The sequence below is a fragment of the Kribbella antiqua genome (assembly GCF_004345665.1).
GTDB classification, from domain to species: domain Bacteria; phylum Actinomycetota; class Actinomycetes; order Propionibacteriales; family Kribbellaceae; genus Kribbella; species Kribbella antiqua.
In genome coordinates this window covers 114171-170571 of sequence record NZ_SLWR01000015.1, presented here as the reverse complement: position 1 = coordinate 170571, position 56401 = coordinate 114171, and the positions used below count along the sequence as shown (strand labels likewise).

Below are 56401 nucleotides of genomic sequence, written 5' to 3'. Positions count from 1 at the left end.
CCCACGACATCGACGAAGCCATCAAGCTCGGCGACAACGTCGCCATCCTTCGGGTCGGCGGCAAGCTGGCGCAGCTCGCGCCGCCGTCTGAGCTCCTCGCCAACCCGGTCGACGACTTCGTCCGGGACTTCGTCGGCCGGGACCGTGGCTACCGCGCCCTCACCTTCGTGCATCCCGACGAGCTGCCGGTGAAGCCGTTGCCGGCCGAGCTCGTGCTGGACGACGCCGGCGCTCCGGTCGGCTGGCGCACGGACCACGAGGTGCAGCCCGTCAACGCTGTGTACAAGCAGGGTGATTCGTTGCGCGCCGCGCTGGACGCCGTACTCACGTCACCGAACGGCTGGGGCGTCTGTATCGATGCCAACGGCCGCGCCGTCGGCATCGTCGACCAGGTGATCGTCGCGGAGGCTTTGCGATCATGACCTGGATCGGCGACAACCTCGGGCTGATTTGGGAACAGTTGCGCGAGCATCTCTATCTGGCGATCCTCCCGGTCATCCTCGGGCTGCTGATCTCGGTGCCGCTCGGGTACGTGGCCACGCGGTTCTCCTGGCTGGCGAACCCGCTGATCGCCTTCGGCGGTGTGCTGTACTCATTGCCGTCGATCGCGCTGTTCATCGTGCTGCCGGCGATCCTCGGCACCAAGGTGCTGTCCACGGTGAACATCGTCGTGGCGCTGACCATCTATACGGTCTCCCTGCTGATCCGCAACGTGATCGACGGGCTCCGGTCCGTACCCGCGGAGGTCCGGCAATCGGCGGTCGCGGTCGGCTACGGCTCCCTGCATCGATTGGTCGCGATCGACCTGCCGATCGCCGTACCGGTGATCTTCGCGGGTCTGCGCGTCGTCACCGTCGCGAACATCTCGATGGTGAGCGTCGGCGCGGTGATCGGTATCGGAGGCCTTGGCGAGCTGTTCACGCTGGGCTTCCAGAAGGACTTCCTGACCCCGGTCGTGGTGGGCGTGGCGCTGTCACTGCTGCTGGCGCTGGTCGCGGACCTGATCTTGGTCGGTCTGCAGCGGGTCCTCACTCCGTGGGCCCGAGTCATCCACACCCCGCCGGTGGAGGTGGCCTGACATGTGGGAATACCTGAGTGACTCCTACAACTGGTCCGGCCCGGAAGGGATCTGGGCCCGGATCCTGCAGCACCTCTGGTACACGTTTGCCGCGCTCGGGTTGTCGACGCTGATCGCGCTGCCGATCGGGCTGCGGATCGGGCACACCCGGCGCGGGGCGTTCCTCGCCATCAACCTCGGCAACGCGGCCCGGGCGCTACCAAGCCTCGGTTTGCTGATGCTCGCCGTACTGCTGACCGACCAGATCGGCTTCCTGCCGGTGCTGATCGCGCTGGTCGCCCTCGGTATCCCGCCGATCCTGGCCTCGACGTACGCCGGTCTGTCCGGTGTCGATCCGGCCACGATCGACGCCGCCCGGGGGATGGGGATGACCGGTCGCGAGATCCTGACCAAGGTGGAGATCCCGATCGCGATGCCGCTGATCATCTCCGGGGTGCGCGGCGCGACCCTGCAGATCGTCTCGACCGCGACCATCGCCGCGCTCGTGTCCCTCGGCGGCCTCGGCCGATACGTGGTCGACGGGCTGAAGCTCCGCGACTTCCCACAGATGTTCACCGGCGCCCTGCTGGTGGCCCTGCTCGCCATCGCTCTGGACCTGCTCTTCGCCGTGCTCGGCCGGGTCGCCGTCTCCGACGGGCTCAAGGTCGACTGAACTGTCCGACGTACCTGGTCAACTGAACCTGATGAACCTTTTGTTCCGCCCCACCGAACCACCCATCGGCATCCGTCGATGGCTGACGAGACAATGGAGGCTCTCGTGTTGAGATCCACGCTCATCCGTACTGCGATCGCCGGGGTGGCGGTGCTCGGCCTGGCCGGTTGCGGCGGTGGCGGCGACCAGCTCGGCGACAGCAACGCGGGCTCAACCACCGCGCCGGCCGAGGTGAAGAGCATCACCGTCGGCTCCGCCGACTTCTCCGAGAGCCAGCTGCTGGCGGAGATCTATGGCCAGGCGCTCGCGGCCAAGGGCATCGAGGTGAAGAAGAAGCCGAACATCGGCAACCGCGAGACCTACATGGCCGCGATCAAGGACGGCTCGGTCGACCTGGTGCCGGAGTACACCGGTGCCGCGCTGGCCTACTTCGACAAGAACTCCACCGAGACCAGCGAGGACGGCGCCTACGACGCGCTGAAGAAGGCGGTCTCGCCAGGGCTGGAGATCCTGGACAAGTCGCCGGCGGCCGACGAGGACACCATCGTGGTGACCAAGGCGACCGCGGACAAGTACAGCCTGAAGTCGCTGGCCGACCTCAAGGGGAAGGACCTGGTCGCGGGCGGTAGCTCCGAGTTCAAGGTGCGCTCGGCCGGTTTGAAGGGCCTGAAGGAGAAGTACGACGTCGACTTCAAGAACTACCTGACGCTCGACGCCGGCGGTCCGCTGAGCCAGAAGGCCCTGCTGGACAACAAGATCCAGGTGACGAACCTGTTCACCACCCAGTCGATCATCAAGGACGAGGGGCTGGTCCAGCTGGAGGACCCGGAGAACATCCTCCCGCCGAACAACGTGGTCCCGCTGATCCGGACCGACCACAAGTCCGACGCGATCGCCGCGACGCTGAACGCCGTCTCGGCCAAGCTGACCACCGACGACCTGACCGACATGGTCAAGCGGATCGACGTCGGCAAGGAGAGCGCGGACGCGGTCGCCAAGGACTGGCTGTCGAAGAACCCGCTGTCTTGAGTTTCGAGGACATGTGGGCGGCGCTGGCCGCCATCGGTCGCGACCCCGCTACCGGGGGTTACCGCCGAGGCGGCTGGACGCCGACAGAACGCGCGGCGACGCACTGGTTCGAAGACCAGTGCGCCGCCCGCAACCTGCGGGTGGAACACGACGGCATCGGAAACCTCATCGCCTGGTGGAACCCACCGGACCTCCGGTCCGGCGGGACGCCCGGCGCCGGGCCGGCCGGACAAGCGGACCTGCGGTCCGGCGGGGCGGGAGATCCGACGGGCTCTTCTTCCAGTCCGGCCGGAGGACCGGCCCTACGACCGGGAGTCGTCACGGGGAGCCACTTGGATTCGGTGATCGATGGAGGGGCTTTCGACGGGCCGCTCGGAGTCGTGTCCGCCTTGGCGGCGGTGGACTTGTTGCGGGCTGAGGGGTTTGTGCCTTCGGCGCCGATTGGGGTGGGGGCGTTCGTCGAGGAGGAAGGGTCGCGGTTCGGGATGCCGTGTCTCGGATCGCGGATCGCGGCCGGGGTACTGCCGGCCGAGAAGGCTCTCGCCTTGCAGGATCGCGCCGGAGTTTCGCTGGCGACCGCGCTGGAGGCCGCCGGCACTGATCCAGCCGGAGTCGGGCCGTCGCCGTTGCTGGAACGGATGGGGACGTTCGTCGAGTTGCACGTCGAGCAGGGCCGCGGGCTGACCGCGCCGGTTGGCGTGGCGAGCTCGATCTGGCCGCATGGGCGGTACCGCTTCACGTTCGGCGGTGAAGCCAACCACGCCGGGACGACGCTGATGGAAGACCGGCACGACCCTATGCTCACCTACGCGATGACCGCCCTGGCCGCGAACAAGCAGGCCCGGCTAGCCAGCGCCCGCGCGACCTTCGGGCGACTCTCGGTCGAGCCCAACGGGACGAACGCCGTACCGTCGCAGGTGACGGCTTGGCTGGATGCTCGCGCCGCGGACGATGCGACACTAGGATCATTGCTAGAGGCAATCACTCGGTTGGCGACAGAGCGCGCCGAGCGGGACGGTACGACGCTCGAGGTGGTGCCGGAGTCGGTGTCGCCGGTGGTGGACTTCCCTGCCGGGCTGCGGGACCGGCTGGTCGACGTACTGGATGGTGCGCCGGTGTTGCCGACCGGCGCTGGGCATGACGCCGGGGTGTTCTCGGCGGCTGGTGTGCCGACCGCGATGCTGTTCGTGCGGAACCCGACCGGGGTGTCGCATTCGCCGGCCGAGCACGCTGAGATGGACGACTGTCTGGCCGGAGTCGACGCGTTGGCCGCAGTACTGAAGGATCTTGCGCGGTGACGTCGTACTGGTGCTCGAGCGCGTTGCTCCCCACCGGAGTCGCCGAGCGGGTGCATCTGACGGTCGCAGACGGGCGGTTCTTGGGTGTGGAGGTGGACGCGGATCCAGGTGATGCCGTCCGATTGAACGGACTTGTCGTCCCCGGGTTGGCGAACTGCCACAGCCACGCGTTCCACCGCGCATTGCGTGGCCGGACGCAGACCGAGCGCGGCACGTTCTGGACTTGGCGTGAGCAGATGTACGCCGTCGCGTCGATGCTCACGCCGGAGTCGTATTACCAGCTCGCGCGAGCCGTGTACGGCGAGATGCTGCTCGCCGGGATCACTGCCGTCGGCGAGTTCCACTACCTGCACCACGCGCCGGGCGGACGGCGGTACGACGACCCGAACGCCATGGGTACCGCGTTGATCGCAGCAGCCCGCGACGTCGGCATCCGGATCACCTTGCTGGACACATGTTACGTCGCCGGCGGGATCGACCAGCCCCTGAATTCCGTGCAGGAACGCTTCAGCGACGGCGACGCCGCGGCATGGGCCTCGCGGGTCTCGCTGCTGTCATCCGCTGATGATGTGGTGATCGGCGCGGCCGCCCACTCGGTCCGCGGCGTGCCCCAGGACCAGCTCGGCGCCGTCGCAGCGGCTCTTCCGGACGCGCCCTTGCACATCCACCTGTCCGAGCAGGTCGGTGAAAACGCTGCCTGTCTTGACGCTTACGGGCGTACGCCGGCGCAGCTGCTCGATGAGGCGGGATTCCTCAGTGGCCGGACGAGCGCCGTACACGCGACGCACCTCACCTCGCGCGACATCGGTCTGCTCGGGACGTCGGCGACGTACTCGTGCTTCTGCCCGACGACCGAGCGCGACCTGGCCGACGGCATCGGACCGTCAGTGGCGTTGCGCGAAGCCGGGTCGCCGTTGACTCTCGGGTCGGACAGTCACGCGGTGATCGATCTGTTCGAGGAGATGCGCGCGGTGGAGCTGGACGAGCGGCTCGCCTCCCAGGAGCGCGGGCATTGGACCGCTGTGGAGCTGCTCAGATCCGCGACGGTCGACGGACATCGGTCGCTCGGGTTCGACGATGCTGGTGTGATCGAGGTGGGCGCTCGGGCCGACCTGGTCGCCGTACGGACGGACAGCGTGCGTACGGCGGGAACCGGCGGCACTCTTGAAACCGCCGTCTTCGCTGCGTCGGCGGCCGATGTCACCGATGTGGTTGCTGGCGGCATTCATCTTGTTGCTGATGGCAAACATTTGAAGCTGGATGTTGCAGCGGAACTGGCTTCCTCGATCGCGGCGGTGACCGAATGACTCTACTGATGCCACGCCTCCGGCGCGGCGTGTCATGGGGCTTTGACTCCCGGCCTTCCCTCGTCACTCCGGTCGCTTCGCTCCCTGCACTCCTCAGTCCAGGCCGGGAGGCCCCGTGACATCGTTGCTGTTGACCGGTATCGGTTCGCTGGTGACCAACGATCCCGCGTTTGGTGGTCAGCTCGGCGAGGTCCGGGACGCGGCGCTGGTGATCGAGGGCAGCAAGGTCGCCTGGGTGGGCTCTCGGCGTGATGCGCCTGAGGCCGATGGCGCGCTGGATCTCGGCGGCCGCGCGGTGATTCCCGGCTTCGTCGATTCACATTCGCATCTCGTCTTCGCCGGTGACCGGGCCGAGGAATTCGCCGCGCGCATGACCGGTACGCCGTACTCTGCAGGCGGGATCCGTACGACGGTCGCGGCGACGCGGCAGGCGACGGACTCCCAGCTCACCGCCAACGTCGCCCGGCTGGTGACCGAGATGCGACGGCAAGGTACGACGACGGTGGAGATCAAGTCCGGCTACGGATTGACCGTCGCGGATGAGGCGCGTGCGCTGGAGATCGCGGGTCATTTCACCGACGAGACCACTTATCTCGGGGCGCACGTCGTACCGTCGGAGTTCGCCGATGATCCTGCCGGCTACGTGTCGCTGGTGACGGGCGCGATGCTTGAGGCGGTTTCGCCGCACGCCAAGTGGGTGGACGTTTTCGTCGAACGCGGCGCCTTCGACGAGGACCAGGCGCGGGCGATCCTCCAAGCCGGCTTGGCCCGCGGACTGCAGGCCCGTGTGCATGCGAACCAGCTCGGCGAAGGCCCTGGCGTCCAGCTCGCTTGCTCGATCGGCGCGGCCGCGGCCGACCACTGCACGTACCTCACGGACGCCGACATCGACGCACTGGCTTCCACCGGCGTCGTCGCCGGACTCCTACCCGCCGTCGAGTTCTCCACCCGCTCGCCGTACCCCAACGCGCGGCGACTACTAGACGCCGGCGTGACAGTTGCCTTGGCCACCGACTGCAACCCGGGCTCCGGCTACTCGTCGTCCATGCCCTTCTGCATCGCCCTAGCCGTCCGCGAAATGCACATGACCCCCGCCGAGGCCCTCTGGTCCGCCACCGCCGGCGGCGCCGCCTCCCTCCGCCGCACCGACATCGGCCACCTAACCCCCGGCGCCCAAGCCGACCTAGCCGTCCTAGACGCCCCGTCCTACCTCCACCTCGCCTACCGCCCCGCCGTCCCCCTTGTCAGCCAGACCTTCATCGGTGGTCGGCCGGTGTGAGGTCCGGACGCCCAGGCCATCACAACAGCGCCAGTGCATGCCGTTCCCCGCTCGTAACGTCGGTGACGCCTGAATTGTGATGGCCTGGAGATCCGGCCACCGCCTGCCGGATCACGTCCACCACCCAGCCCGGGTCGAACATCACGTCCTCCCACGAGAAGCGGAGAAGCCGCCAGCCGCGGATGGTGAGGTTGACATGTCGCCGGCAATCCCGGGCCAGCGCCGTCCGCGTGCCGTGGTGGGCGAAGCTGTCAGCCTCCAGGGCGATCAGGAGGCGTGGATGGCCGAGATCGATCCGGGCGGAGAACTTGCCGTCCCGAACCTGGAATTGAGGTACGAAGCCGTCGATGCCTGCCTCGATCAGGATGGAGCGGAGCACCGACTCAAGTGGCGACTCCGCTCGGCCGTCAGCAGCGGCGGCGACTCGCCGGGCGCGACGGGAACCGGGGCCGGTGAGCTCGGCAGCGGCGATCAGCAGTTGTGAGCGATCGATCGCGCCGAGCCGGAGGGCGGAGTCTGCGACGGTAAGAGCGGCGGCGAACGGAAGGGTGCGGGCGCAATCCAGCACTGTCCGCAGCTTTCCCGTACAGCGTCCATCAGACGGTACGTCGTCCGCCCAGTGCAGTTCGCAGTCCACCCGGCTCAGCCGTCGGTGCTGTCCGCGCGGGACCGTGATGTGTGGTTTGGACGGCAAGTCGAGGACGGAGAAGCCATGCAGAACGGCGGCGCTCGTGTGCGACACGATTCCGCCCTGCGCGCGTGCGGCGGCAAGCGGGTCGGCTGCCGGCGGCACCGTGTAGACGCCCTTCGCGATACGAAGGATCGCAGCGTCGGCAAGCGCCCCGCGGATAGCGCGACCGGAGACGGAGACGCGTAGCTCGGCGAACGTCGCTGTTCCCCCGCGTCGGCGAAGGATGTCGATGACTTGAGACACCTGACGATGCTGACGGAAATGCTGCGGGCGTGCCGAGGATTGTCCACAGGCGGACCGCCAGCCCATCACAACCGTCTCCTCGCGGTCGCCCCACACGGGAGCCCGGCACGCGGCCTGCCATTGTGAGGGGCTGGCGGTCCGCATAAACCAGGTGCGGGTCACGGGCGCAGCGATCACCCTGGAGGCATGTCCAGAGGAGCGGCGGTGAGGGTGCGGTTGCGGGAGGCGTTTGTGTGGCGGACGGATCGGGGGGTCTGAAGTTCGTACGCCGATGTGACCGGGTGGTGGCGGGATGCCGAGTTGCTGCGGGAGGTTGGGCCTGCCTTGGGGGCGTTGTATGACGTGACGCCGACCGTGGTGATTGGGCCGGTGTCGCGTGGTGCGATGTTGGGGGCGTTGACGGCGGCGGCGCTGGGCGTCGGTTTCGTCGAGGTGCGCAAGGACTGTGGGCCGGCGACGGACAGCGATCGATGGGTGCTTCGTACGACGGGTCCGGACTATCGGGATCGGCACGTCGTGTTCGGGTTCAGGCGAGGGCTGTTGAAGTCGAGTGACCGGGTGCTGATGGTCGACGACTGGGCCGACACCGGCGCGACCGCGCTGGCCGCTCGTGCGCTGGTCGAGGACTGCGGCGCGCACTGGATCGGAGCTGCCTGCGTCGTCGACGGCCTCACCGACACGCGGCTCCGCCACGACCTCCCGTTGAGGGCACTCCTCAACATCCGGCAGCTCTAGCGCTGCTCGCTCTCGGTCCAGAGACACACCTTGGGCACCGATCGACCACATTTCGTGGCGAATATGGTTGCCCGGTGCTCAAGGTGGGCGGCGAACGGGTGCGGGCGAGGGGCGCTAGTCGGTCGCGAGTTCCTTGGAGCAGAGGGCTGTCGTCGTGCCGTCGGGGCGGCGGAGTTTGCCTACCTCGACGAAGTCGCGGCCGGCGTGGAAGGCGAGGCCGGCGATGTCGGGCGGGTCGGACCGGATCCCGCAGACCAGCCGGTCGAACTGCCGGGCCGAGCGTTCGACCGCGCGGTAGACCGCCGTCGCGATGCCCTGCCGCCGGTGTTCCTCCGCCACGACGATCCGGTCGAGGTGGAGGAACCGGTCGGCGTACGTCTCGGCGAACCAATGGAACTCGAGCGAGTCGTGCGCCGACCCGGGCGCGAAGGTCAGCACGAAGGCGACCACCCGGTCGTCCAGCTCGACCACCGCGGCGTGCGCGGCGATCAGCTTGAGCCAGTCCAGGCGGTCTGGGCCGAGTGGATCGACCAGGCCCTCCGCCGTGGCGTTCAGCGCGAGTACGACGGGGTCGTCGGCCGAGGTCATGGGGCGGAGTTTCACCGTTCCACCATCCCACGGAAACCGCTTGCCGCGGCAGGGTGCAATTGCCGGCCGCCGCACGGAACGACCCGGCCGCCGCACGGGGATGCGCCCGTCGCCGTACCGGGATGACCCCGTCGCCGTACCGGGAAAGGCCTGGCGGGACCCTGGGTGAGCCCTGGGAATCCGGGGTCCGGGTTGGGAATGACCTGGGCGGTGTGTCATGTTGAGTCAGGTGAACTCAAGTTTGCCTCCCGCGGGATTTGAAACCCGACCGGCGAACCGGCAACATTGAGTCTGCATCACTCAACTTCGTGGAGGTAAGCACATGGCCCGCGCGGTCGGTATCGATCTCGGTACGACGAACTCCGTCATCGCCGTACTGGAAGGTGGCGAGCCCACCGTCATCCCCAACGCCGAGGGAGCGCGTACGACGCCCTCGGTGGTGGCCTTCGCCAAGAACGGCGAGGTCCTGGTCGGCGAGGTGGCGAAGCGCCAGGCCACCACGAACGTCGACCGCACCATCCGCTCCGTCAAGCGTCACATGGGCGAGAGCTGGAACGTGGACATCGACGGGAAGAAGTTCACCCCGCAGCAGATCAGCGCGTTCGTGCTGCAGAAGCTGAAGCGGGACGCCGAGGCGTACCTCGGGGAGCAGGTCACCGACGCGGTCATCACCGTGCCGGCGTACTTCTCCGACGCGCAGCGCCAGGCCACCAAGGAGGCCGGTGAGATCGCAGGCCTGAAGGTGCACCGGATCGTCAACGAGCCGACCGCGGCCGCGCTCGCCTACGGCCTGGACAAGGGCCACGAGCAGACCATCCTGGTCTTCGACCTCGGTGGTGGCACGTTCGACGTGTCGCTGCTGGAGATCGGCGACGGCGTCTTCGAGGTGAAGGCGACCAGCGGTGACAACCACCTCGGTGGCGACGACTGGGACAACCGGATCGTCCAGTGGCTGGTGACCCAGTTCAAGAACAAGAACGGCACCGACCTGTCCAGCGACAAGATGGCCATGCAGCGGCTCACCGAGGCCGCCGAGAAGGCCAAGATCGAGCTGTCCGCCGCGGCCGAGACGACCATCCACCTGCCGTATCTGAGCCTGACCGAGTCCGGCCCGCTGCACCTGGAGGAAAAGCTCTCCCGGGCCGAGTTCCAGAAGATGACCAACGACCTGCTGGAGCGCGCCCGCGCTCCGTTCAAGGCGGTCATCAAGGACGCCGGCATCGACGTGTCGAAGATCGACCACGTGATCCTGGTCGGCGGTTCGACCCGGATGCCCGCGGTGGCCGACCTGGTCAAGGAGCTGACCGGTGGCAAGGACCCGAACAAGGGCGTGAACCCGGACGAGGTCGTCGCCGTCGGCGCGTCCCTGCAGGCCGGTGTGCTGAAGGGTGAGGTCAAGGACGTCCTGCTGCTCGACGTGACCCCGCTGAGCCTCGGTATCGAGACCAAGGGCGGCGTGTTCACCAAGATCATCGAGCGCAACACCACGATCCCGACCAAGGGCTCGGAGATCTTCACCACGGCCGAGGACAACCAGCCGTCGGTGATGATCCAGGTGTACCAGGGCGAGCGCGAGATGGCCCGCGACAACAAGTCGCTCGGCAACTTCGAGCTGACCGGCCTGCCGCCGGCGCCACGCAACGTCCCGCAGATCGAGGTCACCTTCGACATCGACGCCAACGGCATCGTGCACGTCAACGCCAAGGACCTGGCCACCGGCAAGGAGCAGCGGATGACGGTCACCGGCGGTTCGGCGCTGCCGAAGGACGACATCGAGCGGATGGTCCGCGACGCCGAGAAGTACGCCGAGGAGGACCACAAGCGCCGCGAGGCGGTGGAGAACCGCAACCAGGCCGAGGGGCTCGTCTACCAGACGGAGAAGTTCCTGTCCGAGAACGAGGACAAGGTTCCGGACGACGTCAAGACCGAGGTCAAGGACGGCGTCGCCGAGCTGAAGAAGGCGCTCGAGGGTGAGGACGCCGACGCGATCAAGGCCGCGTCGGAGAAGCTCGCCCAGTCCAGCCAGAAGATGGGCGCCGCGATGTATGCGAACGCTCAGGCCGCCGGCGGCTCGTCCGAGGAGGCCGGGACCGACAGCTCCGCCTCGAGCAGCACCGACGACGACGTCGTCGACGCCGAGATCGTGGACGAGGACCGGCCGCAGGACAAGACGGAGGACAAGTGACGGATCGACCGACTGGCAGCGAGTTCGGCGACGGTGAGCCCGTCGTCCGGGACAAGCGCCGGATCGACCCGGACACCGGCGCGCTGCGGGAGCCGAGTGAGGCTCCCGCGGCCGGCCCAGGATCGGGCTCAGCACCGGGCACCCCGGGCACCCCGGGAGCGCAGCCGCCGAAGGACCCGTCGGACCTGATCGGCCCGTCCGCCCAGGAGGCACTGTTGACCGAGGCCCTGGCCGAGCGTACGGCGGACCTGCAGCGACTGCAGGCCGAGTACGTCAACTACAAGCGCCGGGTCGACCGCGACCGGGAGGCATCCCGCGAACTGGTGATCGGCTCGGTGCTGACCGAGTTGCTCGGCATCCTGGACGACATCGGCCGGGCCCGCGAGGCGGGTGAACTGGAGGGCGCGTTCAAGGCGGTCGCCGAGTCGCTCGAGCGGGTCACCGAGAAGCTCGGCCTGGTGAAGTACGGCGAGAAGGGCGACCCCTTCGACCCGCGCATCCACGAGGCCCTGCTGCACAACTACTCCGACGAGGTGGACGGGCCGACGGCGACGCTGGTGATGCAGCCGGGGTACCGCCACGGTGAGCGGGTCCTGCGTCCGGCCCGGGTGGCCGTCTCGGAGCCGACCGAGCAACTCCCGGCCGAGGCCGCCGCGCAGGACGGCATACCGGTGGAGAACACAGATGACGACAAGTCCGCAGACACGTCTGCGGAGTAAACGACACAGCGGGAGGGGAGGCGTCGAATGAGCACGAAGGATTGGCTCGAGAAGGACTTCTACAAGGTTCTCGGCGTCTCCAAGACCGCTGATGCCGACGAGATCAAGAAGGCCTACCGCAAGCTCGCGCGCAAGTACCACCCGGACTCCAACGCCGGCGACGCGACCGCGGAGGCCAGGTTCAAAGAGGTCTCCGAGGCGTACGACGTGGTCGGCGACCCGAAGAAGCGCAAGGAGTACGACGAGGCGCGCCGGCTCTTCGGCAGCGGCGGCTTCCGGATGCCGGGCAGCGGCGGGGGACAGGGCGGCTTCAACTTCGATGTCGGCGACCTGTTCAACCGTGGCGGTGCCGGTGGCGGTGGTGGCGGCCTCGGCGACATCCTGGGCGGGATGTTCGGCGGCGGCCGGACCACGACCACCACGTCGACGGCCCGGCCGCGGCGCGGCGCGGACATCGAGACCGAGGCGACGATCGAGTTCGCCGAGGCCGTGAACGGTGTCACCGTGGCGCTGCGGATGACCAGCGACGAACCCTGCAAGACCTGCCGCGGCACCGGCGCCAAGTACGGGACGGTGCCGAAGGTCTGCCTGAAGTGCGAGGGCACGGGCATGCAGACCTCGGTCCAGGGCGGCGTGTTCGCCATGACCGAGCCGTGCACCGAGTGCAAGGGCCGCGGCCTGGTCGTCGACCAGCCGTGCGAGACCTGCCACGGCTCCGGCCGCGGCCAGTCGAGCAAAACCATGCAGGTCCGCATCCCGGCGGGGGTGCAGGACAACCAGCGGATCCGGCTGAAGGGCAAGGGCGCGGCCGGCGAACGGGGTGGCCCCGCGGGCGACCTCTACGTCACCGTGCACGTCAAGCCGCACCGGATCTTCGGCCGCCAAGGCGAACACCTGACGCTCAACGTCCCGGTCAGCTTCACCGAAGCCGCGCTGGGCGCCGAGATCAAGGTGCCGACCCTGGACGGCCTGCCCGTCACGGTGCGAATCCCGGCCGGTACGGCGAACGGCAGCAAGCTCCGGGTCCGTGGCAAGGGATCGGTTCGCCGGGACGGGACCAAGGGCGACCTGCTGCTCACCCTCGATGTGCAGGTCCCGCACGAGCTGACCGACGAGCAGCGCGCCAAGCTGCAGGAGTTCAGCACGGCGTCGGACCAGCCTGACCTGCGGGCCGGGTTGTTCGGGAGTTCGTGATGGGTATCCCGTTCAGCCAGGTGCCGACCTGGGACGACCGTACCCCGATCTACGTGATCTCGGTGGCGGCCCAGCTGGCCGGCATGCATCCGCAGACACTGCGCCAGTACGACCGGCTCGGGCTTGTCACCCCGAGCCGGGCGTCCGGCCGCGGTCGTCGCTATTCGGCGTACGACGTGGCGAAGCTACGGTACGTGCAGCACCTGTCCCAGGAAGAGGGCATCAACCTGGCGGGGATCCGGCACATCCTCGCGCTGCAGTCCGAAGTGGAGGACCTGCGCAAGCGGGTCAACCAGCTGCTGGCTGAAGTCCAGCGCGGTGTCGGCGCCTCCCGGCAGCACAGCGGCAGTCGCGTCTTCTCAGCCGGTCCGGCCGGTGACGTGATCGCCATGGGCCGGCAGCAGACCACCACCCGCTGGATCCGCACCCAGCCCCTGGAGCTCGGCCCTCGCTGAGCTCCCCTCGATTCTCCGGTGGTGGCCGGGCAGCGGTGACCGGTTGACTACTGGGGGTGCGTGGCTGAAAGATATCTGCGACGCCGCTGTGGCCTGCGCCCCCGTTCAGAACGAGGACCGTGTGCACAAGCTAGCCGCAGTACTGACAACCGCCCTGACCACTACTTGCTTGATCGCCGCCGCCGGCGTGGCGCAGGCCGCTCCGGCCGCGGTGACCTACTACATCGACTCGTCCGCGGGCTCCGACTCCGCCGCGGGAACGACCACCGGCACGGCTTGGAAGAGCCTCGCCAAGGTGAACGGGTTCGCGTTCAACCCTGGCGACCAGATCCTGTTCAAACGTGGCGGTTCCTGGACCGGCACGCTGACATTGTCGAGGTCCGGTACGTCGGAGGCACCGATCGTCGTCGGCGCCTACGGCTCCGGCGCCCTGCCGAAGATCGGCGGGCCGGTGCTCAACTGCGTGGCCGTCACCGGCTCGGACTACTTCATCGGCGACCTCCGGGCCAGCGGCTGCAACTGGGCCGGGTTCGAACTGTTCGGCGACAGCATCGTGATGGACACCATCCAGGCCGACAACAACGTCGTCGGGGTCTCGATCACCGACGGCTCGGACTGGAACGAGGTCCGCTGGAGCACGATCGTCGACAACAACAAGATGAGCGTGAACGACAGCAAGCCGGACAACGACTCGGGCGCCTTCGGCCTGCTGGTCCACGGCGACGACAACAAGATCCGCCACAACACCATCACCGGCAGCTTCGCCACCAGCATCGACTACACGTACGACGGTGCCGCGGTGGAGATCTTCAACGGCAACCGGAACCGCATCGAGTACAACAAGACGGCCGACAACGACACGTTCACCGAACTCGGGCACGAGGCGGGCAAGACGGCGGACGACAACGTGTTCGCCTACAACAGCGTGACCTCGACGAAGCCGTCGGGCACCTTCCTGATCACCCGGGGCGCTTTGAGCAACATCGGGCCGGTGATGCGAACCCTGGCGGTGAACAACTCCGTCTACCTGCCGAACGGCGACGGCTGGAGCTGCGACGCCGGCTGCGGCCCGGACATCCTCAAACTGCGCAGCAACATCGTCAAGGTCGGCAAGAAGGTCGGGTACGACGACTCGTTCGACACCGGCAACCCGGCCGACGCGGCGGACGAGGCCCGCGGCGTGTACCAGAGCAGCGTCTACCAGTTCACCCTCGGCCCGAACTCGGTCAAGGCTGACCCGCTCTACACCAGCACCACCGACCTCCGCCTCAAGGCCGGCAGCCCCGCCATCGGCCGCGGCGAAGACGCCGGCTACGACTACGACCTCGCCAGCAAGGACCTCTCCACCACCACCCGCTGGGACGCGGGCGCCTACCAGTACTGAACGGATCGCAGGTGTGGCACGGCGGCTTCAGTCGCGGAGCCCGGGCGGCACGGCGGCTTCCGTCGCGGAGCTCGCAGTCGAGTGTGGGGAGATTGCCGCCGGTAAGCGGTTGCTGACGACACGGTGGCCACAGTCGAACGCCGGCTCAACGCACTTCTCGCCCGACCCCTCGCGCAGCAGCGGCCTCTACTGTTGTTCGGCTTTGGGGAGTCCTGCCGGCTGATCCAGGTGGGTAACACTCCCCAGTCGGCGATGGCGAAGGGCAAAGGGGTGGCGCGGTTGTCGCGCCACCCCTTTGCGTTGTCCACAGGCGGGCAGATCGGGATCAACCGAGGGAGGTGAAACGGATACAACTAGTAGTGAGGAACCCTGAGTTGTCCCGGGGATTTGGCAGAGTTGAGTGGAATGGACTCAAGTTTGGATAGGTTGTAGTCAGTGACTGTTGTTGCTTGAGCTTGAAAGGCTGGAACCAGATGGACGTTCAGCGGTTGACGACGCTGGCCCGGGAAACCCTGTCGGTCGCGATCCGTCAGACCTCCGCGGCGGGCAACCCGACCGTGGAGCCCATTCACCTGTTGTCGGCGCTGCTCGCGCAGCCCGAGGGGACCACCGTCGGTGTGCTCGAGGCCGCCGGTGCCGACATCGACGCCGTACGTCGTCGTACTGCCGAATTCCTGAGCCGGTTGCCGAAGGCGAGTGGCGGGAGCGTGCAGGCGCCGAGCCTGTCGCCCAAGACCAGCGATGTCCTCAATCAGGCGGAGCAGCGGGCCCTTGGCCTCGGCGACGAGTACGTCTCCACCGAGCATCTGCTGATCTCGCTCGCCACCGTCGAGGGGAACGCGAAGACCGCGCTGGGCGTGACCGCGGACGCGTTGCTGTCCGCGTTCGACAAGATGCGCGGCAACCGCCGGATCACCTCACCGGAGGCGGAAGGCACCACCAAGACGCTGGAGAAGTACGGCGTCGACCTGACCGAGCGGGCCCGCGACGGCAAGCTCGACCCGGTGATCGGGCGCGACTCCGAGATCCGCCGGGTGGTTCAGGTGCTGTCCCGTCGTACCAAGAACAACCCGGTGCTGATCGGTGAGCCGGGCGTCGGCAAGACCGCCGTCGTCGAGGGGCTGGCCCAGCGGATCGTGGCCGGTGACGTGCCCGAGTCGCTGCGCGGCCGGCGGCTGATCGGCCTCGACCTCGGCGCGATGGTCGCGGGCGCGAAGTACCGCGGTGAGTTCGAGGAGCGGCTGAAGGCGGTGCTGACCGAGATCAAGGAGTCCGAGGGGCAGATCATCACCTTCATCGACGAGCTGCACACCGTCGTCGGCGCCGGCGCGACGGGTGAGGGCGCGATGGACGCCGGCAACATGCTGAAGCCGATGCTGGCCCGCGGCGAACTGCGAATGATCGGTGCCACGACGTTGGATGAGTACCGGACTCGCATCGAGAAGGACCCGGCGCTGGAGCGACGCTTCCAGCAAGTGTTCGTCGGCGAGCCATCGGCCGAGGACACGATCGCCATCCTGCGCGGCCTGAAGGAGCGCTACGAGGCGCACCACAAGGTCGCCATCTCCGACAGCGCGCTGGTCGCCGCCGCGACGCTGTCGAACCGATACATCTCCGGCCGCCAGCTGCCGGACAAGGCGATCGACCTGGTCGACGAGGCCGCGTCCCGGCTGCGGATGGAGATCGACTCGTCCCCAGTCGAGATCGACTCGCTTCGCCGTACGGTCGACAGGCTGAAGATGGAGGAGCTCGCGCTGTCCCGCGAGGAGGACCCGTCCAGCCAGGAGCGGCTCGAGCGGCTGCGCGCCGACCTCGCCGACCGCGAGGAGGAGCTGCGTGCGCTGGAGGCCCGCTGGGACCGGGAGAAGTCCGGGCTGAACCGGGTCGGCGAGATCAAGGAGCGGATCGACGAGCTGCGCGGCCAGGCCGAGCGCGCCCAGCGCGACGGCGACCTGGAGACCGCGTCCCGGCTCCTGTACGGCGAGATCCCACAGCTGACCAAGGAGCTCGAGGAGGCCGACGCGGAGCCGCCGGCCGAAGGCCCCGACGCGATGGTGAACGAGGAGGTCGGCCCGACCGAGATCGCCGAGGTCATCGCGATGTGGACCGGCATCCCGACCGGTCGGCTGCTCGAGGGCGAGACCGGCAAGCTGCTCCGGATGGAGGACGAGCTGGGTCGCCGGCTGATCGGCCAGCGTGAGGCGGTCACGGCCGTCAGCGACGCCGTCCGCCGGGCCCGGGCCGGGATCTCCGACCCCGACCGCCCGACCGGTAGCTTCCTGTTCCTCGGCCCGACCGGTGTCGGCAAGACCGAGCTGGCGAAGGCGCTGGCCGACTTCCTGTTCGACGACGAGCGGGCCATGGTCCGGATCGACATGTCGGAGTACGGCGAGAAGCACAGTGTCTCGCGGCTGGTCGGTGCCCCGCCCGGCTACGTCGGGTACGAGGAGGGTGGCCAGCTCACCGAGGCTGTTCGCCGGCGCCCGTACTCGGTGATCCTGCTCGACGAGGTCGAGAAGGCTCACCCCGAGGTCTTCGACATCCTGCTGCAGGTGCTGGACGACGGCCGACTGACCGACGGCCAGGGGCGTACGGTCGACTTCCGCAACGTCATCCTGGTCCTGACCAGCAACCTGGGTTCGGCGTACCTGGCCGACCTCACCCTGGACGACCAGGCCAAGCGCGACCAGGTGATGGCCGTCGTACGGCAGTCGTTCAAGCCGGAGTTCATCAACCGGCTGGACGAGATCGTGCTCTTCGACGCCCTGGGCAGCGAGGAACTCACCCAGATCGTCGCCCTGCAGATCAACGCCCTGCAGCGCCGCCTGGCCGACCGCCGCATCACGCTGGACGTCGGTGACGACGCGATGGAGTGGCTCGCCCTGACCGGCTACGACCCGGTGTACGGCGCCCGCCCGCTCCGCCGCCTGGTCCAGTCGGCGATCGGCGACGAACTGGCCCGAGGCCTCCTTTCCGGTACGGTCCGCGACGGCGACACCGTCAAGGTCCTGCTGAACGAGGCAAAGGACGCCCTCGATGTAGTCCCCGCCTGACCCAACGCAGGGTTGCCAGTGGTCCCCGGCAACCCTGCCTCAGGACCGTGGCGGGCCGCTGCGGATCCGCTCGAGATAGGCATCGGGGCCACCATCAGGTGCGAGCTCCAACCACCAGGTGGCCCCGGCTTCCGAGAAGGCCTGAACACGATCCCGGGTTTCACCGGCATCCGAGCTCTCCTCGGGATTGAATGCGATCTCCCCGGTCGACCCGTCGCCACGCTGCTCGCGAAGGAAGTCCGCGACCTGAGCGACGTCGTCCGGGGAGAGCAACTGCTCGGTGTCCTGCCGGACCGTCATCAGGTACACGCCATCCCAACGCGCCGCCCGGCGCAGCGGCTTGCGGCGTGGCCACCCCGCGGCCAACCAGACCGGGATCCGCGGCGACTGCAGCGGTCCCGGCCGCAGCATCGCCTGATCAAGCTCGTAGTGCTTGCCGCGATAGCTGAACGGCTCGCCCGACCACAACCCGCTGATGATGTCGAGCCCTTCGTCCAGCTTCTCCGCGCGAACCAGCGGATCCCACGAGTCACCGAACGGCGTGAAGTCCTGCTCGGCGTACCCGAGCCCAGCCGCGAAGATCAACCGTCCGCCGCTCAACCGATCGAGCGTCGCCGCTTGCCTGGCGACCTCCCACGGCCGCCGTCGCGGCAACGGCGTGAGCATGGAACCAACCGCCAGCCGCTCGGTCGCCAGAACCACCGCAGTCAACGCAATCCACGGATCGGCGACCGCCTCACCCGAACTCAACACATCCTGGACGAAGAACCCATCCCACCCAGCCCGCTCCGCCTCCGCAGCCAACCGCCCCAACACCCGCGGATCTGCATACGCTCCGTCGATCGGCACATCGAGCCCGAACCGCATTCCCACACCCCTCCTCTGCGATCCAACCCACCCATCGTGTACCCCACTCGCCCCCGCTCATGGGTGGGACGCGCGTACTGGTTTGGCTGGGATGGGAGGATCGGGGCAGGGGGTAGGTGGAAGGAACTCTTCAGGCAATGAGTGAGCAGGACCGCAACGATCCGACCGAGGATCGGCCCGGGCCGTACCAGGGCGTCTTCGGCGGTTCGACCACGCCACAGCCGCCCGGCGTCACGCCGTACGGTGATCGTCCGTACGGCGATCGCCCGGGTGCGTACGGCGGTCTGTACGGCGCTGCCGCGGATCCGCATCAGCCCCCGCCCAAACAGGTCACCATCGCCGCGGTGATCACGTTCGGTCTCGGCGCGCTCAGCATCCTGCTCGCCGGCCTGGCATTGACCTCCGCCGGCGAACAGATCTCCGAGGTCCTCACCGGTTCCAAGGAGAACGAAGGTGTCGCCGTGGCCGCCGCCCTCTTCTGCGCGGTTGTCTACTTCCTCCCGGCGATCTTTCTCCGCAAGCGCCGCCCGTGGGCCCGCTACCTGCTGATCGGTGTCGCCGCGATCGGCATCGCCGGCGGCATCATGGCCCTGCCCAGCAGCATCCTGGGCCTCGCGATCCACACCGCCCTGCTGATCCTGATGCTCCAGCAACCCACCAAGCTCTGGTTCCACCACCGCTGACGAACGAGGACCTCACCCGTGGAGATCTGGATCAACCCGGCCTGCTCAAAATGCCGCGCCGCCACCGACGCCCTCGACGAGGCCGGCGTCACCTACACCGTACGGCGCTACCTGGACGACCCACCCACAGCCGAAGAGCTCACCGAGGTCCTGCACCGCCTCAACCTGGAACCCTGGCACCTCGTCCGCCAAAACGAACCCGCCGCCCAACCCCTCCGCGACCTGCCTCGTGACGCCGCGCACCGCCCGGACTGGATCAAGGCCATGGTCACCCACCCCATCCTCATCCAACGCCCCATCCTCACCGCCGACGACAACACCACAGCCATAACCCGAGACCCCGATTCCCTGGCCCCCTTCCTCCCAAGCTGACCTGCTGCCCGCTCAGAAGGCGCAAAAGCGCGTTCCAGGCCTTCAACCGATCTGCCCCACGATGCCCCGAGCTGCCCCGCCAACCCTGTGGATGGCGCCAACCGCGCAACGACAGATTCCTGCACAATCCGTTGATGCTTACCATGGCAGCCGCCTTCCATCTTTTCGCCTGGGTCGATGAATCTGTCATCATCGGGCCGCCCGGTGGTTCCGGCACCTACACGATGGCGGCTGTTGTCGCGGACCCTGCTCACTGCGAAGAGTTCCGGCACGAGCTCCGGGCGCTAATGATTCGGCCTGGCGTTCGGCTCCATTGGGTCGCCGAGTCGCCGAAACGGCGCCATCTCATTGCAGAAGCCGTTGGCCGGATGGACATCGCCGCGATCCTGACGGTCGGTACACCGATGGAGAGGTCGAAACAGGAGCGTGCTCGCAGGTGCTGCCTTGAGCGGCTGCTCTACGAGCTGGATCAGCTCGGTGTGTCAGAAGTCAGAATGGAGTCCCGAACAGCGGCTCAGGACAGGCGCGATGTTCGCTTGGTCGACTCTGCTCGCCGCAAGCGGTTGATCTCGCACGAGCTGCAGGTGACATTTGCCAGGCCGACCGGTGAGCCGATGCTGTGGCTGCCGGACGCGGTCGCGGGCGCGATGTCGGCCGCGATCCTGGGCGAGGATCAGTGGTTGACGGCGATCGCCGAGATGGTCACGGTCCATCAGGTCGACATCCGATGATCAACTGCCCAGAAAGCGCGAAAGCTGGGGCCCGTCATTCCGGCGGGAATCCCAGCTTCACTTCTCACCAAGCAGCGCGAGGTGAGCTACGCACAGTCTCTCACAAGTACTGGCTGGTGTCTTGTGTCGTCCACAAGCTGCCTGCTGTTGCCCATGCCTACAGTTTGGTGAGGCGGTTGAGGGCTTCTTGGAGGACGTGGGGTTGTTTGCAGAAAGCCCAGCGGACCAAGGGCCGACCGAACGTGGTGTTGTCGTAGAAGACTTGGTGGGGGATGGCTACTACGCCGGTGCGTTCGGGGAGCATGCGGCAGAAGTCGACGCCGTCGGTGTGGCCGAGGGGGCGGATGTCGGTGGTGACGAAGTAGGTGGCTTGGGGGCGGTGGACGCCGAAGCCGAGTGCCTCCAGGCCGTCGCAGAGGAGGTCGCGGCGAGACTGCAGGTCCAAACGCAGGCTGTCGTAGTAGTCGTTGCCTAGGGCAAGTGCCTTCGCGACGGCAGGCTGGAACGGGGCGCCGGAGGTGAAGGTGAGGAACTGCTTCGCGGTCATCACCGCTGTGACCGCCGCGGGCGTCCCGGTGACCCAGCCGATCTTCCAGCCGGTGACGGAGAAGGTCTTGCCCGCGCTGCTGATCGAGATCGTGCGTTCCGCCATTCCGTCGTACGACGCCAGTGGCTTGTGCCGGCGGCCGTCGTACACGAGGTGTTCGTAGACCTCGTCGGTGATGACGACCAGGTCGTGCTCGATGGCGACGGCGCTGATGCCGCGGAGTTCGTCGTCGGTGAGGACGGTGCCGGTCGGGTTGTGCGGGGAGTTGATCAGCAGGACCTTTGTGCGCGGGGTGACGGCGGCGCGGAGCTCGTCGAGGTCGAGGCGGAAGTCCGGAGCGCGCAGGGTGACCGGGACGCGGCGGCCGCCGGCGAAGGCGATACCGGCGGCGTAGGAGTCGTAGTACGGCTCCAACGCGATCACCTCGTCGCCGGGTTCGACGTACGCGAGCAGTGCTGCGGCGACCGCCTCGGTGGCGCCCGTGGTGACGAGGACCTCGGTGTCCGGGTCGTACGTCAACCCGTAGAACCGCTGCTGGTGGTCGGCGATCGCCTGCCGCAGCGCGGGGATGCCGCGGCCGGGCGGGTACTGGTTGGCGCCTGCTTGGATCGCGGCGATCGCGTCCTCGAGCAGCGAGGCGGGCCCGTCGGTGTCGGGGAAGCCCTGGCCGAGGTTGACCGAGTCGGTCGCCACCGCCAGAGCGGACATCTCGGCGAAGATCGTGGTCCCGAGCCCGCTCAACCGCTGAGCATGTTCACGCATGCCCCGACCCTAACCCGCCTGGTCAGCCGTCAAGGGTTTCGACCATGTGGCGGAGCCAGGCTCGGGCGGCGGCGCGATCGGCGTCGGTGAACGAGGCTTCGAGCTCGGCCTCCACCTTGCGTACGGCGGGGACCGCGTCGGCCAGGCGTTGCTCGCCGGCCGGGGTGAGGTGGATCTGCTGGGTACGGCGGTCGCTCGGGTTGGCCCGGCGTTCGACCAGGCCAGCGCGTTCCATTCCGGCGATCAGCTCGTTCGCCGACTGCCGCGCCGTACCGACCTCGCGGCCGACCTCGGCGATGGTGCTGCCGGGCTTGGCCGCGACCAGCAGCAGGGTGCCGTACTGCTGCACCGAGAGCCCGTGCTCGTCGAGGGCGGTGGCGAGGGCGCCGCGCATGCTCAGCCAGGCGTGCCGGACCAGGAAGGTGACACAGCCGGTCGGTTCGTCGGGGTCCATGACTTCATTCTGCCGGGAGAAGAGATTGACAGGTTCCTGTCAAACAAGCGACACTCGATCTTGTCAGGGTCCTGTCAATCATAGGAGACCTCGTGTCCTCGATCGACCCCCCGCGGCAACGCCGCATCCTCGCGAGCCTCGTCGTCTCGGCGATCCTGATCTGGATCGACTCGACCGTCCTCGGGATCGCCCTCGAACGCCTCGCCGACCCGGTCGACGGCCTCGGCGCGACGCCCGGGCAGCTGCAATGGGCGATCGGCGTCTACTCGCTGCTCTTCGCGACCGCGCTGTTCGCGGCCGGCGCCCTCGGCGACCGCTACGGTCACCGGACCGTCCTGATGCTCGGGCTGGTCGTCTTCGGTGCCTCGTCCGCCTGGGCGGCCTGGGCCGGCGGGCCGGTCGAGCTCATCCTCGCCCGCGCCACGATGGGCCTCGGTGGCGCGCTGATCATGCCCACCTCCATGGCCATCATCGGCTGGACCTTTCCGCCGGAGCGCCGGGCCGGTGCGATCGCGGTCTGGTCGTCGTCGGCCGGGTTGGGCGTCGCCGTCGGACCGGTTCTCGGCGGTCTGCTGATCGACCACTTCTGGTGGGGCTCGGTTTTCCTGATCAACCTGCCGATCGTCGCGGCCGGCCTCGTCGGTGCCGCACTCGTCCTGCCGAATCCCCGTAGCCCACAGCGTCGCCGACTCGACCCAAGAGGTCTCGCGCTGTCCACACTCGGTCTGCTCGGTCTCTCCTACGGGCTGATCGAGGGCGGTCACCAAGGTGGCTGGAACCGCTGGCAGGTGTGGGCAAGCATCGCGGCGGGTCTTGCACTGCTCGCCGCATTCATCTACTCGGAGTGGCGTGAGAGCGAGCCCAGCTTCGACCCGCGGCTTTTCCGCAACCGCCGCTTCGCGGCCGGCAACCTCGCGCTCGCGGCCCTGTTCCTGACGCTCACCGGACAAAGCTTCTACCTGGCCTTCTACTTGCAAGGCGCGCGCGGCATGAGCGCTCTCGACGCAGGCCTCATGTCGTTGCCCAGTGCAACAGGTGTGGTGCTGGGTTCGCCGATCGGCGCACGGCTGGCGGCTCGCTTCGGTGTCGCGAGAATCTCCGGTACGGCGCTGGTCGCCTTCGCCCTCTGCCACGCCCTCAACCTGACGTACGACGTCGACACGTCACTCGTCTGGGTCGCGGCGGTCGGCGCTCTGGCCGGCCTGTCGATCGGAGTGGCCGTCGCGCCGACCACAGCCGCGGTGATCGCGACGCTGCCGATGGAGCGCATCGGCGCGGGATCGGCCGTCAACAATGCGATCCGCCAGGTCGGCAGTGTCCTCGGTGTCGCCGTCCTCGGGACGATTGTGTCGTCCACCTACCAGCACCAGGTCGAGCCGCACCTGCCCGCGACCATAAGAGACGCCGGGGTATCAGCTGAGGCGACTCGTCACGTGGCACGCGCGATCGGTCGTCCGGACCTGGTCGATCTCGCGAACTACACCTTCATCCACGCAATGCACACTGCGGCCCTGGTCGCATCGGCCATCACCCTGACCGGCGCGATCGTCCTCACCTTGGCCTTCCGTGCGAAGCGCCGTACAGCAGAGGAAATCCAGGTCGCGGTCGACGCCTAAGCGTCTGGAAGGTCGGGCTGTGGCTCCGGGCGGAGGGCTCGGAGCCATAGTTCGGTTTGGGCTATGTGAGCGGAGGCGGCGGTGGCCGCGGCGGCCGGGTCGCGGCGGGCGATGGCGGCGAGGATGGCGCGGTGGCCGCGGTCGCTGGTCTGCTTGATCGCGTCGAACTCCTCGCCCGGCTCGAAGATGCGGTAGTGACCGCCGCGGCCACGGATCACATCGCAGAGCGCGGTGACCGTCGGGTTGCCGCCCGCCATACAGATCGTGCCGTGGAACTCGGCGTCCAGCTGCTGGATCGCGGTCGCGTCAGTGGTCGCCTCGAGGCGATCCAGGATGTCGCTCAGCCGGTCGGCAAGGTCCGGGTCCTGGCGGGCGGCGGCTGCGGCGGTGGCATGGGACTCGAGCACGCGCCGTACTTCCATCAACTGGAGCACGCCCTCTAGCGGAATCAGCTCGACCGAGAGGGAGAACCGGCTGATGATCTCGGCCGGGTCCAGCGCCGAGACGTACGTACCGGAGCCGTGCCGCGACTCGATCACGCCGAGAGCGGCCAGCGACCGGGCCGCCTCGCGCAGGGAACTGCGGGACACGCCGAGGTGGTCGCAAAGCTCCGGCTCCGGCGGGAACTTCGCGCCCGGGCCGAGCTCGCCGGACGCGATCATCTGGCGCAGGCCGGCCAGCGCCTTGTCCGTGGCTGCCATGTCGCCACCTCCTCTAACCTGTAAGTCCTCAGACATCTTATCGCGGAAACCTTGCCGTCCCTGCGTCACGATCGCTAAGGTGCGGTGAAGGTCGACCAATTCATCAGATGTCAGTGCCAACATCTGAAACCATCCCCTGGCCCACATCCCCTCAGGAGACCGCGCCATGTCCCACCGGCCACGCATGATGTTCGCATCCCTCGCCGCCGCCGCGACGGCCGCCGCACTGCTGCTGTCCGCCTGCGGTCCCGGCCCGGCCGAGAAGGCGCAGGGCGAGGTCCGCCTGCAGATGGTCGAGAGCCTGACCAACCCGACCCGGACCGCGCTGCTGAAGAAGCTGATCGCCGACTTCGAGGCGAAGAACTCCGGGATCAAGGTGCAGCTCATCTCGCCGCCGACCAACCAGGCGGACCAGAAGATCCAGCAGATGCTGCAGTCCGGCAAGGGAGTCGACGTACTCGAGGTGCGTGACACCACTGTCGGCCCGTTCTCCACCAACAAGTGGATCTACGACATGGCGCCCGACCTAAAGGGCTGGGACGGCCTCGACGCGCTCACTCCGAACGCGCTCAAGGTGACGCAGCAGGGCGGCCACTCGTACATGGTCCCGTACGGCTTCTACGGACTGTCGCTGTTCTACCGCAAGGACCTGGTCCAGCAGGCCGGCTTCAGCGGCCCGCCGAAGAGCTGGAGCGAGCTGGTCGAGCAGGCGAAGAAGATCAACAACCCGAAGAAGAACGTCTACGGCTACTCGTTCCGCGGTGGTCTCGGTGCCGGCGGCAACGCGATCGCGGTGATCTCGGGCTACGTGATCGACGACATCAACAAGGACAACGCGTTCAAGCTCACCGACGGCAAGACGATCTTCTCGTCGCCGAAGGCGGTCGACGCGCTCAACCTGTACCTCGACCTGTTCAAGAACGCGGCCCCGCCGTCGTCGGTCAGCTGGGGTTACCCGGAGATGGTGCAAGGCTTCACCTCCGGTACGACGGGCTTCCTGCTCCAGGACCCCGAGGTGATCGCGACGGTCAAGCAGTCCAAGACGATCAAGGAAGACCAGTGGGGTACGGCGCCTCTGCCGGTAGGCCCGACTGGTAAGGCGGCGCAGCCACTGGCGAACGCCGGTTGGGGTGTGGCCGCGGGCAGTGAGCACAAGAAGGAAGCCGTGGAACTGGTGAAGTTCCTGACCTCGGGCGACGCCGCGATGACGTTCTCGAAGGAGAACAGCCTGGTCCCGATCCTGAAGTCGGCCGCCGACGACCCGTTCTTCAAGGACGGCCCGTGGGCGTCGTACGTCGCGATGAACCAGTCGCCGGACACCTACATCGTGGTCACGCAGCCGCGTGGTGTCGCCTGGTCGACCGAGTGGGGCAACAAGTCCGATGCCGACGTACAGAAGCTGATCACCGGGAAGGCGCAGCCGGCCGAGATCCTGAAGAGCTGGGACGAGTTCTGGACGGCCAAGTGGGCCGGAAAGTAATCAGATGGCTCTGACTGAAACGGACCGGCCGGCTCTGCAGAAACCATCGCCGAGGCGGCCGGTCGGTGGTCGGCGGCGGTTCAGTGGGCGGACGGCGTTGGTGTTGCTGGCGTTCATGGCGCCGGCGATCGTGTTCGTCGGGTTGTTCACCTACTATCCGCTGCTGAGCGGGATCCAGATGGCGTTCCGGAACTACAACCTGAACGACCTGTCGGACACCTCCTGGGTCGGGCTGGACAACTTCCGCGCGCTGCTGCACGACGAGATGTTCCGCGGCACCGTGAAGAACTCCGTCATCTGGGTGGTCGGCTCGCTGGTGCCGCAGTTCCTGATCGGCTTCACGATGGCGCTGTGGCTGCGGCGGAAGTTCCGGTTCCGCGGCGCGTACCAGGCGCTGGTGTTCTTCCCGTGGGCGGTGTCCGGCTTCCTGATCGGCATCCTGTTCCGCTGGATGTTCAACGGCGAGTTCGGCGTCGTCAACGACCTGCTGATGAAGACGCACCTGATCGACACCCCGGTGCCGTGGCTGGCCGACGCTCGCTACGCGATGGTCGCTGTCATCATCGCGAACGTCTGGTACGGCGTGACGTTCTTCGCGATCATGATCCTCGCCGCGCTGCAGTCGGTGCCCGAGGAACTCTATGAAGCGGCCGCGATCGACGGCGCCGGCAAGGTACGCACGCTGTTCAGCATCACCATCCCGTCGATCCGGACCACGCTGGCGCTGACCGTGCTGCTCCGGGTGATCTGGATCTTCAACTCACCCGAACTGATCTTCGGCATGACCGGTGGTGGCCCGGCGAACGAGACGCACATCGTCACGTCGTACATGATCCAGGTGACCCAGGAGGGCGACTACGGACGCGCTTCGGCGATGGGCGTGATGGTCGTGTTCGTGCTGATGCTGTTCGCGGTCTTCTACCTGCTGGCGATCCGGCCGCGGAAGGGTCTCGCATGATCCGCTCAGAGACACCTGCCGGCCGGATCGTGAAGTTCGGCGGGCTCGGGATCTGCCTGATCTTCACGGTGTTTCCGCTGTACTGGATCCTGATCACGTCGTTCAAGGAACCGGGCACGATCTTCGCGTATCCGCTGAAGTACTGGCCGGGCTCGTGGTCGCTGGAGAATTACCGCGGCCTGTTCGGTACGTCGAACTTCGGGGTCTTCATCGGCAACAGTCTGATCGTGTCACTGGTCGCGGCGGCGCTGGCGACAGTGGTTTCGTTGCTGTCGGCGTACGTGCTGGCCCGCTTCGAGTTCGCCTCGAAGGGCGCGGTGATGGGCGCGTTCCTTGTCACGCAGATGATCCCCGGCTTCATCGCGCTCGGCTCGCTCTACATCCTGATGACCCGGATGTACTTGGTCGACAGTCGCTGGGGCCTGGTCCTGGTGTACGTCGCCATGTCGATCCCGCTGTGCACGGTGATGCTGCGCGGGTTCTTCGAGAACGTGCCGGCTTCGCTGGAGGAGGCGGCGATGGTCGACGGTTGCTCGCGGCTGTCGGCGTTGTTCCGGGTGCTGGTTCCGGTGATGACGCCGGGGATCGCGGCGTCGTACATCTTCAACTTCGTGAACTGCTGGAACGAGCTGTTCCTGTCGGTCACACTGCTCAACAGCGACAGCAACAAGACGGTCCCGGCGGCGCTGAACGGCTTCATCAGCAGCTACAACATCGACTGGGGCTCGATGTCGGCGGCCGCGGTGCTCAGCATCGTCCCGACGATGATCCTGTTCGCGGTCGCCAGCCGCTACATCGTCGAGGGGCTGACCTCGGGAGCCGTCAAGGAGTGAAGGAATTTCGCTAGATCGCCGGCCCGCCACTGCCGCGGCCCGATTTCCTCGTACGGCGTCCCGTCGGCGCCGTCGACCAAGATCGTCGCCATACCCCGGGCCCGCGGGACCTCGAGGTTGACCGGGAGGTCGTCGAACATGGCGGCGCGGCCGGGGTCGACGGTGAAGCGGGCCAGGAAGGCGTCGAAGCTCTCCGGGTACGGCTTCGGGATCAGGTCGCCGGCGAGGATGTCGAAGACGCCGTCGAAGCAGGCGGTCAGGCCGAGCTGCCGCAGCGCCTGCTCGGCGTGGTAGGCCGAGCCGTTCGTGTAGACGTAGCGGTGGCCTGGGAGTGCGCTCAGAGCCTCGGCGAGGGCCGGGTCCGGCGTCAGTACCGAATAGTCGATCCGCCGCTCGAAGCTGAGGAAGTCGTGCGGATCGACGTTCCGGGTCGTCATCATGCCTCTGAGTGACGTGCCGTGCTGGGCGATCAGCTCGGTCTGGATCTGCCGGGCTCCGACGACGTCAACGCCGTACACCTGGGAAATCGCGCCGAGGATGCCGGCGGTGACCTGCTCCGTGAGCGCGGAGCCGGCCGGGTACAGGGTGTTGTCGAGGTCCAGCACCCAGGTGTCGATGTTCGCCAGCATCCGTCCAGAGTAGTGACAGACTGGGGGCTGGTACCTACGGGAGGACAGGCAACGTGGCGACTGCGCTCATCACCGGACCGGCGACCGGGATCGGCCGGGCGTTCGCGGACAAGCTGGCGCTGGAGGGGTACGACCTCGTGCTGGTGTCGCGGGACGAGGCGCGGCTGAAGGAAGCCGCGGCCGAGCTCACCCGGCTGCACGGCGTCGCGTGCGAGGTACTCGTGGCCGACCTGACCGATCGCGACGACCTGGCGCGGGTGGAGGAGCGGTTCCGCACCGGGCCGATCGAGGTGCTGGTCAACAACGCGGGCTTCGGGCAGAAGAAGCCGTTCTGGGCGAATCCGGTCGAGGTCGAGGAGAAGCAGCTCGATCTGCTGGTTCGGGTGGTCATGCGGCTGACGCATGCCGCCGTACTGCCGATGATCGAACGCGGTTCGGGTGCGGTGATCAACGTGTCCTCGGTGGCCGGCTTCCTGCAGCGCGGTTCGTACAGTGCGCACAAGTCCTGGGTGACGAACTTCTCCGCCGGGCTCGCCGTCGAGCTGCACGCAAAGGGCGTTGCGGTGATGGCGCTGTGCCCCGGTTTCGTGCACACCGAGTTTCACGAGCGGATGGGGATGGACAAGACGATCATCCCGTCGTTCATGTGGCTGGACGCGACAGACCTGGTCGACGCCGCGTGGAAGGACCTGATGCGCGGCAAGGCGATCTCCATCCCCAGCCGCCGCTACAAACTCCTCACCGCCGCCGCCCGCTTCACCCCGCGCGCCCTCATCGCCCGCGTTTCCACAGTGGGTTTGGACGGTCGCCGCCGCGCCTGACGGGAGCGGAGCAGAACACGAAGGCACGACGGGGGACCTACCCGTCGTGCCTTCGTGCCGATCAGTTGCTCGGGGTTTCCGACGGAGAGGTGGTCTCAGTCGCGGAGTCATCAGGGGTCTCGGTCTGGAGGGACTCCCACTCGGTGCCTCTGGTCTGCAGGCCGAGGTTGAGCCTCTCCGTCGTGATGGTGGCCTGTACCATCGGCCAGCTGGTGATCCCGCCTTCGCGCACCACCGTGGTCGTCACCAGCCACTGCCCGACATAGGCAGCGCGAGGCAGCACATCCAGGTTCTTGGTCAGCCAGTCAGCGGCTTCCTGCAGGCTCGGGTCGATCGCGACCGCGCGCGGGATCAGTAGCTTCGCACCGCGGGCGTTCTCCGCCGGTACTTTGGCGTGCGCGCCCTCCAACACGATCGTCGAGATGCCCTCGCCCTCGTCGACCGCCACCAGGTCGGCGGTCGCGCCGGCGATCGAACCGTCTTCCTCCTTGACCTTGAAGGCGGGGTCGGTGCACTCCAAAGCCTTGCGCGCGGTGCCCCACTTGTCCCGGTCGGAGAACTTGCACTGCAGCTTCGCCGCCTGGAGCGGAGCCAGCGCCTTCTCCTTGCTGATCTTCAGCGGCAGCGCACTCGAGATCAGTGGCTTGGCCGGGGTCCAGCCCTTGACGGCCAGATACTTGCCGGAGTCGCCGTTGTCGACGACCTTGCCCCATTCCAACGTCTCGCCGTCAGCTGCGAACACGGCGGCATCGGTGGCTGGAAGCACCGCCCCGGCGAGTAGCTTCTCGTACGCGGCCTTGTCCTCGTACGGGCCGCCGGCCCAAACGTTGGCGAGCACCACCGTGCCCTGCGCGTCCGACGCGTACCGGAGGATGCCCTGCGCGACAAGGGCCGAGCCATACTCGTCTTTCCTCTGCTTGGTTGCCGAGCACAACCGCAGGTCCAGTTGGGCGTCGCTGCTCTTGGAGCATTGGAACCCGGTCGCCGTCAGCTTCTGCTGGACGCGATCGGCCTGGCCGGGGTCGGCTTTCCAATCGCCAGTCAGGCCCGCTGGCGTCGGCGTACTCTCCGCGGGCGTCGACGTACTCTCCCTCGCCGGCGACCCGCTGGCGTTGGGCTGGTCCGAACCACACGCCACCAGGGCGGCACTCAACACTATCGCCGCCGCGGTAGCACCGGCGCGCCGGAGCTGCGAACCCATCTCAATCCACCTTTCTCGTCGTTCCGAACACGGACGGTGAGCATACTGGTCTAGAAGGCTTATCAGGCTCGTTTCGTCACCCTTTTGCATCAACCTGCAATTGGTGCTGTCCGGACCACCCGGGGCTCTGAACCAACTCGGGCTCGGTGGCGTCCTGAGAACAACATCGAACGAGAAGGCTGGGGCCGTGAACGGACGGGGACTGCGGCGGGTGACCGTGGTGGCTGGGGTGGTTGTGGTGGGGTGGAGCTTGGTGGCCTGTGGCAACCAGTCGGGATGCCTCTGGCACCCAATGGCTGACCCGGTACGACGACACCCGCGCGGCCAAGGCGGCGTACGAACAGATTCCGCGAAATGGGCAAAGGCATCGCGGTCACTCACTTCGAAACCCTCACGCGCACGGCGGCCGCCCGCCTGCGCTAGAGCTTCTCGGCGACCTCGGTCAGTACGGCGAGAGTCGCGGTGACCAGCGGGTGGTCGGCGCGGCTTGGGCGGACGGCGGCGTACACACGTCTGGTCGGCGCTGGTTCGGGGAGCGGGCGGATGAGGGCGAGCGTCGGCGACGGTACGGCGAGACGCGGGACGAGCGAGACGCCGGCGCCGGCGGCGACCAGTGCGGCGACGGCGCGGAAGTCGTCGGACTGATGGACGACACGGGGCTGGAAGCAGGCCTGTTCACAGGCGAGCAGGACGACATCGCGGATCGGGTTGCCGGGGGACGGCATCACCCAGTCGTCGGCCGCGAGCATGGGCAGCTCGATCGTGCTTGCCGCGGCAGCCGGGTGTGTCGGTGGCAGTACGGCGACGAATGGCTCGGCGTACAAGGGGATCTGGCGCAGGCGTTGGTCGTCCGGGCGGGGTGAGCCGCGGTGCTCGACGGCGATGGCGAGGTCCGCGTCGCCGTCGAGGAGCTGGGTGATGCCTTGGTGCCCTTCGGCGTCACGGATGACCAGGCTGAGGCCGGGGTTCGTCTCGCGGAGGCGGGCCAGAGCGGGTGCGACGAGCAGGCTGATCGCGGTGGCGAAGGCGGTGACGCGGACCTCGCCGGTGGTGCCGTTCGCGTGCAGGCGCATGGCTTGTTCGGCGCGTTCGACCTCGGTCAGGATCGCGTCGGTGTGGGCGAGCAGGAGACGGCCGGCCGAGGTGATCGCGACCCGGCGGCCGCGGCGCTCGAGCAGTTCCTGACCGACCTCGGACTCCAGCGCCGCCAGTTGTTGCGAAACCGCCGAGGGCGTCAGGTGCAGCACCTCGGCGGCCGCGGTCACGGTGCCGTGATCAGCAAGCGCGCGCAGCACCCGCAACCTTCGAACCTCGATCACGAACCTCACCCTCGCACAACCCAGCCGCGGCCTCCCCGTCCGGGAGCGCTTTGCGGAAAGAAGTAGCCGCCAGGCGCTCATTTGTTTCCGCAAAGGGAGCTTCCGGCGCGGGCTGCCGGCGAAGCAGGCCGCGTACCGCGCGCAGCGGGTGGCGGCGTGGTCGCCGCGGCACGGGTGGGACGACCGGGGCGTTCGGGAGAGCGGAGTGGGTCTGCTCGTGGACTGCTTTGATGACGGAGAACGGGATGTACGTCACGGTGGTGGTTCCTTTCGACTCTTCGACGGTAGGAACTCGCACCTTGATACGTCCAATGAAAGTTCTTCGCAGAGTTGATGTGTCTGGTGCATGATCTGAGGTATGGAACTGCGTCAGCTCAGGTCGTTCGTGGTGGTGGCCGAGGAGATGAACGTCGGCCGCGCCGCCGTACGGCTGCATCTGACCCAGCCGTCGCTCAGCCGGCAGATCGCGGCTCTGGAACACGATCTCGGGGTCGAGCTCTTCGCCCGGGTACGACGCCGGTTCGTGCTGACCGCGGCGGGTGAGACCTTCCTGGCCGACGCGAAGGATCTGTTGCGGCGATCGGATGAGGCTGTTCGTACGGCGCAGCGGACTCAGCGCGGAGAGCTCGGGACCCTGCGGTTGCGCTTCGTCCAGTCGGCGACCTTCGAGGTGCTGCCGCGGCTGCTGGGTGCGTTCCGGCAGGCCTATCCGGAGGTGGTGCTCGATCTGGAGAGCGTGACGACCATCCGGCAGACCGAGGCATTGCGCGACGGCCGGATCGACGTCGGTCTGATGCGGCCGGCGACTCCTGAGGGCGCGCGTACCACGGCTGGTCCTACGGCAGGCCTACTGACGCGCGTGGTGTCGAACGACCCGCTGCTGGCTGTGCTTCCGGCCCGGCATCGGCTGGTACGGCGTAAGCGGATCAGGCTCGAGGAACTCGCGGAGGACCCGTTCGTGTTCTACACGCGGTCGAGCGGACCCGCCGTACACGACACGATCGTCGGCTACTGCCGCGCGGCCGGGTTCACGCCGCGGATCGAGCAGGAGGCGGCCGACGTACAGACGATCGTGTCGCTGGTGGCGGCGGGGCTCGGGGTCTCACTGCTCATCGGCCCGACCCCGCCGTCGAACCCGGATGCGGTCGTCTACCGCGAGTTGTCCGACGACCTACCACCTTGGCAACTCTCCGTAGCCTGGTCCCCGGACAACCGCTCCCCAGTCCTCGCCCGCTTCCTCGACCTGCTGTAGCCCCCATATCTCTCCCACCCGGCACGGCCCCATTTGATGGGTTCACCCATCAAGTTGTGGGTTACCCGTCGCCATGCGATGGGCGAACCCACAAGCTGATGGGTGAACCCATCAAATGGGCCGGGGTGGAGCCGGGACGTGGACCAGGGCTGTTGTCGCGGCGGGGTGGGATGGGGTGGGTCAGCCGAAGACGTCCGGGTCGCCGCCGGTGCGGACGCCGGTTTCGAGGTCGGCGATCGTGGCCATGTCGTCGTTGTCGAGCTGGAAGTCGAACACCTCGATGTTCTCCTTGATCCGGCTCGGCGTCTTCGACTTCGGGATCACCACGTTGCCCAGCTGAAGGTGCCAGCGGATGACCACCTGGGCCGGCGTCTTGCCGTGCTTGTCCGCGATCGTTCGCAAAGCCGGCTGCGCGAGGAGCTCGCCTTGAGCCAGCGGGCTCCACGCCTGCGTGACGATGTCGTTCTCCGCGTTGAACGCGCGCAGTTCGTCCTGCGGGAGCGCCGGGTGCAGCTCGATCTGGTTCACCGCCGGCCGGAGTTCGGTCTCCTCGAACAGCCGCCGCAGCGCCGGCTCGTGGAAGTTCGACACGCCGATCGCGCGCACCCGCTTGTCGGCGTACAACTGCTCGAACGCCTTCCACGTCTCGACGTACTTGTCCTTCTGCAGCGACTGCCAGTGGATCAGGTACAGGTCGACGTACGCCAGACCGAGTCGCTCCAGGCTCGCGTCGAACGCCTTCAAGGTGGTGTCGTAGCCCTGGTCGCTGTTCCACAGCTTGGTGGTGACGAACAGCTCGTCGCGAGGCAGGTCGGATGCGGCGATCGCCCGCCCGACGCCGGATTCGTTGCCGTAGATGGCCGCGGTGTCGATGTGCCGGTAGCCGGCCTCGAACGCGGTCGTGACGACGTCGCTGACGATCTCGTCCTCGATCTGCCAGACCCCCAGGCCCAGCTGCGGGATCTCGACGCCGTTGTCCAGAGTGATGGTGGGGACTGTGCTCATTTGTCCATTCCACCGGGCCGGAGGGCTCTGTCCCAGTCATCTGACGTGTGACAACAACCTCATTAACCGGCAGTAACCACCTCATAGGCCTTGGCATCGGGCTCGAGAAAGCGCAGCAGCCCGTCGCCTTCACGCTCCAGCTCCGCCGCGACCTTCTTCGTCGTACGCCCGAACGGAGTCAGCGTGAGAGTTGCCACACCACGCTTCTTCTCGGCTGTCCACAGACCGGCGACCAGGCCGTCGACGGTGTAGGTCGCCTTGACCCGGAGATTCTTCGTGTACACGGCGGGCTTGTGCTCATCGGCGATGATCCGCTCGCGTTTCGCGTGCGCGAGCAGCAGGTTGTCGAACTCCGGCAGGAACCGCACGGGCGCGGGGGTGTCCGGGTCAGGCCGCGGTGCATCCGGTACGTCGTACAGGGTCTTCCCGCTGTCGTCGGTGAACTGCTCCAGCTCCAGTTCGTCGAACAACGGCTTCGCCTTCTGCAGCCCGGACCATGTCTGGAAGTCAGCCGGTGTCGCCGGCCCGAACGCCTCCAGATACCGCACGACCAGCTCCCCCGGTACGGCGTTCTGTTCGACGGGGGAGCCGAGCCAGTCCTCGGCCGGGGTGAACCGCGCGTTCGCGGGCCAGGACCAACGCGCGTCGGTCGGGTAGATCACCAATGGCACCATCATCCGGGTGCAGAACCCGAGCGCCCGCTCGTTCACCCCCGGGAACTTCTCCTGCAACGCGTTCCGCACCTCGGTGAACGTCAACGGCTCCTTCTTCAGCAGCGCCCGGGCAGCCTTGATCACCTTTGCCGGCTCAAGCCCCTCACCCCGATCCCCAAGCACCTTCAGCCCCGCCTCCAGCACCGGAGCCAGGGTGCTGCGGAAGCGCAGATAGTCGTCGGCGGTCACCAGATGCAAGGTCCCGCGAAACAACGTCGCCCGCACCACTTCGCGATCCTGAACCGCCTGATCGAGTTGCCCCTCCTCGAACCCGTCGACTCGCGACCACAACCCGACGTACGGATGCTTAGGCTCCTGCCCCTGCATCCCCACCAGCCTGGCGACCCCCTCAACCGCCGACACCTCCGCCCGCCCAAGCAACATCTGCCGAGCCAACGTCGCCCGATTGACCGCCTGTGCACTCAGCTTCGCCATACCCGCATCCTGCCCGGCGGCGCCGACAAATGTCAGTTGCGACCAGGCGACTCGACGGCGAGAGAGTTGCGGCGGCACGCGTCCGCCAGCCGATCGTCGTACGTGACGACAAGATCGGCGTCGATCAGCACCGCAGTCGCGAGGTGGAGCGCATCGAGGCTGCGCAGTATCAGCGGTTCGATCCGGCGGGCGACACTGACCACCTCCGCGGTCATCGGACGCTCGTCGACGCCGGACATCGCGCCGTCGATCAAGTCGCCGGCGCCGGCCGGCGACTTCACCCGCGCAAGGACAGCGCGGGAGACCTCGACCAAGGCCAGTGAAGACGATGCGAGCAGATCACCCTGCTGATAGTGCACATCGAGGAAATCCACCAGCTCGGCGGATTCCTCCTCGACGATCACTCGCTTGATCAGGGCGCTGCTGTCGACGTACAGCCGCATCAGAAACGGTCGTCTCGATCGAGCAGTTCGAGGCTAGTGGTCCCCTTGGGCAGGCGAAGCCTCGGCGTCACCTTGCGGTACGCCACGCGAGCCGGCTGCACTGTTCGCGCGGCTCTTGCCCGTTCCCGGTCGCTCGTCTGAGTCTCGTCCTCGGTGAGGTGGAGATGGCGGCCGATGGCTTCGCGCACGATCTCCTGCTGAGACCGGCCGGTGCGGTCAGCTTCAGCCTGGAGCGCCGAGGCGATCTCAGGAGGAAGCCGCAGATTCATCGCCACGCAGCCATGGTACCGCAAGTGGTGCCACGCATGGCACCACCTCCGACTCAGCTGTAGTCCTTCTCGTCGTACTTCGGGAGGCCCAGGAGGCGGCGGATTTCGGCGGCCGGGGCCTTGCCGCTCTCGGCCGAGGCAAGCTTCACGTGCCGCGCCATGTCCGAGAGGCTGTCGGCCGCGGCGACCTGCAACCAGTGTGGGCGAGCCGCGGCATCGGCTTTTGCCAGCGCTCGGATCTGCTTGTTGACCTTCGTCGGCCAGGCGATCAGGAGCAGTTGCCGCGACTCAGTCAGGTTCGCGGCGGCCACCGCTCGAGCCTGTGCCTGCAGCGTTGACACCGACGCGCCGCTGTTGGCTGCCTTCTCGAACCGCTCCAGCGCCACGTTGTACGGCCGTGTCACCGCCAGATACCTCTTGCCGGCGGCAGCCACACTCAGCCGCGCAGGCGTCGTGGTGACGACCGGAGCACTACGCACAACACTGGGCTTCGCGGTCGGCCCGGCGGAGGAACTCGGACTCGCCGCAACCGGCGCCTCGCCACCACCCCCACCACATCCCGCGACTGCCCACAAACCCGCAACCGCAGCAACAACCAGCACCCGACGCATGGCCCTCCCTCACCCGGACGAACCGGATCACCCTAGGGCAGGGTCAGGTGAGGGCGGCGCGGGCCTCGATGAAGGCGGCTATGGCTCGCTCGACGTCTTCGGTGGAGTGGGCTGCTGAGAGTTGGACGCGGATGCGGGCCTTGCCGTGGGGGACGACGGGGTAGGAGAAGCCGATCACGTAGACGCCGAGTTCGAGGAGTTTGTCGGCCAGGCGGCCGGCTTCGGCGGCGTCGCCGATCATCACCGGGGAGATCGGGTGATCGCCCGGGAGTACGTCGAAGCCGGCCTCGGCCATCTTCGAGCGGAACAGCTTGGTGTTGGCGGTGAGCTTGTCGCGTAGGTCACTGGAGCCGCCGATGAGTTCGAGGGCCTTCAGCGACGCGGCGGTGACCGACGGCGCGAGGGAGTTGGAGAACAGGTACGGACGGGAGCGCTGCCGCAGCAACTCGACGATTTCGCGCCGCCCCGAGACGTAACCGCCGGATGCCCCGCCAAGTGCCTTGCCGAGCGTGCCCGTGAGTACGTCGACGCGGTCCTTCACGCCGAACAGCGACGGCGTACCGGCGCCGTCCGGGCCGACGAAGCCGACCGCATGCGAGTCGTCCACCATGACCAGGGCGTCGTACCGGTCGGCCAGGTCGCAGATCTCGTCCAGCGGCGCGACGTACCCGTCCATCGAGAAGACGCCGTCGGTGGCGATCAGCCGGTAGCGGGCATCGGCGGCGTCCTTGAGTTGGGCCTCGAGGTCGCCCATGTCCCGGTTCTTGTAGCGGTAGCGCTTGGCCTTCGACAGGCGGATGCCGTCGATGATGCTGGCGTGGTTGAGCTCGTCGGAGATGACCGCGTCCTCGGCGCCGAGGAGGGTCTCGAACAGGCCGCCGTTCGCGTCGAAGCAGGAGCTGTAGAGGATGGTGTCCTCACTGCCCAGGAAGTTGCTCAGGGCACCTTCCAGGTCCTTGTGGATCTGTTGCGTGCCGCAGATGAAACGTACGGACGCCATCCCGAAACCCCACTGGTCCAACGCCTCCCGAGCCGCGGCGATCACTTCAGGGTGGTCGGCCAGGCCGAGGTAGTTGTTCGCGCAGAAGTTCAGAACTTCTTTGCCACTAGCAACGGAAATCGACGCTTGCTGCGGTGAGGTGATCACCCGCTCGGACTTGTACAGCCCGCCGTCCCGGATCTCGCCGATGGTCGCCGTCAGGTCGTCCCGCATCCGCCCGAACATCAGTGCTTCTCCTCCAGGGATTCCGTCGTCCAGTCCATGATCACCTTGCCGCACTGCCCCTGCCGGGCGACGTCGAAGGCATGCTCGAAGTCGCCGTACCCGAACCGGTGGGTGATCACCGGCGTCAGGTCCAGCCCGCGCTCCAGCATGACCGACATCGAGTACCAGGTCTCGAACATCTCCCGGCCGTAGATGCCCTTGATCGTCAGCATGTTGAGCACCACCGTGCTCCAGTCGATCGCGATCTCGTCGGACGGCAGCCCGAGCATCGCGATCCGGCCGCCGTGGGTCATGTTGGCGAGCATGTCGCGCAGCGCGGCCGGCTGCCCGGACATCTCCATCCCGACGTCGAACCCTTCGCGCATGCCCAGGCTCTGCTGCGCCTCCGCGATGCTCTCCGAACCGACATTCACCGCCCGGGTGACACCGATCTTCCGGGCCAGGTCCAGCCGGTACTCCGACAGGTCGGTGATGACGACATTGCGAGCGCCGGCGTGCAGAGCCACCGCTGCGGCCATCACACCGATCGGCCCGGCGCCGGTGATCAGCACGTCCTCACCGACCAGCGGGAAAGACAGTGCCGTGTGTACGGCGTTCCCGAACGGATCGAAGATCGCGGCCACATCCAGGTCGACCGGGTCCTTGTGAACCCAGGCGTTGCTCGCGGGCAGAGCGACGTACTCGGCGAAGGCTCCGGGGACATGGACGCCGAGACCTCGGGTCTTGATGCAGAGGTGCCGGCGGCCTGCGCGGCAGTTGCGGCAGCGGCCACAGACCAGGTGACCCTCGCCGCTGACCAGGTCACCGACAGCGACATCGCGGACACCGACGCCGATCTCGACCACCTCGCCGCAGAACTCGTGCCCGGTCACCATCGGCACCGGCACGTTCTTCTGCGCCCAGTGATCCCAGCTCTGGATGTGCAGGTCGGTGCCGCACAAGCCCGTCCGCAGCACTTTGATCAGGACCTGGTCGGCCTCGATCTTCGGCTCGGGGACATCCTGCAACCACAGACCGGGCTTCGCCTCGGCCTTCACGAGCGCCTTCACCGCGCACCTCCACCTTTGACGATCGTCCACATCGTCGTCCCGGGCAACCACCGGCGTCCATCGACACGTCGTGCAAAGGCTTTACAGATCGCCTGCATACTTGTCGCCATGCGGGGAGTGGTACGGGGACTGGGCGTCGTCTTGCTGGTGGCTGGAATCGGCCTGCTCGGGTGGGTCGGCTGGCAGTACTTCGGGACGGGCGTCACCTCGAACCAGAAGATGGGCGAGGCGCAGAACTCCCTGCGCGCGCAGTGGAAGACGCCGGCCGTTTCGAAACCTGCAACGGGTGATCCGATCGTGCTGCTGCGGATCCCCAGGTTCGGCAAGGACTGGGAGAAGCCGGTCGTGGAAGGGATCGGCAAGGACGATCTCGCCCGCGGCATCGGGCACTACCCGCGGACGCAGCTGCCAGGCCAGCCGGGGAACTTCGCGATCGCCGGGCACCGCGTCACCCACGGCTCGCCGTTCCGCAGACTCCTCGAGCTGCGCAAGGGCGACGAGGCGATCGTCGAGACCGCCGACGCCGTCTACACCTACGAGCTCGACGGCTCCCCGCGCGACCTGACCGTCAAGCCAACCGACAACTGGGTCCTCGAACCCGTCCCCGGCAAACCGGACGAAACCCCGGCCCAGTCGATCATCACCCTGACCACTTGCCAGGACTTGTTCCGCTCTCCGGACAGATCAGTTGCCTTCGGTCACTTGGTGAAGGTGAGCAGGAAGTCGTGAGCTGCACTGTGTTCTAGGCTGGTTGGCCATGAGCTTCGATCGGGACAGTCTGCTGGAACAGGTGAAAACCAAGGCCGTCGTACACGGCCGGGTGACGTTGGCGTCGGGGAAGGAAGCCGACTACTACGTCGACCTGCGCCGGATCACACTGGACGCGGCCGCGGCGCCGCTGATCGGCCCGGCGATGCTCGAACTGACCAAGGATCTCGAGTACGACGCCGTCGGCGGCCTCACGCTCGGCGCCGACCCGGTCGCGATGTCGATGCTGCACGCGGCCGCGCAGGAGGGCCGCAAGCTGGACGCGTTCGTCGTACGCAAGGCGGAGAAGACGCACGGCCTGCAGCGGCGGATTGAAGGGCCCGACGTGAAGGGCCGACGGGTTCTTGCTGTTGAGGACACGTCCACCACTGGCGGCTCGGTGCTCACCGCGGTCGAGGCGCTGCGCGAGGCCGGTGCCGAGGTGGTCGCGGTCGCGGTGATCGTGGATCGCGCGACCGGTGCGCAGGAGCGGGTGGAGTCGGAGGGGTTGGAGTACCGGGCCGTGTTCGGGCTCGAGGAACTGGGTCTCGGCTGATGGATCTCAACCCCGCGGTCATGATCCCGCTCGTCATCCTCGTCGGCGTCGGGATCTTCTACTTCAACTACATGGCGGTGAAGAAACGGCGCGAGATGTTCGCCGGGTTCGCGGCCCAGCACGGCTGGTCGTTCGTCCCTTCCAACAACTCGCTGGCCCGGCAGTGGAGCGGTACGCCGTTCCAGACCGGAGACAACCGGCGTGCGGCGAACGTGCTGTCCGGCGCGTTCAACGGTCACCAGATGGTTGCCTTCGACTACAGCTACCAGACCCACTCGACCGACTCGAAGGGCAACCGTACGACGACCACGCACAAGTTCGGCGTCGTCGTACTGCAGCTACCGGGTGCGTTGCCGCATCTGGAGGTCACCCACGAGGGCATCTTCGGCGGGGCGGTGGCGAACGCGTTCGGCTTCCGCGACATCCAGTTCGAGAGCGACCAGTTCAACCGGAAGTTCCGGGTGAAGGCCGACGACGAGCGGTTCGGGCACGCGGTGGTGACGCCGCGGATGATGGAGCTGCTGCTCGCCCGCGGCGAGATCGGCTGGCGGATCGAGGGCAACTCGCTGGTCGGCTGGGACAAGGGCGCCCACAACCCGGCCGAGGTGATGAACCGGCTCTCGCTGCTCCAGGGCGTCGTCGAGCAGGTCCCGCCGTACGTCTGGACCGACTACGCCGGCATCGACCCGCGCCAGCAGGCACCAATCCAGCAGGCCCCAATCCAGCAGGCTCCGGTTCCTCAACAGCAGCCTCCGGGTAATCCGCAGCAGTAGCGGGACCCCGGACCCGAGGCACCGTTAGAGTCGCTTCCAGGCCCACAGCCAACACTCGGGAGCAGGGAAATGCTGACTTTCGTCATCATCGCGATCGTTGCGGTTGTCGTGATTCTGGGAATCGCGCTGATCGTGTCGTACAACCGGTTCGTCAAGCAGCGGAACCTGATCCAGGAGTCCTGGCGGCAGATCGACGTCGAGCTGCACCGCCGCTACGACCTGATCCCGAACCTGGTCGAGACCGTCCGGGCGTACGCCGCGCACGAGCGGCACGTGTTCGAGGAGGTCGCCCGGCTGCGCACCCAGGCGGTCAACGTGCAGGGCGCGACCCCGGAGCAGCGGGCCGCGGCGGAGGGTGAGCTGTCCGGTGCGCTGCGGCAGATGATGATCTCGGTGGAGGCCTACCCGCAGCTGCAGTCGAACCAGAACTTCCTCAACCTGCAGCGCGAGCTGACCGACACCGAGGACCGGATCGCGGCCGGCCGGCGGTTCTACAACGCGAACGTCGGCGACTACAACACCCGGATCGAGGCGTTCCCGTCGAACGTGATCGCGAACTCGTTCAAGTTCGAGAAGGCCGGCTACTTCGAAGTGAAGGACGAGCAGGTCCGCTCGGTCCCGCAGGTCTCGTTCGGCACCATCGGCTCGGTCGCCGGTGAGCAGGCGCCGCCGCAGATGCAGCCGGGGGCGCAGTCGTCCGGTCAGATCCACCCGCAGATGCCGGGTGATCAGGGCAACTACTCCGGTGGCCAGCTGCCGCCGGCTCAAGCGCCGTACCAAGGCCAGCAGGCGCCGTACCAGGGTCAGCCACCGGTGGGCGGCCCGCCTGCGGGTTCCCCCAGCCCGCAGGACGGCCAGCCGCCCTTCACCGGTGGCCAGTAGGCACCGGTCCCCGTAATCCAGGACCCCCGATCCCGGACTCCCATCCAGTGCCAGGCCCGGTTGCGACGGCGGTCAAGTCGCCGCTCCCGGGCCTGCCCTCCCCCCGGTACCTGGTGTCAACAGTGCCGCAGTGAGATACATCCGGCGTACATCGGGCTTCCCGGCGGATACAGCGGGATGCCACGATAGGTCGGTTCAACACAGGAGAGGGCAGCGGAGTGGACAGTCTGAGGTACGGAATCCTCGGACCCCTGCGCCTCTTCCACGCCCAGGGCCAGCCACTCCGGGCCAGCAAGCCGAAGCAGTTGCTGGCCACGCTGCTCCTGCACCCGAACCGGTTCGTCTCGACCGATCTGATCGCCGACGCGCTCTGGGAGAACAGCCCGCCCCGCTCCGCCACAGCGAACATCAGGACCTACGTACGGGCGCTCAGAGGCGTACTGCAGGAGGCCGGGCTGCCTGCACCGATCGACACCTCCGCCGCTGGCTACAGCATCGAGGTGGGTGTCGACGAGCTCGACGCCAGCCTGTTCGAGTCGCTGCTCGCAGAGGGCGGCCACCTCCGTCACGCCGGTGACGACCGTCAGGCGATGCAGGTGCTGTCTCGCGCGTACTCGCTCTGGCGCGGTCGCCCGCTGGAGGACCTGCCGATCCCCGCCGCCTGGGAGGGCTCGCTTGCCCGCCTCGAAGCGCAGCACCGCGGCCTGGTCGACGCACTCCTCGACCTCCGGCTGGAGCACGGCGACGCGAGCGGTGCGGCAGTTCTGCTCAGCGCCCGCCTCACAGAGGACCCGTACGACGAGCAGATGTGGCGGCGACTGGTAGATGCCCTCCTGGCGGCGGGTCGGGTCGGTGAAGCCCGAGCGGCGTACACGAAGGCGGTCCAGACCCTTGCCGACGAGCTGGACATCAAGCCCGGCCCCGAGCTCGAAGCCGCCGGTGCCCGCGCCGAGAACGGCCGCTCCGCCAACTGGCCGAACCCTGGCATCCCCTCCGACCGTATGACGGAACGCCCCGGGCCGGAGGCACCACCGGGACCGATGGCAGCGCCGGAGCTGACCAATCCGCTGCGGCCACCGAGCCAGCTGCCCCTCGACTTGCCCGACTTCAGCGGTCGGCAGGACCACCTTGGGCAGCTACGCGACCTGGTCTGCGGTCGCGACCCGGTTCGCCCGCCGATCGCGGTCATCTCCGGCGCACCTGGCACCGGTAAGACGTCGCTCGCCGTGCGACTGGGGCATCTGGTCCGTGAGTCGTTCCCGGACGGGCAGATCTATCTGGACATGCACGGCGCGACCCAGCCGCGGGATCCGGCCGCTGCGCTCACCGATCTGCTGCTCAGCCTCAACCTGCCCGACTACGCGATCCCAACCGACCCCGAGCGCCGGTCGGCAATGCTGCGATCCGAGCTGGCCAGCCGCCGGGTGCTGATCATCCTCGACGACGTCGCCACGGCCGGTCAGGTGTCGCCGCTGATGCCGGGCACCGGCGCGTCGGCCGTTGTCATCACCAGCCGCAACCGCCTGATGGATCTGGCCGGCGCGGACAGCCTGCCGCTCGACACGTTCGACGACGGCGAGGCCGCCGCGCTGCTCGAACTGGTCGCCGGCACCGGTCGGGTGGATCGCGGATCCTCGGCCGCTCTCGAGATCCTGTCCGCCTGTGGAAACCTGCCGTTGGCAATCAGGATTGTCGGCAGCCGGCTGGCCCAGCGGCCCGATCTCAGCCCCCGCGAGCTGGCCCGCCGGTTGCGCGACGAGACCTCGCGGCTGGACGAGCTCAGCATCGGCGAGCTCGCCGTACGCACCAGTGCGGATCTCAGCTACGACGCGCTCAGCCCGGAGGAGGCCCGGCTGTATCGGCTGATCGGCCACTTCGCGGTCGGCGTGTTCTCGGCCCGCGCGCTGGAGGCGGTCGCGTCGCCGGCCTCGGTACGACGCAGCCTGGACCGGCTGATCGAAGTCAACCTGGTCCGGATCAGCTCGGTCGACCACCGAGGTACGGCGCGTTACCGGGTGCACGATCTGCTTCGGCTGCACGCGATCGGCGTCGGTGACGAGGAGCAGAAGGCGCAGGCGGTGCGGGACCTGACGACCGTGCTCGACGCGATCCTGAACAAGATCCGCCGGGCCAACGCCGCGCTGGCCTTCGAGTACTTCGGCGTCATGGAGCACACCGGGCCGCTGACCGCACCCGATCCGTCGCCGTTCACCGAGACCGATGCGATCGCGTGGTTCGACAGCGAGCGCAGTACGTTCGTGCCCGCGATCCGGGCCGCGGCGCAGAACGGGTTGCACGATCACGCCTGGCGGATCGCATCCGCGTGGGCGCCGTACCTGGACATGCGGGCTGGTTTCGACGACTGGAACAGCTCTCACCAACAGGGTCTGCTCAGCGCGATGGCCTGTGGAGACCGTCACGGCGAGGCGATCATGCATCGCAACCTGGGCCAGCTCGCGCTCTACCAGGACGACTGGGACAACGCTTGGCGGCACTTCAACGAGGCCGTACGGGCGTTCGCCGAGGTCGGCGACCGGATCGGCGAAGGCGTCGCTGCCGTCGGCCTTGGTACCTGGCTGCGCGAACGCGGCGACCAAGCTGCGGGGCTGGCGCAGTACGAGAAGGCGATCGAGGCCTTTGTGGAGGTAGGCAACGCGAACGGGGAAGCGCTGGCTCGGACTGCCGCTGCGAACGTCTGGCTGGCTCGCGGCGACACCGTGACGGCCGGGCGCTACCTGGCTCAGGCGTTCCTGCTCGGCGTACGGCTCGGCGACAACCACCGCGAAGCCAAGGTACGGCGCCGGATCGCGGCGCTGCGGGCTCGACAGGGGCGCTACGACCAGGCCGTTCGCCAGTTGCAGAACGCGCTGGCGATCTTCAACGGCATGGGCGACGACCACTGCGCGGCGTACACGCGGGCTGAGCTCGGGCACGCGCTGATGGAGCGCGGCGAGGTCGCCGCGGCTCGCAAGATGCTGCTCGACTCCATCGACATCGGGCATCGATTGGGTGACCGCAGTGTCGAGGGTGCGGCGGCGCAGCACCTCGGGCAGCTGTACGCGTCCACGGGCAACGTCGACTCTGCACGTCGTACTCTCAACCGGGCCGCGCGAGTGTGGCAGCAGGCCGGTAACGACGAGCGGGCTGCCGAGTGCCGCCGCGCGCTGGCCACCTTCGACTCCACGGTGGCTGCGGGCTGACCGCACCGGCTTGCTGTACGGGCGAATCCGTCGTACGCGGGCTGAGTCCGTCGTACTGCGACGGTGAGTAATGTACGGCGGCTGTATCCGGCTGCGACACCATTTGTTCATGCCACGGCGGGCCGGCGGACGGGGGACGGATATGGCCTGGGGGGAGGTTGTTGTGGAGCGCGGCCAGATGCCCGCGCGGGTGTCGAACCCGCGCGACACTGAGGCGGCGCTGACCTGGCAGCTGGAACGGTTGGGGTCGACGGCCTGGCAGGACTGGACGTTGAAGTTCCAGCGGATGGCCTTCGGTTACGCCCGGGACAGCGGCTGGCACGACGCGGCCGACGCGGTGCGGTGGCTCGATCATCACGCCCTGCTGTGCGAAGGGGCGGCGCCACGGGGAGCCCTGGTCTGGTACCAGGCGGCGGACCGGATCCGGGTGGCCTGTTCACTCGGCTCCGGTCAGGTGGTCGGCCCGCTACCGCACGGCCCGGTCGAGATCGCCACCCTCGCCACCCTCAGCACGGACTGGATTTGGTCGGAGCCCCACTTCCCGTTCGGCAACTGACTGGCGTGTGACGGCGGACACTGTCCGCCAGTGGCGGCTTTGGATCCCGTGGTCGGCAGAATGTCCGCTCATGGGAGAGATCGACGCCGCTACGCGGGCGCCCGCACAACCGGTCCGCCACGGAGTCCGGCTCTTGGCCCGCCAACGGTTCGGGGCCACCTGGGGATGGGCCCGGCTGCTGCTGGCGAAGAACTGGGCGATCATCGCCGGTACGGCGTTGTCGATCATCGGCGTACTCGGTCTCGGTGTAGACACCCTCGGCTCCGGTGTCATCGCGGTGGTACTGGCGGTCATCGGTCTGATCCCGCTGGTCAGCGACTGGATCGACGTACGGCAGGAACTGCGCGACCTCTACACGATCGACCATCCGGTACCGGACGTCGTTCTGGACGGTGACTGGGAGGTCGTCCGCTGTGCGCAGGGCCGCGTGGTCACCAGCCCGTCGATCGACCGGAGTCTGGACCGGCCATTCGTACTCGAGTCACGCCCGTACGTGCTGCCGCCGGACCTTGCGGCGATCAAGCCGGCCGTGATCGCGCTGGCCCGGTCGCAGCGGGCGCGGACGGCGGCCCCGCCGTTCGACGGGCTGAACATCAGGCTCGGCGGCGATCCTGATCCGGCCGGCGGCGAGGTCCACCTGCAGCAGGTGCGGTACTTCGACATGATGGCGTCGAACTACCTGGCCGGTCAGCAGTGGCTGAGCCGGCGGATGGGGCGCGTGGTCGCGGACATCACCCGGCATCTGGTCGCTGGCGATGGGCGGCTGATTCCGCTGAGCGACACCGAGCTTGGCAACCAGGTCGGCGTCTCCACGGTCGCACTGACCTCCGACGGCTGGATGCTGCTGGTCCACCAGGGGGTGGCGTCGCGGTCCTCGGCCGGGCTGGTGGCGCCGAGCGGTTCGGGCAGTCTGGAGCCGGTAGACCTCGCCGGGCGGGACCGGCTGCCGGATGCCATCGCTGCAGGGATGGAGCGGGAGCTTCGCGAGGAGCTCGGCCTGGTCAGCACGGCCATGCGCGACGTACGGATCGAGACCGAGGTGCTCGGGTACGGCCGGTGGCTGGAGAAGGGCGCCAAGCCGGAGTTCTACGGCGTCAGCCGCATCCACGCGGCGATGCGCGACCTCGACGTACGAATCGACCTGTCCGAACGCCAGTTCGTCAGCAAACACGTCCGCCTCAGACCAGCCGACGTCCAGCGCCTCCTCGCCGGCGCCCCCTTCGAATCCCTCGCCCAGGGAGTCCCCTCAGTCCCCCTAGAACTCTGCCTAACCCACCTCCGCACAAAGCTCGGTGCTGCCTGACCCCGCTTGGCGCAGTGCCGGGCTCGCTGGCAGGCCAGGGCTCAGTGGTTGCGGTGGTTGGTGGCGGCGTGCTTCGGGCCGGTGGGGGCTGCGGCGGGGTCGGCGGATGCGGCCTTGTTGCGGCGCTTGGCGAGGACGTACTCGACGACCATCGGGATCAGCGAGATCAGCACCAGCAGGATCAGCGCGGACTCGAGGTGGTCGTGGATGAACTTGACCTGGCCGAGCGCGTGGCCGAGCAGGGTGATGCCGGTGGCCCAGAGGACGGCGCCGATGCCGGTCCAGAGGAAGAACTTCTTCGGGTCCATCTTCCCGGCGCCCGCCACGATGGTGATGAACGTACGCACGATCGGCACGAACCGCGCCATCACCAGCGCCCGCGGACCGTACCGCTCGAAGAACTCGTGCGTCTGCTCGATGTACTTCGGCTTGAGGAACCGGGCATTCGGATTGCGGAACAACGTCGTACCGAGAGCACGCCCGATGTAATAACCGGACACGTTGCCGAGGAACGCCGCAACGGTCAGGATCACGCAGGCGAGCCACAACGGCACGTCGATCGTCCCGTGCGCGATGAACAGGCCGACGGCGAACAGCAGCGAGTCACCTGGCAGGATCGGGAACAGCAAGCCACACTCGATGAACACGACCGCGGCCGTCCCCCAGAGGGCCCAGTCACCCAGCCAATTCAGCAGGTACTCCGGGTCCATCCAGTTCGGCATCAGCATCGCGACAAGTGAAAGCACGCCGACAGGGTAGCGTCCCAACCTGTGCATGACCTTAGCGACGAGAAATTCCGTGACTCCCCGATCACTTCCGGTGCTGTTGACCGGGAGCTGATCGGGGCGGACATGGTGGGGGTGGCGGAGGTTGGGGTTGGGCCTTGGGTGGGGGAGTGGCCGGAGGATCCGCGGCTGGATCCGGAGTTGCTCGCGGCGGGGGACCGGCGGAATGTGGTCGACAAGTACCGGTACTGGAAGCTCGAGGCGATCGTCGAGGATCTGGATCGGCAGCGGAATCCGTTTCATGTCGCGATCGAGAACTGGCAGCACGACCTGAACATCGGGTCGGTGGTGCGGACGGCGAACGCGTTCCTGGCTGCCGAGGTGCACATCGTCGGGAACCGGAAGTGGAACCGCCGCGGCGCGATGGTCACCGACCGCTACCAGCATGTCCGGCATCACCCGCAGCTCGAGGACTTGGCGTCGTACGCCGCTGAGCGGGGGCTGCCGGTGATCGGTATCGACAACCTGCCCGGCTCGGTGCCGCTGGAGACCTACGAGTTGCCGGCCGGGTGCGTGCTGCTGTTCGGCCAGGAGGGTCCGGGGCTCACGGCGGAGGCGCATGCGATCTGCGCGGATGTGTTGTCGATCGCCCAGTTTGGCTCGACCCGTTCGATCAACGCGAGCGCCGCTGCCGCGATCGCCATGCACGCCTGGATCCGGCGCCACGCCTTCGGCCAGAAACCTTAGCCGGGTTAATCTCTTAACTCGGTCGTCCTTCGAGGAGCTGCTCGATCAGGTTCGCCGCGAGCCGGAGGACCTCCAGTTCGGTCGGACTCAGTTGCTCAGTCATCGCCTGGAGGAGCCAGTCGTCGGACTGCCGGACGTGCTCGATCAGCACCTGCAGACCGCGGTCGGTCAGCTCGATGGTCTGGCGGCGGCGATCCCGGCTGTCCCGTGAGCGGCTGATCAAGCCCTTCTCGTCCAGTGCAGCGAGCACCCGGGTCAGCGACTGCGGCTGAACCCGCTCGGCGGCAGCGAGCTCGCTCGCCGTCAGCTTCCCGCGCAGGTGCAGCAGGCCGAGCACGGTCAGCCCGGCGCCACTCGTCCCGTCGGCTGGCCGCTCAACGCGCAGGCGCAACGCCAGCCGTGTGCTCGCCCTCCGAAGCGCGGTCGCAGTCTGTCTGATATGCTCCACGATTACTACGCTATCACTTACTATTTTTCGAAATCTCGTTGGTGCTGACGCTGCACGATGCTAAGGTCGGCTTACTATGACCGTCGCTCAGACCTTCGCGCCGCGCGGTCTGCTGCGCTGGTCCCAGGAAGCGCCCGCCGGTGTCAGTCAGCTGATCACGGCGGCTCTCGCTCTCGCAGCCCCCGTTACGTACGGCGTGATCTCTGGGCACCTGGTTCATGGGTCGTTCGCTGCGCTCGGTGCCATGGCGACCCTTGTTTCTCCTGCGCCAGGGGTGCGGGCCGCGGCTCTGCGCTCTGCCGGCGTCGCTCTGGTCGTGACAGCGGCTGGCTATCTCGGTTCGGCTGCGGGCGGGCGAGGTTGGACCACCGCGGCGGTTGTTGTCGGGCTCGCGGCGGTTGCGGCCGTCCTTGGCGGATTCAACCGGTGGATGGCTGATGCGACGACACGGTTCAGCTGCTTCACAGTTATCGCCACTGGTTTCGGCCGGGTCGATGATCCGGTCGAGGTCGCGCAGTGGTTTGCGCTCGGCGCCGCGTGGGCCGTGGTGCTGACGTTGATCGCTTCGGCGCTCTCCCGTGACCAGAACAGCGTTGCGGCACGGCCGTCGTACCGGAGTTTGTGGCGTCGGTGGCGGCGCATCCTGCGGACGATCGACGGCTGGCGGTACCCGCTGCAGTTGACCGTCTGCCTGGCGACCGCGGAGGTGATCGGCGCGCTGTGGCATCAGTCAAAGGCGTATTGGATCGCCCTCACTGTCGTCATCGTCGTACGGCGATCTGGCGGGTCGCTGCCCAGGGCGGTCGAACGATGCGCCGGGACCTGTGCCGGCGTGCTGATCGGTGGCACGCTGATCCTGTGGGTGCCGCCGTCGTGGGCGATCGTTGCCGTCGTCACGGTCCTGGGCGGCGTACGACCGTTGCTCAAGGCACGTAATTACGCGGCGTACGCGACGGTGATGACGCCGTTGCTGGTCATGCTTCTCGATCTTGGTCGGACGCCGTCACTGTCGACCGTCGGCTACCGGCTCCTCGACACCGTGGTTGGTTGCCTGATCGCGTTGTTGCCCATCCTGGTTCGAAAGAAGGCTGTCAATGTGGGTTGATCACGCGATCTGGTGGCAGGTCTATCCGCTCGGCTTCACCGGCGCCGAACCGGTTGCGCAACCTGGTAGGCCGGTCGTGCATCGACTGGAACGGCTGGAGAAGTGGCTGGATTACGCGATCGAACTTGGTTGCTCAGGGCTACTTCTTGGACCGGTGTTCGCGTCCGAGACACACGGCTACGACACCGTCGACCACTTCCGGATCGACCCTCGGCTGGGTGACGACGCGGACTTCGACCGGCTGATCGCGGCCGCTCACGCGCGCGGTCTGCGGGTCGCGCTCGACGGTGTCTTCAACCATGTCGCGCGATCCTTCGTCGGACCACCCGAATGGCTTCGCCGTGGCGCCGACGGCTCGCACGACACGTTCGAGGGGCACGAGCAGTTGGTCGCGCTCGATCACAGTCAGCCCGCGGTCGCGCAGTACGTCGCCGACGTCCTGCGTCACTGGCTCGCTCGGGGTGTCGATGGCTGGCGGCTGGATGTGGCGTACGCCGTACCGCCGGAGTTCTGGCAGGGCGTGTTCGCACAGGTCCGGCCGGAGTATCCGGACGCCTGGTTCTTCGGTGAGGTCATCCACGGCGACTATGCCGGGTACGTCGCCAAGAGCGGGCTGGACTCGATCACTCAGTACGAACTGTGGAAGGCGATCTGGAGCTCACTCAACGACGGCAACTTCTTCGAACTCTCATACGCCCTGGGCCGGCACGACGCGTTGCTCGACACCTTCGCGCCGCAGACGTTTGTTGGCAACCATGACGTGACGCGGCTCGCCACCCGCCTGGAGGACGAGCGGCACATCGGTCATGCGCTGGCGATCCTGTTCACTGTCGCCGGTGTGCCGAGCATCTACGCCGGCGACGAGCAGGCCTTCCGCGGCCTGAAGGAGGACCGCATCGGAGGCGACGACGCGATCCGCCCCGAGTTCCCGGACAGCCCTCATGACCTCGCGGTGGACGGCTGGCCGACGTACCGCCTGCATCAACGTCTCATCGGCGTACGACGCCGCAACCCATGGCTGGTCCGCGGTCGCACGACGGTAGAGCACCTAACCAACCAGACCGCCGCCCTCCGAACCTCACACGACGACCGGCAGGTCCTCCTCCTACTCAATACCAGCGACGACACATACCACTTCCCAATCTCCGCCACCGGCCTGCAAGTCGCCGCCCAACCAGAGAACACCCCACCGCCGGCCAACCCCGTGGAGGTCCGCGCCCACAGCTGGACCCTCCTCGCCTGAGCCGGCTGACTCGCCTGCCGGATCGAGGTGCCGCCTCGACCGGCGGGGGTTCGTGCTCAGGGCGCGAGATTTACCTGACGTGACGCGTAACCCGCGCTGTCTCTCCGCGTTGTTGTGGGTGAGGCAGTGAGGCTTCTCGACCAAATTCGGTCCCGGATGTCGGGTGAGGGCCGGCACGTGTGGTGTGCCGTACTGGGTTTGTGTCGGTAAGGGGGTAGTTGATGAGTTCTCTGTGGGACGAGTTGATCTACGAGCTTGGGACCGTGCGTGCGTTGAGCGCGGCGGCTCTCCAGGCGCAGAACGAGACGTCACGGGTGGCGCTGATCACCCTGCTTGACGCCGAAACCGCCGAAATCTCCGCCATTCTCAACCGCATGATCCACGAAGCCCAGGCAACAGCCGCAGCCTGAACGCACCTCAAGTTGCCCCGTCGGAGTGTGCAGTGACGGGGCTCAGGCTGGGGCGAGGATCAGGTTGTAGTGGACGGTGGAGTAGGAGCGGGTGGGGGTTGTGCCGTCGGGGGCGGGGGTGCCGGGTGGATGGTTGACGAAGTCGGCGATCAGGGAGGGTTTGACGCCGAAGACTGCGTCGTTGTCCAGGTGTTCGTCGCCGGCTGCGAAGACGTGGGTGGTGAGCCGGGCGTAGCCGGGGGCGGTGACCATGAAGTGGATGTGGGCCGGGCGCATCGAGGCTCGACCGGTCGCGCGGAGTAGTTCGCCGACCGGGCCGTCGGTGGGGATCGGGTAGGCGACCGGTTTCACCGACCAGAACGAGTAGCCGCCGTCGGCGCCTGTTGTCAGGTGGCCGCGGTTCTGCGGTTCGGCAGTTTCCTTCTGGACGTCGTAGTAGCCGTCCTCGTCGGCCTGCCAGGTTTCCACCACCGCACCGGCGACGGGCTGTCCCTCCGTGTCGAGAACCTGCCCAATCACCAGGCACGGCTGCCCGGGAGCGCCGTTGGCGAGGTCGCCGCCGGGCGCGATCTCTGGCGACCCCTCGACGAAGAACGGCCCGAGAACTGTCGACTCGGTCGCTCCCACCGGCTTCCGCTCGGCGAGCCCGACGGTCAGCATCGACAGCCCGAGTACGTCGGCGAGCAGTACGAACTCCTGCCGCGTATCGGTGCAGCCCTGCCCGGTCCGGGTGAGGAAGTCGATCGCGGCAAAGTACTCCGTCTCGGTCAGCTCCACCTCGCGCGCGAACGCATGCAGATGCCGCACCAGCGCACCCATCACCGCCTTCAGCCGCTCATCTCCACACCCATCGAAACTCGCCACCACCGCTTCAGTGAGCCCATCCGACGTCATACCCCCAGCCTCACCCAATCCAGCTCACTCCGCACTGCCCACACCCCAAGACCAACGTCCACTGAAGGAGGTGTGGTGGGGTCGAGGCGGCGGCTCAGGGCTTTAGGGCGGCGAGGATCTCGAGGTAGTGGGGGTTGTTCATGATGCCGATGATGTTGCCGAAGGGGTCTACTACCGAAGCGGTGCGGAAGCCGGTGCCTTCGCCGCGGTCGGTGATGGGGTCGTTGAGGGTGGCGCCGAGCGAGAGGAGGCTGTCGACGGTGGCTTCGAGGTCGTCGACATGCCAGTGGATGACGGCACCGGCCGGGCCGTTTGCGACCTGGTGCGTGGCGTATTTCGCGTCGATGATTCCCAGCTCGCACTGGAAGTCCCCGAAGCGGTACTCGATGTACGCCGGGTTCTCCGGGGTCGGTACGGCGTAATACGGCTCGATGCCGAGCAGCTTCGTGTACCACTCCCGCGCGGCCTGTACGTCGGCGGCGTAGAAGCTGACGGTGGCGAATCCTCGCAACATCTCAGTGGTCCTTCCCTCGGTTTTCCCGGTTGATGACCACCACTCTTCCAGTCAAAGTGCTCATCGATTGAACACTTTGACTGGAAGATCAAGAGTCAGTCGGTCTGAGTCACCTTGCGGAGGCCGCGAGGCGCGTCGGGGTTCAGGCCGAGCTTGCGGGCGAGGGACTCGATAGCCCGTTGGGCCGGGATGACGAGGGCGAGGGGAGCCAGGGTTTCGGGCAGGTCGGGGCCGGCGAGGTTCACGTCGCAGCGGGACGCGAAGGCCGGGTCGCCGCCGATGCCGAGGATCTTGCTGCCCTTCTCGCGGACGATGCCGGCCAGCTCGGTCATGCCCGGCAGGGCGGGACCTTCGCCGGCCGCGACCAGGATGGTGACCAGGTCGGCGTCGACGACGGCGATCGGCCCGTGCTTCAGGTCGGCGTACGAAAGACCGCGGACCGGCTGCAGGCAGGTCTCCTCCAGCTTGAGGGCGACCTCGAGCGTCGTACCGAAGGTCAGGCCGCGGCCGCTCGCGAGTACATCGTGGGCGCCCGCGAGCAAGTCTGCGGCGGCCTCGACCGAGCCCTCGAGCATCTGCGCGGCGGCGTCGGGAACGCCGGCGATATCGGCGTCCAGCGTGCCTGGCTTCTGCGCCAGCGCGTCGACGGCGACCGTGATCGCGGCCAGTTGGGTGGTGTACGTCTTGGTCGCTGGGACGGCCAGCTCCTGACCCGCCTGGGTGATCAGCGCGACGTCGGCCGTCGACGCCAGCGGGCTGTTGCCGTCGTTCGTGATGCCGACCACGGCGGCGCCGTTGCGCTTTGCCCACTCGGCGGTGTCGACGATCTCCTGGGTCGCCCCGGACTGACTGATCGCGACGACGAGTGAGTTCGACAGGTCGAGGTTGGCGCCGTACAGCGTGGCCACCGAGGGCGCGGCCAGCGACGCCTGCCGCCCGGCGTGGATCTCGGTCAGGTAGCGGCCGTAGACACCGGCGTTGTCGGACGATCCGCGGGCCACGAAGATCACGTGCCGGCGCCCTGCGGCGAGCCGGGTGATGTCGTGCCGCAGCGGCAGGACGTGCTCGAAGGTGGCGGCCAGCGCGGCCGGCTGCTCGGCGATCTCGTGCGCCATCTGGGTTTCCTGGGCGGGCACAGACACCACTGGGATCACTGGTCCTATCTGGTCTTAACAGGTATGCTGCGCACGATAGCAGTGAGCGGCGTCCCGGGGCACCCCCGAGTCCCGCCCAGGTCTGGAGGATCGAGATTCGATGGTGGCGACCAAGCGGGCCCAGGTCCGATCGGTACTGGAACGGCTGATCGACGTCGAGCTGCACCCCGGCGACCCCATCCCGTCCGAACGCGCCCTGGTGGACAAGCTGAACGTCTCCCGGGTCACGGTCCGGCAGGCGATCAGCGACCTGGTCGAGTCCGGGGCGTTGGAGCGGGTGCACGGCAAGGGGACGTTCGTCACCGGGCCGCAGGTCGACTCCCAGCTGCACCTCACCTCGTTCTCCCGGGAGATGCGGGCCCGTGGCCTGGAGCCCGGCACGGTGGTGCTGTCGGCCACCGAGATCGAGGCCTCCGACGAGACCGCGAAGGGACTGCGGGTCGCCAAGGGCACCAAGGTGATCCGGGTCGAACGGCTCCGCACCGCCGACGCGTCGCCGATGGCGTACGAGGTCGGCTACTACCCGTCCGCGCTCTTCCCCGGCCTGCTCGGCCGCGAGCTCGGCACCCTGTACGACGTCTTCGCCAGCGAGTACGACGTCGTCGTCACCTCCGGCGAACAGACCGTCCGGGCGGACAACGCCGACGGTCACGTCGCCCGGGTCCTCGGTGTGGCCAGGCGGGCACCCCTGCTGGTCCTCGAGCGCACCACCTTCGCCGGCCGCAAGGTCGTCGAACTGTCCTGGTCGGCCTACCGGGCCGACCGCTACCGGTTGCACATGGCCCTGACCCCGCGCGGCCCGCGGTCCGGGTCTGCCTGATCCTGACCCATCGATGTCATCGGGCCGCAACGAACTGGACCGGTCCTGTTCATCAACTGGTCTGCATCCCTGCCGTTCGCTCCCCGGTCGCCTGGCCGGCTCGGCAGGTGGGCCGCTGGGTACGACGAGGTACCCGGCGGCAATACTGGAGCTCAACCCACAGAGACATTGTTGTGAGGAGTACCGCGAGACATGCCTATTGCCACCCCTGAGGTCTACGCCGAGATGCTGGACAAGGCCAAGCAGAACAGCTTCGCCTACCCGGCCATCAACGTCAGCTCCTCGCAGACGCTGATCGCAGCCATCCGCGGTTTCGCCGAGGCGGGCTCGGACGGCATCGTCCAGGTCTCCACCGGCGGTGCGGAGTACCTGTCCGGGTCGACCGTGAAGAACATGGTGACCGGTTCGGTCGCGCTGGCGGCGTACGCCCACGAGGTCGCCAAGAACTACCCGGTGAACATCGCGCTGCACACCGACCACTGCCCGAAGGACAAGCTGGACGGCTTCGTCCGGCCGCTGCTGGAGATCTCCGCCGAGCGCGTCGCGCGCGGTGAGAACCCGCTGTTCCAGTCGCACATGTGGGACGGTTCCGCCGTACCGCTGGCGGAGAACCTGGAGATCGCCAAGGACCTGCTGGCCAAGACCGCGGCGGCCAAGATCGTGCTCGAGATCGAGGTCGGTGTCGTCGGCGGCGAGGAGGACGGTGTCGCCCACGAGATCAACGAGAAGCTCTACACCACGGTCGAGGACGGCCTGGCCACGGTCGAGGCGCTCGGCACCGGTGAGAACGGCCGCTACATCACCGCGCTCACCTTCGGCAACGTGCACGGCGTCTACAAGCCGGGCTCGGTCAAGCTGCGGCCGGAGATCCTGAAGGAGATCCAGGACCAGGTCGGCGCCAAGGTCGGCAAGGAGCGCCCGTTCGACCTGGTCTTCCACGGCGGCTCCGGCTCGACTCTGGAGGAGATCCGGGCCGCGGTCGACCACGGTGTGGTGAAGATGAACATCGACACCGACACGCAGTACGCGTTCACCCGGCCGGCGGCGGGCCACATGTTCAGCAACTACGACGGTGTGCTCAAGATCGACGGCGAGGTCGGCAACAAGAAGGCCTACGACCCGCGCGCCTGGGGCAAGCTGGCCGAGGCCGGCATGGCGTCCCGCATCGTCGAGGCCTGCGAGCACCTTCGCTCGGCCGGTACGTCGCTCAACGCCTGACATCTGTAGCTCCTGACTTCTTGAAGGGGGCTCGTCGCACCCCGCGGCGGGCCCCCGGCTCATATCCGGGCAACGTCCAGGTATCTGACGCCGGTACGGCGGGATGCGCGGGCAAAGGTGGATCGAACTCGCTCGACCACGAGGGGTGGGTCGTTGAGATCGGCCCACGAGATCCAGCAGTGCTCGAGGGGCTCCGGCGCGGTCAGTGCCGAGGCTGGTGCCGGGGTTGGATCTTCCTCG

At 67.6% G+C, this 56401-nt stretch carries 58 protein-coding genes (2 of these 58 only partly in view); 36 read left to right on the top strand and 22 right to left on the bottom strand.

Features of this window, described 5'->3' with window-relative positions; genetic code table 11:
* From EV646_RS34500 to hutI, 7 genes are all read left to right on the top strand, one after another.
* Positions 1–422, top strand: partial view of an ABC transporter ATP-binding protein gene (locus tag EV646_RS34500; RefSeq protein WP_132156203.1) — the 3' end only. 577 nt of this gene lie to the left of the window's left edge; the window shows 422 of its 999 coding nt (coding positions 578–999); its start codon lies beyond the left edge, outside the window; the stop codon is at positions 420–422.
* Positions 419–1078: an ABC transporter permease gene (locus tag EV646_RS34495; protein ID WP_132156201.1), complete on the top strand. Its 660-nt coding sequence runs from the start codon at positions 419–421 to the stop codon at positions 1076–1078. The genes EV646_RS34500 and EV646_RS34495 overlap by 4 nt, the downstream gene beginning before the upstream one ends.
* A 1-nt stretch (position 1079) precedes the next feature.
* Complete coding sequence (locus EV646_RS34490; protein ID WP_132156199.1) at positions 1080–1730, top strand: ABC transporter permease; 651 nt, start codon at positions 1080–1082, stop codon at positions 1728–1730.
* A gap of 78 nt (positions 1731–1808) precedes the next feature.
* Positions 1809–2759, top strand: coding sequence for an ABC transporter substrate-binding protein (locus tag EV646_RS34485; protein ID WP_241996514.1), 951 nt, complete (start codon positions 1809–1811; stop codon positions 2757–2759).
* An 11-nt stretch (positions 2760–2770) separates the two neighbouring features.
* The gene (locus tag EV646_RS34480) at positions 2771–4057 is read left to right on the top strand and encodes an allantoate amidohydrolase (protein WP_132156284.1); all 1287 of its coding nucleotides are present in this window, start codon (positions 2771–2773) and stop codon (positions 4055–4057) included.
* Positions 4054–5364 (top strand): formimidoylglutamate deiminase, encoded by a 1311-nt coding sequence (locus tag EV646_RS34475; RefSeq protein ID WP_132156197.1) that lies wholly within the window; start codon positions 4054–4056, stop codon positions 5362–5364. Before EV646_RS34480 ends, EV646_RS34475 begins: the two co-directional genes overlap by 4 nt.
* 115 nt (positions 5365–5479) lie before the next feature.
* On the top strand, positions 5480–6643 hold the full coding sequence (hutI, locus tag EV646_RS34470; RefSeq protein ID WP_132156195.1) for an imidazolonepropionase: 1164 nt from the start codon (positions 5480–5482) through the stop codon (positions 6641–6643).
* A gap of 19 nt (positions 6644–6662) precedes the next feature.
* Here hutI and EV646_RS34465 read toward each other — a convergent pair whose 3' ends face one another.
* On the bottom strand, positions 6663–7577 hold the full coding sequence (locus EV646_RS34465; protein ID WP_132156193.1) for a DUF559 domain-containing protein: 915 nt from the start codon (positions 7575–7577) through the stop codon (positions 6663–6665).
* 273 nt (positions 7578–7850) lie between these two features.
* Here EV646_RS34465 and EV646_RS34460 point away from each other — a divergent pair, with 273 nt between their 5' ends.
* On the top strand, positions 7851–8312 hold the full coding sequence (locus EV646_RS34460) for a phosphoribosyltransferase family protein (RefSeq protein ID WP_241996512.1): 462 nt from the start codon (positions 7851–7853) through the stop codon (positions 8310–8312).
* A 114-nt stretch (positions 8313–8426) separates the two neighbouring features.
* Here the strand turns inward: EV646_RS34460 and EV646_RS34455 are convergent, their stop codons facing one another.
* On the bottom strand, positions 8427–8915 hold the full coding sequence (locus tag EV646_RS34455; protein ID WP_241996511.1) for a GNAT family N-acetyltransferase: 489 nt from the start codon (positions 8913–8915) through the stop codon (positions 8427–8429).
* Positions 8916–9222: 307 nt separating this feature from the next.
* On the opposite strand from EV646_RS34455, the gene dnaK reads away from it, so the two are divergent.
* The 6 genes from dnaK to clpB all read left to right on the top strand — a co-directional run bounded on the left by dnaK (position 9223) and on the right by clpB (position 17890).
* The gene (dnaK, locus tag EV646_RS34450; protein ID WP_132156191.1) at positions 9223–11085 is read left to right on the top strand and encodes a molecular chaperone DnaK; all 1863 of its coding nucleotides are present in this window, start codon (positions 9223–9225) and stop codon (positions 11083–11085) included.
* Positions 11082–11804 (top strand): nucleotide exchange factor GrpE, encoded by a 723-nt coding sequence (gene grpE / locus EV646_RS34445; RefSeq protein ID WP_132156189.1) that lies wholly within the window; start codon positions 11082–11084, stop codon positions 11802–11804. Before dnaK ends, grpE begins: the two co-directional genes overlap by 4 nt.
* A gap of 27 nt (positions 11805–11831) precedes the next feature.
* A complete protein-coding gene (dnaJ, locus tag EV646_RS34440) occupies positions 11832–12998 on the top strand; it encodes a molecular chaperone DnaJ (protein ID WP_132156187.1) in 1167 nt (388 codons plus the stop codon).
* Positions 12998–13453 (top strand): heat shock protein transcriptional repressor HspR, encoded by a 456-nt coding sequence (locus EV646_RS34435; protein ID WP_132156185.1) that lies wholly within the window; start codon positions 12998–13000, stop codon positions 13451–13453. The genes dnaJ and EV646_RS34435 overlap by 1 nt, the downstream gene beginning before the upstream one ends.
* A 121-nt stretch (positions 13454–13574) precedes the next feature.
* Positions 13575–14837, top strand: coding sequence for a hypothetical protein (locus EV646_RS34430; RefSeq protein ID WP_132156183.1), 1263 nt, complete (start codon positions 13575–13577; stop codon positions 14835–14837).
* A 473-nt stretch (positions 14838–15310) separates the two neighbouring features.
* On the top strand, positions 15311–17890 hold the full coding sequence (gene clpB, locus EV646_RS34425) for an ATP-dependent chaperone ClpB (protein WP_132156181.1): 2580 nt from the start codon (positions 15311–15313) through the stop codon (positions 17888–17890).
* A gap of 39 nt (positions 17891–17929) precedes the next feature.
* On the opposite strand, the gene EV646_RS34420 is transcribed toward clpB, so the two are convergent.
* The gene (locus tag EV646_RS34420; protein WP_206752057.1) at positions 17930–18757 is read right to left on the bottom strand and encodes an LLM class flavin-dependent oxidoreductase; all 828 of its coding nucleotides are present in this window, start codon (positions 18755–18757) and stop codon (positions 17930–17932) included.
* 137 nt (positions 18758–18894) lie between these two features.
* On the opposite strand from EV646_RS34420, the gene EV646_RS34415 reads away from it, so the two are divergent.
* The 3 genes from EV646_RS34415 (at position 18895) to EV646_RS34405 (ending at position 20543) form a co-directional block, all read left to right on the top strand.
* Positions 18895–19440 (top strand): ABC transporter permease family protein, encoded by a 546-nt coding sequence (locus EV646_RS34415; protein WP_132156177.1) that lies wholly within the window; start codon positions 18895–18897, stop codon positions 19438–19440.
* A gap of 18 nt (positions 19441–19458) precedes the next feature.
* Positions 19459–19812 carry an ArsC/Spx/MgsR family protein gene (locus EV646_RS34410; RefSeq protein ID WP_132156175.1) on the top strand — a complete coding sequence of 118 codons (354 nt, stop codon included), beginning with the start codon at positions 19459–19461 and terminating at the stop codon, positions 19810–19812.
* Between the two features lie 134 nt (positions 19813–19946).
* Positions 19947–20543: a hypothetical protein gene (locus EV646_RS34405; protein ID WP_132156173.1), complete on the top strand. Its 597-nt coding sequence runs from the start codon at positions 19947–19949 to the stop codon at positions 20541–20543.
* A 157-nt stretch (positions 20544–20700) separates the two neighbouring features.
* Here the strand turns inward: EV646_RS34405 and EV646_RS34400 are convergent, their stop codons facing one another.
* Positions 20701–21852 (bottom strand): pyridoxal phosphate-dependent aminotransferase, encoded by a 1152-nt coding sequence (locus EV646_RS34400; protein ID WP_132156171.1) that lies wholly within the window; start codon positions 21850–21852, stop codon positions 20701–20703.
* 22 nt (positions 21853–21874) lie between these two features.
* Entirely contained in the window at positions 21875–22306 is a 432-nt protein-coding gene (locus tag EV646_RS34395) for a MarR family winged helix-turn-helix transcriptional regulator (protein WP_132156170.1), read from the bottom strand.
* A gap of 92 nt (positions 22307–22398) precedes the next feature.
* On the opposite strand from EV646_RS34395, the gene EV646_RS34390 reads away from it, so the two are divergent.
* Positions 22399–23922 carry an MFS transporter gene (locus tag EV646_RS34390; protein WP_199237365.1) on the top strand — a complete coding sequence of 508 codons (1524 nt, stop codon included), beginning with the start codon at positions 22399–22401 and terminating at the stop codon, positions 23920–23922.
* Here the strand turns inward: EV646_RS34390 and EV646_RS34385 are convergent.
* A complete protein-coding gene (locus EV646_RS34385) occupies positions 23919–24623 on the bottom strand; it encodes a FadR/GntR family transcriptional regulator (RefSeq protein ID WP_132156168.1) in 705 nt (234 codons plus the stop codon). The genes EV646_RS34390 and EV646_RS34385 overlap by 4 nt on opposite strands.
* Positions 24624–24789: 166 nt before the next feature.
* Here EV646_RS34385 and EV646_RS34380 point away from each other — a divergent pair, with 166 nt between their 5' ends.
* The 3 genes from EV646_RS34380 to EV646_RS34370 are packed head-to-tail and all read left to right on the top strand — an operon-like array spanning position 24790 to position 27894.
* Positions 24790–26103, top strand: a complete 1314-nt coding sequence (locus EV646_RS34380; protein WP_199237364.1) for an ABC transporter substrate-binding protein — start codon at positions 24790–24792, stop codon at positions 26101–26103.
* Between the two features lie 4 nt (positions 26104–26107).
* Positions 26108–27061, top strand: coding sequence for a carbohydrate ABC transporter permease (locus EV646_RS34375; RefSeq protein WP_132156166.1), 954 nt, complete (start codon positions 26108–26110; stop codon positions 27059–27061).
* On the top strand, positions 27058–27894 hold the full coding sequence (locus tag EV646_RS34370) for a carbohydrate ABC transporter permease (protein ID WP_132156164.1): 837 nt from the start codon (positions 27058–27060) through the stop codon (positions 27892–27894). Before EV646_RS34375 ends, EV646_RS34370 begins: the two co-directional genes overlap by 4 nt.
* Here EV646_RS34370 and EV646_RS34365 read toward each other — a convergent pair.
* Positions 27852–28523: a pyrimidine 5'-nucleotidase gene (locus tag EV646_RS34365; protein WP_132156162.1), complete on the bottom strand. Its 672-nt coding sequence runs from the start codon at positions 28521–28523 to the stop codon at positions 27852–27854. The genes EV646_RS34370 and EV646_RS34365 overlap by 43 nt on opposite strands.
* A gap of 53 nt (positions 28524–28576) precedes the next feature.
* Here EV646_RS34365 and EV646_RS34360 point away from each other — a divergent pair, with 53 nt between their 5' ends.
* Positions 28577–29344, top strand: a complete 768-nt coding sequence (locus EV646_RS34360; protein WP_132156161.1) for an SDR family NAD(P)-dependent oxidoreductase — start codon at positions 28577–28579, stop codon at positions 29342–29344.
* A gap of 61 nt (positions 29345–29405) precedes the next feature.
* Here the strand turns inward: EV646_RS34360 and EV646_RS34355 are convergent, their stop codons facing one another.
* A complete protein-coding gene (locus EV646_RS34355; protein WP_132156159.1) occupies positions 29406–30545 on the bottom strand; it encodes a hypothetical protein in 1140 nt (379 codons plus the stop codon).
* 419 nt (positions 30546–30964) lie between these two features.
* Positions 30965–31864 (bottom strand): LysR family transcriptional regulator, encoded by a 900-nt coding sequence (locus EV646_RS34350; RefSeq protein ID WP_132156157.1) that lies wholly within the window; start codon positions 31862–31864, stop codon positions 30965–30967.
* Between the two features lie 358 nt (positions 31865–32222).
* Between EV646_RS34350 and EV646_RS34345 the strand changes: the two genes are divergently transcribed.
* Positions 32223–33116 (top strand): LysR family transcriptional regulator, encoded by an 894-nt coding sequence (locus tag EV646_RS34345; RefSeq protein WP_132156155.1) that lies wholly within the window; start codon positions 32223–32225, stop codon positions 33114–33116.
* 180 nt (positions 33117–33296) lie between these two features.
* Here the strand turns inward: EV646_RS34345 and EV646_RS34340 are convergent, their stop codons facing one another.
* The 7 genes from EV646_RS34340 to tdh all read right to left on the bottom strand — a co-directional run bounded on the left by EV646_RS34340 (position 33297) and on the right by tdh (position 38866).
* On the bottom strand, positions 33297–34121 hold the full coding sequence (locus EV646_RS34340; RefSeq protein WP_132156153.1) for an aldo/keto reductase: 825 nt from the start codon (positions 34119–34121) through the stop codon (positions 33297–33299).
* A 62-nt stretch (positions 34122–34183) separates the two neighbouring features.
* The gene (locus EV646_RS34335; RefSeq protein WP_132156151.1) at positions 34184–35269 is read right to left on the bottom strand and encodes a winged helix DNA-binding domain-containing protein; all 1086 of its coding nucleotides are present in this window, start codon (positions 35267–35269) and stop codon (positions 34184–34186) included.
* A 32-nt stretch (positions 35270–35301) separates the two neighbouring features.
* Positions 35302–35712 (bottom strand): type II toxin-antitoxin system VapC family toxin, encoded by a 411-nt coding sequence (locus EV646_RS34330; RefSeq protein ID WP_132156149.1) that lies wholly within the window; start codon positions 35710–35712, stop codon positions 35302–35304.
* Entirely contained in the window at positions 35712–35981 is a 270-nt protein-coding gene (locus EV646_RS34325; RefSeq protein ID WP_241996522.1) for a ribbon-helix-helix protein, CopG family, read from the bottom strand. Before EV646_RS34325 ends, EV646_RS34330 begins: the two co-directional genes overlap by 1 nt.
* A 53-nt stretch (positions 35982–36034) precedes the next feature.
* Positions 36035–36460 carry a hypothetical protein gene (locus tag EV646_RS34320; RefSeq protein ID WP_132156145.1) on the bottom strand — a complete coding sequence of 142 codons (426 nt, stop codon included), beginning with the start codon at positions 36458–36460 and terminating at the stop codon, positions 36035–36037.
* Positions 36461–36635: 175 nt separating this feature from the next.
* A complete protein-coding gene (locus tag EV646_RS34315; protein ID WP_132156143.1) occupies positions 36636–37817 on the bottom strand; it encodes a glycine C-acetyltransferase in 1182 nt (393 codons plus the stop codon).
* Positions 37817–38866: an L-threonine 3-dehydrogenase gene (gene tdh / locus EV646_RS34310; protein ID WP_132156141.1), complete on the bottom strand. Its 1050-nt coding sequence runs from the start codon at positions 38864–38866 to the stop codon at positions 37817–37819. The genes EV646_RS34315 and tdh overlap by 1 nt, the downstream gene beginning before the upstream one ends.
* A 108-nt stretch (positions 38867–38974) precedes the next feature.
* Between tdh and EV646_RS34305 the strand changes: the two genes are divergently transcribed.
* The 7 genes from EV646_RS34305 to EV646_RS34275 all read left to right on the top strand — a co-directional run bounded on the left by EV646_RS34305 (position 38975) and on the right by EV646_RS34275 (position 46883).
* On the top strand, positions 38975–39595 hold the full coding sequence (locus EV646_RS34305; protein WP_132156139.1) for a class E sortase: 621 nt from the start codon (positions 38975–38977) through the stop codon (positions 39593–39595).
* Positions 39596–39623: 28 nt separating this feature from the next.
* A complete protein-coding gene (gene pyrE / locus EV646_RS34300; RefSeq protein WP_132156137.1) occupies positions 39624–40169 on the top strand; it encodes an orotate phosphoribosyltransferase in 546 nt (181 codons plus the stop codon).
* Positions 40169–40942, top strand: a complete 774-nt coding sequence (locus EV646_RS34295) for a DUF3137 domain-containing protein (protein WP_199237363.1) — start codon at positions 40169–40171, stop codon at positions 40940–40942. The genes pyrE and EV646_RS34295 overlap by 1 nt, the downstream gene beginning before the upstream one ends.
* 69 nt (positions 40943–41011) lie before the next feature.
* Entirely contained in the window at positions 41012–41824 is an 813-nt protein-coding gene (locus EV646_RS34290) for a LemA family protein (protein ID WP_241996510.1), read from the top strand.
* Between the two features lie 218 nt (positions 41825–42042).
* Positions 42043–45024, top strand: a complete 2982-nt coding sequence (locus tag EV646_RS34285; protein WP_132156135.1) for an AfsR/SARP family transcriptional regulator — start codon at positions 42043–42045, stop codon at positions 45022–45024.
* A 163-nt stretch (positions 45025–45187) separates the two neighbouring features.
* A complete protein-coding gene (locus EV646_RS34280) occupies positions 45188–45580 on the top strand; it encodes a hypothetical protein (RefSeq protein WP_241996509.1) in 393 nt (130 codons plus the stop codon).
* Between the two features lie 70 nt (positions 45581–45650).
* A complete protein-coding gene (locus EV646_RS34275; RefSeq protein WP_132156133.1) occupies positions 45651–46883 on the top strand; it encodes a hypothetical protein in 1233 nt (410 codons plus the stop codon).
* Between the two features lie 41 nt (positions 46884–46924).
* Here EV646_RS34275 and EV646_RS34270 read toward each other — a convergent pair whose 3' ends face one another.
* Positions 46925–47629, bottom strand: a complete 705-nt coding sequence (locus EV646_RS34270) for a DedA family protein (RefSeq protein WP_241996508.1) — start codon at positions 47627–47629, stop codon at positions 46925–46927.
* Between the two features lie 105 nt (positions 47630–47734).
* On the opposite strand from EV646_RS34270, the gene EV646_RS34265 reads away from it, so the two are divergent.
* A complete protein-coding gene (locus tag EV646_RS34265; protein WP_132156268.1) occupies positions 47735–48355 on the top strand; it encodes a TrmH family RNA methyltransferase in 621 nt (206 codons plus the stop codon).
* A 13-nt stretch (positions 48356–48368) separates the two neighbouring features.
* Here the strand turns inward: EV646_RS34265 and EV646_RS34260 are convergent, their stop codons facing one another.
* Positions 48369–48803, bottom strand: a complete 435-nt coding sequence (locus EV646_RS34260; RefSeq protein ID WP_158291102.1) for a MarR family winged helix-turn-helix transcriptional regulator — start codon at positions 48801–48803, stop codon at positions 48369–48371.
* Between the two features lie 76 nt (positions 48804–48879).
* Between EV646_RS34260 and EV646_RS34255 the strand changes: the two genes are divergently transcribed.
* The 3 genes from EV646_RS34255 to EV646_RS34245 all read left to right on the top strand — a co-directional run bounded on the left by EV646_RS34255 (position 48880) and on the right by EV646_RS34245 (position 51561).
* Positions 48880–49908 (top strand): FUSC family protein, encoded by a 1029-nt coding sequence (locus EV646_RS34255; protein ID WP_132156129.1) that lies wholly within the window; start codon positions 48880–48882, stop codon positions 49906–49908.
* Positions 49898–51151, top strand: coding sequence for an alpha-amylase family protein (locus EV646_RS34250; protein WP_199237362.1), 1254 nt, complete (start codon positions 49898–49900; stop codon positions 51149–51151). Before EV646_RS34255 ends, EV646_RS34250 begins: the two co-directional genes overlap by 11 nt.
* A gap of 221 nt (positions 51152–51372) precedes the next feature.
* Positions 51373–51561: a hypothetical protein gene (locus tag EV646_RS34245; RefSeq protein WP_132156125.1), complete on the top strand. Its 189-nt coding sequence runs from the start codon at positions 51373–51375 to the stop codon at positions 51559–51561.
* 42 nt (positions 51562–51603) lie between these two features.
* Here EV646_RS34245 and EV646_RS34240 read toward each other — a convergent pair whose 3' ends face one another.
* The 3 genes from EV646_RS34240 to EV646_RS34230 form a co-directional block, all read right to left on the bottom strand.
* Positions 51604–52455 (bottom strand): intradiol ring-cleavage dioxygenase, encoded by an 852-nt coding sequence (locus tag EV646_RS34240; RefSeq protein WP_132156123.1) that lies wholly within the window; start codon positions 52453–52455, stop codon positions 51604–51606.
* Positions 52456–52549: 94 nt separating this feature from the next.
* Positions 52550–52969, bottom strand: a complete 420-nt coding sequence (locus EV646_RS34235) for a VOC family protein (RefSeq protein ID WP_132156121.1) — start codon at positions 52967–52969, stop codon at positions 52550–52552.
* 95 nt (positions 52970–53064) lie between these two features.
* Positions 53065–54084 carry an SIS domain-containing protein gene (locus tag EV646_RS34230; protein WP_132156119.1) on the bottom strand — a complete coding sequence of 340 codons (1020 nt, stop codon included), beginning with the start codon at positions 54082–54084 and terminating at the stop codon, positions 53065–53067.
* A 139-nt stretch (positions 54085–54223) separates the two neighbouring features.
* On the opposite strand from EV646_RS34230, the gene EV646_RS34225 reads away from it, so the two are divergent.
* Both EV646_RS34225 and fbaA read left to right on the top strand, forming a co-directional pair.
* Complete coding sequence (locus tag EV646_RS34225; protein WP_132156117.1) at positions 54224–54943, top strand: GntR family transcriptional regulator; 720 nt, start codon at positions 54224–54226, stop codon at positions 54941–54943.
* A gap of 192 nt (positions 54944–55135) precedes the next feature.
* Positions 55136–56161, top strand: a complete 1026-nt coding sequence (fbaA, locus tag EV646_RS34220; RefSeq protein WP_132156115.1) for a class II fructose-bisphosphate aldolase — start codon at positions 55136–55138, stop codon at positions 56159–56161.
* A 59-nt stretch (positions 56162–56220) separates the two neighbouring features.
* On the opposite strand, the gene EV646_RS34215 is transcribed toward fbaA, so the two are convergent.
* A protein-coding gene (locus EV646_RS34215; protein ID WP_241996507.1) for a type IV toxin-antitoxin system AbiEi family antitoxin domain-containing protein crosses the window boundary here: on the bottom strand, positions 56221–56401 show its 3' end. The gene runs 773 nt beyond the window's last position; the window shows 181 of its 954 coding nt (coding positions 774–954); the start codon falls outside the window, past its right edge; it ends in the stop codon at positions 56221–56223.

Bases quoted from the DNA above. Each gene is read 5' to 3' on its own strand.
- EV646_RS34235 (WP_132156121.1), bottom strand. From the start codon at position 52,969: ATGTTGCGAGGATTCGCCACCGTCAGCTTCTACGCCGCCGACGTACAG.
- EV646_RS34400 (WP_132156171.1), bottom strand. From the start codon at position 21,852: ATGCGTGAACATGCTCAGCGGTTGAGCGGGCTCGGGACCACGATCTTC.
- EV646_RS34435 (WP_132156185.1), top strand. From the start codon at position 12,998: ATGGGTATCCCGTTCAGCCAGGTGCCGACCTGGGACGACCGTACCCCG.
- EV646_RS34380 (WP_199237364.1), top strand. From the start codon at position 24,790: ATGTCCCACCGGCCACGCATGATGTTCGCATCCCTCGCCGCCGCCGCG.
- EV646_RS34365 (WP_132156162.1), bottom strand. From the start codon at position 28,523: ATGCTGGCGAACATCGACACCTGGGTGCTGGACCTCGACAACACCCTG.
- EV646_RS34490 (WP_132156199.1), top strand. From the start codon at position 1,080: ATGTGGGAATACCTGAGTGACTCCTACAACTGGTCCGGCCCGGAAGGG.
- EV646_RS34225 (WP_132156117.1), top strand. From the start codon at position 54,224: ATGGTGGCGACCAAGCGGGCCCAGGTCCGATCGGTACTGGAACGGCTG.
- EV646_RS34345 (WP_132156155.1), top strand. From the start codon at position 32,223: ATGGAACTGCGTCAGCTCAGGTCGTTCGTGGTGGTGGCCGAGGAGATG.
- dnaK (WP_132156191.1), top strand. From the start codon at position 9,223: ATGGCCCGCGCGGTCGGTATCGATCTCGGTACGACGAACTCCGTCATC.
- EV646_RS34370 (WP_132156164.1), top strand. From the start codon at position 27,058: ATGATCCGCTCAGAGACACCTGCCGGCCGGATCGTGAAGTTCGGCGGG.
- EV646_RS34305 (WP_132156139.1), top strand. From the start codon at position 38,975: ATGCGGGGAGTGGTACGGGGACTGGGCGTCGTCTTGCTGGTGGCTGGA.
- fbaA (WP_132156115.1), top strand. From the start codon at position 55,136: ATGCCTATTGCCACCCCTGAGGTCTACGCCGAGATGCTGGACAAGGCC.
- EV646_RS34325 (WP_241996522.1), bottom strand. From the start codon at position 35,981: ATGAATCTGCGGCTTCCTCCTGAGATCGCCTCGGCGCTCCAGGCTGAA.
- EV646_RS34265 (WP_132156268.1), top strand. From the start codon at position 47,735: ATGGTGGGGGTGGCGGAGGTTGGGGTTGGGCCTTGGGTGGGGGAGTGG.
- pyrE (WP_132156137.1), top strand. From the start codon at position 39,624: ATGAGCTTCGATCGGGACAGTCTGCTGGAACAGGTGAAAACCAAGGCC.
- EV646_RS34335 (WP_132156151.1), bottom strand. From the start codon at position 35,269: ATGGCGAAGCTGAGTGCACAGGCGGTCAATCGGGCGACGTTGGCTCGG.
- dnaJ (WP_132156187.1), top strand. From the start codon at position 11,832: ATGAGCACGAAGGATTGGCTCGAGAAGGACTTCTACAAGGTTCTCGGC.
- EV646_RS34485 (WP_241996514.1), top strand. From the start codon at position 1,809: ATGGCTGACGAGACAATGGAGGCTCTCGTGTTGAGATCCACGCTCATC.
- EV646_RS34255 (WP_132156129.1), top strand. From the start codon at position 48,880: ATGACCGTCGCTCAGACCTTCGCGCCGCGCGGTCTGCTGCGCTGGTCC.
- EV646_RS34405 (WP_132156173.1), top strand. From the start codon at position 19,947: ATGCTTACCATGGCAGCCGCCTTCCATCTTTTCGCCTGGGTCGATGAA.
- EV646_RS34250 (WP_199237362.1), top strand. From the start codon at position 49,898: ATGTGGGTTGATCACGCGATCTGGTGGCAGGTCTATCCGCTCGGCTTC.
- EV646_RS34245 (WP_132156125.1), top strand. From the start codon at position 51,373: ATGAGTTCTCTGTGGGACGAGTTGATCTACGAGCTTGGGACCGTGCGT.
- EV646_RS34495 (WP_132156201.1), top strand. From the start codon at position 419: ATGACCTGGATCGGCGACAACCTCGGGCTGATTTGGGAACAGTTGCGC.
- EV646_RS34230 (WP_132156119.1), bottom strand. From the start codon at position 54,084: ATGGCGCACGAGATCGCCGAGCAGCCGGCCGCGCTGGCCGCCACCTTC.
- EV646_RS34480 (WP_132156284.1), top strand. From the start codon at position 2,771: ATGTGGGCGGCGCTGGCCGCCATCGGTCGCGACCCCGCTACCGGGGGT.
- EV646_RS34295 (WP_199237363.1), top strand. From the start codon at position 40,169: ATGGATCTCAACCCCGCGGTCATGATCCCGCTCGTCATCCTCGTCGGC.
- EV646_RS34415 (WP_132156177.1), top strand. From the start codon at position 18,895: ATGAGTGAGCAGGACCGCAACGATCCGACCGAGGATCGGCCCGGGCCG.
- EV646_RS34420 (WP_206752057.1), bottom strand. From the start codon at position 18,757: ATGCGGTTCGGGCTCGATGTGCCGATCGACGGAGCGTATGCAGATCCG.
- EV646_RS34340 (WP_132156153.1), bottom strand. From the start codon at position 34,121: ATGAGCACAGTCCCCACCATCACTCTGGACAACGGCGTCGAGATCCCG.
- EV646_RS34355 (WP_132156159.1), bottom strand. From the start codon at position 30,545: ATGGGTTCGCAGCTCCGGCGCGCCGGTGCTACCGCGGCGGCGATAGTG.
- EV646_RS34315 (WP_132156143.1), bottom strand. From the start codon at position 37,817: ATGTTCGGGCGGATGCGGGACGACCTGACGGCGACCATCGGCGAGATC.
- EV646_RS34385 (WP_132156168.1), bottom strand. From the start codon at position 24,623: ATGGCAGCCACGGACAAGGCGCTGGCCGGCCTGCGCCAGATGATCGCG.
- clpB (WP_132156181.1), top strand. From the start codon at position 15,311: ATGGACGTTCAGCGGTTGACGACGCTGGCCCGGGAAACCCTGTCGGTC.
- EV646_RS34330 (WP_132156149.1), bottom strand. From the start codon at position 35,712: ATGCGGCTGTACGTCGACAGCAGCGCCCTGATCAAGCGAGTGATCGTC.
- EV646_RS34275 (WP_132156133.1), top strand. From the start codon at position 45,651: ATGGGAGAGATCGACGCCGCTACGCGGGCGCCCGCACAACCGGTCCGC.
- EV646_RS34240 (WP_132156123.1), bottom strand. From the start codon at position 52,455: ATGACGTCGGATGGGCTCACTGAAGCGGTGGTGGCGAGTTTCGATGGG.
- EV646_RS34375 (WP_132156166.1), top strand. From the start codon at position 26,108: ATGGCTCTGACTGAAACGGACCGGCCGGCTCTGCAGAAACCATCGCCG.
- EV646_RS34395 (WP_132156170.1), bottom strand. From the start codon at position 22,306: ATGGACCCCGACGAACCGACCGGCTGTGTCACCTTCCTGGTCCGGCAC.
- EV646_RS34290 (WP_241996510.1), top strand. From the start codon at position 41,012: ATGCTGACTTTCGTCATCATCGCGATCGTTGCGGTTGTCGTGATTCTG.